Raw genomic sequence first — 57,671 nt, 5'->3', positions numbered from 1 at the left:
ACGAATGCAAAAGAAGTGTATGATTCATAGATGGATAAAATGAAACTTTCATCCATTGAGTTTTGAAATAGGTCAGCAAAAAGGGTTTACTTTTTAAGTAAACCTTTTTTCATTTTTAATTACTTTCCTTACTTCAGAATAATAAAAGAATATTCTGTTTAATTTTTATAAATTTCTAAATATTTATAAAACATTCAAATTAACATACATTTTAGTTATGTAAAAAATCTAAGTTTTAAGGAGATGAATCCATGCTGAAAAAGTTGGTAGCAGGTGCATTATTAACTGTCTCGTCGTTAACTGGAGGACTGGGATCAGTATCAGCTAGTACCGAAAAAGATTATACGATTTCCTCTTTCGAATATGTAACTGTAGATGAAAAGACTGTTGATTCGTTTAACAAATTGAGTGCTCCATCAAAGGAAGACGTAAAAATAACGTTAGTTCTACCGAAACAAAATCAAAATGGAGACTGGTTATCTTATGGATTTTCGAGCAAAGAAAGTTTAGAGTCTTTTATTGAAAAAGATAAACAAAGGTTGAATCATTCAATCACTCCCCTTGGTGTTGGAGGAAGCGGACCTGGTAGTACAGACTTCTATAAACTTACAAATCAAGGTAGCGAGTATTTTTCTCTAAGTAGCGGTTATAAAAACTTGTCTGCTAGTTGGCAAAATCAAATTGTTTCTGTACGTACAGCAGCTCCTACTGCTAGCTACTCAACAACACTATGGGAACGTACTTCAACTGACGGATATGGAAAAGGTGTTGTTTTTAAACATGCTGATTGGTATGGTCAAACTGCAAACTTAAATAACTTTCCAACTTCAGCAGTTGAAGTTAAAAAGTAAAAAATATAGAAATAAAAGGTGTTTTCACGTATGGAAACACCTTTTATTTCTACAACTATTTCACATAACTCGTCTATATCAATTTCAACTCTTAACTATTATTTTTCGTATTCCTATTCTCCAAAACCTTCTCCATATTATGAGTTGCCCATTCCATCATTAATAGAATCACTGGACGTAGTGATTCACCAAGCTCAGTTAACGAATATTCAACTTTAGGTGGTACTTCACGGTATACTTCACGATGTATAATCCCATCAGCTTCAAGTTCTCTCAGCTGCAGTGTTAACATCCTTTGTGTGATATTTGGTTTTAATCTTTTTAATTCATTAAACCGCTTTGTACCATCTAATAAATGATACAAAATTACCCCTTTCCATTTCCCTCCAATCACCTCAACCATAGCTTCAACTGGACAAGAATATTTATTTAAAAATGGGTAATTTATATTATTTTCATTTGAACAATCCATAATAAATCCCTTCCCTTATCAATAGTATCTTTTTTGATACTATACCACATAAATGTGCGTACTTGTATCTGTGTTACTTTAAAAATATAATTTACTTACAAAAATAAATTCATGAAAAGAGGAACTTTTATGACAAATACAAATGAAATTACAAAAGAAAAGATTATGGAGGCTTTTCATTTCAGACATGCATGTAAAGAATTCGATCCTATGCACAAAATTTCAGAAGAGGATTTCAAATTCATTTTAGAAACAGGCAGATTATCTCCTTCTTCTTTTGGATATGAGCCTTGGAAATTTATTGTCGTACAAAATAAAGAATTAAGAGAAAAACTACAACCGTATTCATGGGGCGCTGGTGGGCAACTTGCAACAGCTAGTCATTTTGTTATTGTTCTTTCAAGAAACATTAAAGATATGCATTATGATGCAGAGTATATTAAATATATGATGAACGATATTATTGGATTGCCTGAAGACACTCAAAAAATTAGATATGAATTCTTCAAAAAGTTCCAGGAATCAGATTTTAACTTATTACAATCCGATCGTGCTGTATTTGATTGGGCATCTAAACAAACTTATATTGCTTTAGGTAATATGATGACGAGCGCAGCTCAAATCGGTATTGATTCTTGTCCAATAGAAGGATTTGATAAAGAGGAAGTAGATTCTTTACTTCGTCAAGAAGGCATTATACAAGGCGATAATCTTGAAGTATCAGTTATGGTTGCCTTTGGTTACCGTAAAGAAGAGCCAAAGCGTGATAAAACAAGACAGACTATGGATACAATTGTTGAATGGATTAAGTAATATAGCACAGACAAATAATGCTCCTAATAGCTGTATACTCATACTAAAGAAGAATGAATTGTTTTCTTACGTATGAATTTGGTTTTTCATGGAAAGATATGTTAGTATGTATACAGTTTGAGTGCTCTATTTTTAGAGTCGAACAGGAGGAGAATGAATATGTCTGATATTGAAGTTGGCGAAGTGTTTACTCTTAGTGATGAGAATAACGAAGAGCAAGAAGTAGAAGTACTTGGAGCGATGGATGTCGAAGGTGCAGAATATATTGCAGTTGCCTTTGTTGAAGATATCCAAACAGAAACTGAGGAAGACATTGATATTTTCTTTTTAAAAGTAGAAGAAGATAATGAGTTTTCATACATTGAAAATGATGAAGAGTTTGATAAAGTATCTGCTGCGTTTGAAAAGATTTTGGATGAGCAAGAGCAAGAATAGTATGAATGAAAAACACGCGGGCGGATGTATATCCGCCCTCTTTTTATTTATTACTCATCCAGAGACTCACGCAGTAATTGCAGTACATCTTTCATCGCAAAAGGTCCATCTTTTTTAACATGTTCCGCAAATTCTGAAACGAGACGTAATGTTCTTACACTTTCGATTGGATGCTCTCCTGATGCACTTTCAGCTGAAAGCATAACTGCATTCGTTCCGTCCAGTACAGCTTGAAACACATCAGTCACCTCTGCCCTTGTTGGAATAGAATGATCTACCATAGATTGAAGCATTTGTGTTGCTGTAATGACATATGTATTCGTTCGATTACATTCCTGAATCATTATTTTCTGTAAAAGCGGAATGCATTGATACGGTAACTCTACTCCTAAATCGCCCCTTGCAATCATAATTCCATCTGCTTCTTTACATATATCTTGAAAATTCTCGATTGCTTCCATCGTTTCTATTTTTGCAATTATATTAGGTGACGTTTCTTTATACTGTTGTATAAAATCTCGTATTTCTTTTATATGACTAGGTTTTCTTACGAAAGAACACGCGATAAAATCAACATTCTCCTCTAAAAGAAACTGAATATCTTTTTTATCTTTCTCTGTAATAGCTGGTAAACGAACAGCCGCATCTGGTAAATTAACTCCTTTATGAGATGAGATATTGCCACCTGTTTTTACCTTCGTTTCTATTTTGTCCGTACTTATCTTTTCAACAATTAATTCAACTTCTCCATCATTAATTAAAATTCTACTGCCTACTTTTACATCATTCGCAATTCCTTCATAATCAACACTCGCTTCTGTATTACTCCCTGTAACTGATTGTGTATGTAAAATAAAAGAATCTCCTGCCTGAAGTGTAATTTGCTCTCCCTTCACTTCACCTAATCTTATTTTAGGTCCTTGTACATCACCCAAAAATTTAATAGAGTCATCTAATGATTTCACTAAACGAATGATGTCTTTATGACTTTCATGCGTGCCATGCGATAAATTCAGTCGAACAATTTTCATACCATTCTTTATTAACTGTGCTAACGTTTCTTTATTATTACTTGCGGGTCCAATTGTACAAATTCGATCGATTGTCATTTTTGTCACCATCCTTTTTTTAATAAGTTTCCCATATGAACTTAAAAATAACAGAGATTCTGACATGAATAGATTTTAATTTACACGAATTTCATAAAGTTAAACCTGTATCCCTTGCTGGCTAAGCATTAGAAGATATATTCGCTTTTTTGCAAATGAAGACATGTTGAATCGAAAGTAAAAGAAAAGTTAAGTATGGAATAAACCATTGAGAGTTTCGAAATTTTCATATATTGTATGAATTGAGTTCGAACTCAAAAATTTAAAAAGGTGGGAAAATTAGTGAATATGAAAAAATCTTTATCGGTGACAACTTTAGGGTTAGCGGTTTTAGGTTTTGGTTTTACTAATAACGCAAGTGCTTCAGAGGTCGATACTGTAGACAAGCAGCCCGTTTTAGTTGACTTTGATACAATTCAATCAACAAAAACATCTAGTGTTCCTAGTTTGACTATTGCAGCTGCACCTAAGAATGACTCTAACATTAGCGTATATACTCCCTTTTTTGGTAACCCCTATGCAGTTGCTAAATCGAAATCAACTACGACCGAAGACTATGTTTATGCAAAAGCAAGAACTTTCAATGGCGATGGCTCATTAGTGAATACGAAAAGTAATAGTGCAAAAAAATCATCCTTTGTAAGTGCTACAGCGACCAACACAAGCATTTATTATGGAGATGATTACGCTATCGGTAATCATACCTATAAATTAAGCGGTTATAATGATGTGAATCACGAAACAAAAGCTTTCTGGTAAGAAAGAGAAAAAAGATATGCATCTTGCATATCTTTTTTCTCTAATATTTTACATATATTGAGGTGCTATTTATGAAACAAATATATATTATTAGCGGTGTTTTACTTATTTCATTACTTACAATTTATATTTTGTTCAATACTTCATTCATACAACCTCATCCACCTTCCATAGAAAATAAACGAGAGCAACAAACCAATACTATTTCTTACGGATTGAAGGATAATCAAGGCCAACATATTAACAATGGTAGTACAATTACTAGTGAGGATAATAAAATTAATGTAACATTATCATTCGTACATACTATTAATGAAAACCGAAAATATGGATTAATTGTTCTAGAAGATTACGAACAAAAACCTTTTAAAATAGAAGATACTACTAATGAAATATCACACTATTTTTTTGATATGAAACCAAACAGTTCAATTACTACGAAAATCTCTTTACGCACTTCTCCTAATGCAAGTGAATTAACCTTTTTAATAATTAAAAAACCTGAATACAAATTAAAAGATAATAACTTAAATAAAGCAGCTATTTTAGAAGATATTCTAAGTATGCGATATTCAATGCATCCTCTTCAGAAAGAAAACGAAAAAATAAAACTCTCCCTTATAAATCCAGATGCTATTTTAAAAGATGGTCTTTACGAACCAGTATTTGTTACGAACCGTGAAGAGAACTTACAAACTGTCTTCTTTGAAAAGGAAGGCAAGCAATTAATTTTATCAAACGGTAATGAAACAAATGATGAAATGACTTACGCAATCGTGGCTTTTAAAGATTGGAAACAAGTTGAAATATTTAACAATAGAAAAGTCGTTTATACTAAGGTTGCACCTGAAACAAGACAAATCTTTAATTTCACATTGCCTTCAGTGGATCAGGAAAGTAATTTGCAACTCGTCGCTTTTCCATTTCCTTATAAAGTTAGCGAAGAAGATTATATCAGTCAACAAGCATTCAGTTCCTTTCGCATCGTAATTGAAAATGAAAATAAATAAGTTATACTGTGCACATTACAACAAACTAAAAAAGGCCTACTCACACGAGTAGGCTTTTGAAACTATGAAAGTTTCGTCAATAACTGATTTAAATCTTTTTTCGTTTTCGTCGTTAATGATTTCATTTTATTAATATCGATTTTTTCTTTCTCCGCTCCTACAATTAACGGATACATACTTTGACCGATTGTTTTAGAATCCGTCGGATGTGATGCTTCTAGCTCTTTTTCAATCACATCCCACTTTTCATTAATTTGTTTGCCAAGCTTATTCACTGTTTCCAATTTTGGATTAGCAGCTAACTGCTTGTCCAAGCTATCAATTAATGCTACAACTTCTTTAACATTCGTTTTCACAGCAACACTTTTCTTCGGATCTTTCGTTGTCTTTCCATTATTGTTTGTGCTTGTACTTGTGCTTTGATCTGTTGTTTTCCCGCTAGTCGTTTGATCATTCGTTTTTCCTGTCGTCTCTTTTTCTTTTGTTTTTACATTTTCGTTTTGAGTTGACGTTTTGCCGTTACTTTCTGTCCCTGATGATTCTTTCGTATTTTTTGCATCCTTATCTGTTTTTTCATTTGAAGAAGTATTTGTTTCTTTTTCAGTATCTTTCGTTGTTTTTGACGCTTCATCTGCACTTGTCGTTTTTGCTTCTCCATCATTTTGCGCAGTTACTTGCTCTTTCTTTTCCGTTTCTTTATCTGCTGAAGGACTACAAGCTGCCATAGTAAGCATTGTACCAATTGTTATCGATGCGATAGCGACCTTTTTCATTTTCATATAAATCCCCCTATGTTTTACATAATTTATCCTCCCCTTTACGATTCGATTTCCCCTTAAAAAATCCCTTTTCATACGAATTATCATCTTTCCGACAGTAATCTTCATAATAATACGTACAAAAACTGATAAACTCATTTTAATATTCGAGTTTCTTCTACTTCATTTTTCTACTCGCAAGTAAAAGAAAAAGAGTATATTGTCACATTAAGAATTACTATCTTCATATGACGATATACTCTTCTATCAAATTTTTATCTTTCTTGACATTTTATTTATACAAAAAAATAAAATTTTCTTTCGTTTTTTGTTTCTCAACATTTGTTAACATAATATTTTTATGAATAACCACCATTCGAGTGAATGACTTGCCCAGTAACCCATTTCGCTTCTTCACTTACTAAAAAAGAAATTAAGCGCGCAGCATCCACCGGTTCTCCTACTTTACCTTGCGGGAACTTCCATACTAAATGATGCTTCAGCTCCTCTGTAATCCATCCTGTATTCGTCGGTCCTGGATCTACAGCATTCACTGTAATCCCCTTCTCCATCGCAACTGGTGCTACTGACTTTGTAAATGCTTCAATTGCCCCTTTCGTTGCTGCATATGCTAGTTCATCTGGCATTGGACCTACTGACTGTCCTGAAGTAAGATTAATAATACTCCCGCCCGTTTTAAGTGAATAATGTTTTATAAACAATGAACTTAATAGCATAGTAGCCCGAACATTAACTGTATAATGTTTATCCAACTGCTCTACATCTAATTCCTCAATTCTCGTATGAGTAGAATATACTGCATTATTAACTAGAATAGATGGATCACCTAACCGTTCTGATACCATATAAAACAAACGATTTGGCGAATAAGACTGCGATAAATTGATTTCTGCCATTTCACATCGAACATCGTAACTTTCAATTTCCTTTTTCAGCAAAAAGGGTTCTTGATCACTCATTCCCCATGGCATCGCTTTATCATACTTTGGCCAGTACGTGAAAAAAATGTCTATCCCTTTTTGAGCAAGCACCTTGCATACAGCTGCACCAATTCCATTCAGACGAGTTGCCCCTGTTACAATTGCTATTTTCTTCACCTTTTTCTCCTCCATCTATACACAGATCCCCTGCATGAATACAGAGGATCTATCTTCTTATTGAATATTTGACAGTATACGTTCAGCACCTAATTTTAACATTTTAATAAAGATATAATTTACAATCGTAAACATTACAAACAAAACGATAAACATAACCCACAGTCCGACATGAAGGAAGAAGTATAATACACTTACTCCCCCCACAATAATTAAAGCTATTAAAATATTAGCTAAAAAATTCCACAAAGTTGTATATCGACTTTTAAATAATTTCTGCTCTGTATCCCAATGAATATCTGCAGTTTGCGCGTCCCAGCGTGTTCCGATTAAATTAATTAATAACAACCCGTTCGCACTTAGTAAAAACCACAGTATCATAAAGACTGGAGAAATCCCAGCTACAACTGCCATCGTAATACCGAATACTGCTAAAATGATCACATTAATTAACCAAGCAGTGATTGCTTTCGCAAAAAAGATATCCGAAGCCTTTACTGGTAAATAACGATTCACAAACCAAGAGCTTCCATCTCGCGAAAATGACGTTGTTGCAATGACGTTACTACCCATTAAAAATAACGATGCACAAAGGCCAACACCAATTGCAAATCCCGTTGTCTCTGAATTGTTAATATACTCTGTAATAAACTTTAAATTTCCATCTTGCACAAATAAAATAAAGAACAACATAATTGGCATAACGAAAGTTTGTACAATGCAATTTAAGAAAAATTGTGGTGTACGGAATAACGTTTTAAATTCTTTTTTCACATACGCTTTTAAATGCGAACTTTGTACTGTTGATTTCTGTAAACCTTCCGCCGAAATAACTTGTTTCTTTGCTGTACTCGTTGAAAGTCCAATAACCCCTTTTAAATATGTACGCTCTGCTATGTAATAAAACAACACAAAGAAGACAAATGAAATAACTGCAAAGATTATTACATATAAAGGTCCCTTCCAATTTGCATTTTCTACTAATGCTACTGCTCCAAAATATGTAGTTGGAAAATAGTTTGTCATTTGTACTAAAAGAGAAGACTGGTTGTTTGCAAGGTAATCCGCAATTGCATCTTCAGAAAACGAACTTTTATTTTTCCACTGCAAAAATACGTTAATTCCTACAATAAATAGTATACTTACGATTCCAATAAATATATTTCCTCGGTCTTTATTTTTCGCTATATTTGTATACCTCATAATAACTGTCATCAGTAACGAAGCTAGTACTAACGGCACAATTGGGAAGAGTAAGTAAATGAAAATCATATATATGTAATATGTAATAAATGCGCCACTTTTTAAACCGTACGTAATAAAGATCGGTAATAAAATAAATGAACTCATTACGTATTGTGTAATTAATACTGTTAAAAATTTGGCTGAAATAATTTGCGCTGGTTTTAATGGTAATGGTAATAACATTTCAATGTCATTGCTGTAGTAAAATACAGTTAAAATGTTCGTAATACTCATTAAAAATACCCATATACTCGCAATCGCAAGTCCCATTGCGATAATCATTCCTGGATCTTGCCCTAAATGTATCATTCCCTCATACATTGCATGCGTGATAGAACCAAACAGTAAAAAGCCGACAAATAAAATAGCTACAAATGAAAATACATACGCCCATCGCTTCTTCTTATCTGTTATAAAATCTGCATAATTTAATTTCAATAATACTTTCGTTAACGTCCAAATTTTACTCATTGCCCGTCATCTCCAAGAACATTTTTTCAAGTGATTCATTGGATTTAAAATGATCTCTCATTTCATCTAAATTCCCTTTAAACTGAAGGTTTCCCTTATTAATAATCGCGACGCGGTCACATAATTTTTCTGCCACTTCTAATACGTGTGTAGAGAAAAATACAATCTTTCCTTTATCCGCATGCTCTCTCATCATTTCTTTTAAAATATATGCAGATTTCGGATCAAGCCCAGTTAATGGTTCATCTAAAATCCATACATCTGGCTCATGTACGAGCACACCAATAATAACGATTTTTTGTCTCATACCGTGCGAATAACTTTGAATTTGATCAGATAAAGCATTATAAAGATCAAACTTCTTCGCTAAAGACTCTATTCGTTCTTGTCGTACTTCTTTCGGCACTTCATACATATCGGCCATAAAGTTTAAATATTCAATTCCTTTTAATCGTAAAAACATATCTGGACTATCTGGTACATAACCAAACGTCTTCTTCGCTTCCATCGGCTCTTCCATAATATTTTTTCCGTTAATCGTAATAGTCCCTTTGTCCACCCCGTGAATACCAGTAATCATCTTAATTGTCGTTGATTTACCCGCACCATTCGGTCCTAAAAATCCAAAGATTTCGCCGCTAGGTACAGATAAACTTAAGTCTTTTACTGCATAGGTAGACCCATTATAACTTTTTGACACATTCGTAATTTCAATCATTTCATCCAATCCTTTCCTTAATTACCAAATAACTATATTGATATTATAGCATAGTTCTATTTTAAGATTTTTACATTTTTCAGTATATTTAACCTTTAAAATAAATATACACCCCTAATCCAACAACTAAAACGACAGCTAGTATAATATAAATCATTGTTAAGCGTTTAATATTCCCCTTTGTCGCTTTGCTATAATTTGCATCACCATTCCGCCCAATTAACACCGTCGCAATGACAGTAATCACTACAAGTAATACAACGATCATGATCCAAGTTAGCATTTCTTCCTCCCCCTCCTTACAACCATTTTACAATATTATCCTCTTTATTTCGCAGCATATTTCCTCTTTTTACTATTATTATGAACCAAACTGGAAAACTATTATTACCATTCCTATCCATATGTGATATATTTATAACATAACGTGATTTATTTCTAACACTATAAGGAGGAACTATCATGAAAACAACTTGGATAAAATATTTAGGATTTCTCGGTTTCTTCGGTTTCCTCGGATTTTTTTATGAAAAAGGATTGTTTACTATGTTCTGTTTCTTCTCCTTTTTCACATCGTATAGAACAGTTCAACACGATGAACTGTTTGAACAAATTGTCAATAAATCGTGTCGCAATGCATTTATCGTTACGTTACTAACTACCACAATCATTATGTTTATTGAAATGTTATTTCCAAACCCTACGCTACAAGAGATTGATATCGCTCTTATTTTCGGCACACTCATTCTTACATTCGGCTTTTCTATGTTCTTTTTCGATAAACCAATTGATGAAATGGAAGATGCACCATGGCATTCGTAACGAGAATAAAAGAATACCGTGCCAAATTGAACATGACACAAGAAGATTTAGCGAAGAGCGTTGGTGTGCGACGTGAAACAATTAGTCATCTCGAAAAAGGTAAATACAATCCTTCCTTACAACTTGCTCACGATATAGCGAAGGCATTACATAGTACGATTGATGAGATTTTTATTTTTGAGGATTGATTAAAGACGTCCAGTCACAAGAATCACAAAAAAAATACCGTCATTCTTTCCAAGAAGAATGACGGTATTTCTCATTGATTATCCATATAAAACCGCATGAAATACGCCTAATAGCAAGTATTGATCCTGCATGTAATCTTCATCATATACATTCATCTCAATGTAATACATATCTTCCTCAAGACGAATATTCCAATCTGCAATTACATAGCCCTTTCGTAATAACTTTCCCATTCCAAATAAAGTTTTATGAACAACATATTCTTCTGCCTTATATGTAAAGGTAAATAAGAAATTTGCATCCAATAACTTTCCGTCACATACAAGTATTTCATGCTCTGCATCATGATTATCTTTGTACATTACTAAAATCCTTCTTTGGCGCTGCCTACTTACATCCTTTGCAATGACGCGAATATTGTCCTTACTATCCTTTATTTCATAAATAATATTACTACCAATTTTCGGAATAAAATCCAGCACTCTCATCAGCGTATTTTTATAATAGCCCCTTACTACACCTACTTGCTCACTTCCATTATAAACCTCTATCGGTGTCGTATCTGCTTTGCTATCACACGGTCGTTTGTAAGAGAGCTGCATCATTCGCTCTCCTCTTAAGTACTGATCAAACGTCACAGGATATTCTATCATGCGCAGTTCTTTATTTAGCTCATACAAATAGCGTTGAACACTCTCTATTAATGTTGCAGTAGCTATACGCTCTTGAAGTTCAAATTCTTGCCAGCTGGAAAAAACAGTCCATTGATTATGATCCTCTTCATAGAAGAAACCAAGAATTACCTCTTCACGGTCAGCCGTTTCATATTTCATAGGCACGTTCTGCCCATGTTGAACTTGTTCCATCCACTGACCTAAATAAATCCCCAGCTCTGCAACCTTCATACATGATTTTTGAAAAAATACGCTGTCACTCGCGCAAATCGTTACATCTCCTTCGATAAAGCCCTTTGAATAAGCATCATACCGTGGCTCATCCTTCTGCGGGAGATTTTTGTCTAACTCAAATAAAAACGTTAACATCCTTTATTCACCTCTAGTTGTTACACTAATCATACATGACATCGCATCACGCTAGGAAACTATTTATATACGCATATTTAATTCACGCATTATAACACGTGAATGACCTTGTATAGTAGCTCTATTTTTTTGTTCTATATCTTAGTATATGAATTTATATGAGCGATTTTTCAAATATATCTATCGCAACTTACAATATATCAACGATTTTTTCAATATATCTATCGCAACTTACAATATATCAACGATTTTTCAAATATATCTATCACAACTTACAATATATCAACGATTTTTTCAATATATCGATTTTTCGACAAATATCAGCACGATTAAAATGAAGCTACCTTTTCTTCCGCCACTTCTACAATTTCTAAAATTTGTAGAAGACTCTCCACTTCATAAGTCGGATTAACACTCGTCTTATTCTCTTTCAAACTCGGATTATACCAACACGTATCAATGCCGAAGTCTTCACCGCCTTTCATATCAGAAGTTAGCGAATCTCCGACCATTAGTACACTTAATTTATCCGTAATCCCAAACTTCTCAAACGCATAATCAAAAATCTCACGTGCTGGTTTTTGATGACCAACTTCTTCAGAAATAATAATATGATCAAAAAAATTACATAAAGGTGAATTTCCGATTCTTGATTGTTGCACCATCGTATATCCATTCGTAATAATACCTAACTTGCAATCTTGTAGATTTTCACATAATTGTACTGCGCCTTCTATAAGATGTACTTCTTTCCCTAAGTTTTCAAGATATACATTACTAAATTGCTGTGCATCTACGTCTATATTATGAAGCGCAAATAATTGTCTAAATCGATCTACTGCTAATTCACTTAGCGTAATCATTTTATTTTCTAAATCTCTCCATAATCCATTACTAATCTCTTTATAGCTTGCAAGATAATCATTATACCCTGTAGGCATATCAAACTGTACAAACGCATTATGTAATGCGTTTCTTTCCGTTTCAGGGAAATCTAATAATGTATCATCTACGTCGAATAATATAACTTTGTATTTCATGATGTTTTTCTCAACTCCTATATTCTCATAGCTTAATTATAACAACAATAAGAAAGGGAGGCTAATTAAAACCAGCCTCCCTTCTTTTTACTTTTCTTCCAACAGTAACTCTTTCATTTCCTCTAACGAATCTTTCGTAAAGCCAAGAGCTTTTTCAGCGTATGCTTCAACTGATCCGTATTGCTTTTGAATTTCACCAATCGCAGCTTGCAAGTATTCAGCACGCGCTTCAAACATTGCACCTAATATCGCTCTGCTCTCATCGTTTTGTAATTTCGCACCTAAAAAGGCCATCATTTTTTCATTTAGCTTTTCACGGAATCCGTTACTTAGTAAGTAGTCTTCCATTACTGTTTTTTCTGGTACACCTAGTAAAAGTAGTAATAATGCTGAACCAAATCCAGTACGATCTTTTCCAGCTGTACAGTGGTTTACTAACGGTAAGTTTTCCGGGTTTTGCGCTAAGTTTAAGAAGCTCACGAATGCCTCGTTGCCACTTACGAAATCTTGATTCATTTTCACAAGATACTCACCTGGTTTTCCTAACATAGAAAGGTCACCAACTTGGAAAAACTCATTTATATTTAAGTCTTTCGCTAAGTCTTGCATAACTGGTAAGCACACTTGACGAGCACCTGTAATCTCAGGATTTGGCTTATGCTTTACCTCAAAGTCTGTACGATAGTCACAAATTAACTTTAAACCAGACTTTTGTAAATAGTCGATATCCCACTCTGTTAGTCCTGCTAATTCTTCAGAACGGTATAATTTGCCCCATTTCACTTTACGTCCATCTGTCGTTTCATATCCACCCATATCACGGAAGTTAAACGCACCTTGTAATGGCAATCTACGCTCAGCTACTGTCACTGCTTGTCCATTACTTCCTACTAGTCTAAAATATGGACGTTCATTTTCACTCGGGTTTTCAATTGTATATGATAATTCTCCATTTACAGTTGCAAGTAGTTCTCCATTTTCTTCAATATGATCTGGTGAAGTACTCCAATAAATACGAACTTCTTCTATATTATTTTCCCACTTTATTTGTAACGTATTATCTTCAATTCTTTCTACAGTTGCTTGTAGCCAATTTCTTTGCTGCTCCATTCTTTCACCAACGCTTTCTCATATAATCGAATCTTTCTTCATTGTATTATAGGAATATCTATTTTGTCGTTCTCATTTTTCTTTTTATCTTACAAAGAGGCAAAAAGTTCTTTTACTTGTTCAAAATTTGTACATGGATTACCGCGAAATACGTATGCGATTTGTTCATTACCTAAATCTTCGTATACAACTGTTCCGCGATTAGGGTGCGGATAAAACTCTAACCCGTTTATAATTTATTTTGGGCCATAGTTCATTGTCCATGAAGAAATAGGATAATACGCTTTGTTTTTATGTCTACAAACCCAAAGTACATATAGTTTATTAACTTCGTCCCAGTATACATACTGCGTTTCGTCATTTCCGAAACCGACCGATTCAAGTTTCCAATTTAGTTTTTCATGAATTAACAAATTTACATAGGATACGTCATCTGGAGCATTCCACTCTCTACATCTTCCTATCTCACCCATTTCACTTCTCTTCGCTTGAAAGCTTAATAAGTGAAATGATGTATGTAATATCGTTTTCCCAAGCTCCATATTTACTGGTTGTAATTCAAATAGAAATCGTTCCATTTCGTCTTGGTTTACATATCCATGATCAACAGAAATTTCAACTTGTGTTTTCCATATAGATGTAACGTAACTTTCTTTTCCTTTATAATTTATACCTTTCCAATACACAAGCCCTTTATATTGAAAACAATCTCCTTTTGCTTGAGAAATACAGCTATCCGGAAATACTGGTTCCATTATATCGAGAAAAAATTCCTTTACTCGAAACATCCCAGTTGGAGTAACAACCTGAAACCAAAAAGTTCCCCACTTTTCACCTTCATAACGTTCTGAAACTTTTTCAACATTCCAGCCTTCTAACAATACATTTGGATACAATAACACGAATGAATGCATGGATTGCTTTAACATATAGAGTCCCCTCCCGCTATACGAGTTCGAGAGTATACATCATTGATCCTCCTAAAACTTTCTCACATATCTCTCAGTTGAACTAAGCAGCTGACATCCATTCTTTTCAAAAACATCCTTCATCCATTCATTTTGTATATTTGTCTCACCAATATAATAAGATGCACCTATTTCCTTTAAGACAAACATCGCACCTGCAAATAATGCGGCTTCATATCCATTATTACGCATATTTGGAGTAACTGCGAAGTACATAAATTTCCCTTCTTCTAACGTACCTCTTTCAATATGCGGGATTACAATTCCTATCGGATTTTCATCGACACTCGCTGTTAAACAATGTTCTTTCCATTGCTCACCAATTTCTTCTAGCATCATATGCACAAATTGATCATGAGCGACTGGTTCTCCCGTCGCTTCATTCCACAGTGAATAAAAACCCTCTTCTCCAACTTCTTCAATAAGCTTAAAATCAATTTCACTTTCTACATCTTCTACTTCGTATATATCTTTAAATACAATCATGTTTTCCGTAACATATTCAAATGAATACGTTTCAAAACATTTTTTATACACATCATAATTTGGACTTTTTGAAGAGATTTCAAAATGTAGTTTTTCTAATCCATCTTTTTTAGCTTCAGCAACGCAATATTGCATCATTTCCTCTAATTGCTCTTCTGTAAAAATCTCTGCATTATTTTCTTTTATCATAATAGAAGAAGCACTTCTTCTTATTTTAAAATGTTTTTCTAACTGTTCTATCGTCGTCATATTCTTCCCTCATCTATATCATACTCGAATTTCTAATCGTTCTCCTTGCATGAGCAGGATTGTCCTTGAATATATAGAATACTAGAAAAGATCGCATCTTTAAAGTGCGGAGGAGGTTCTCCAGTGGATATTACAGCATTGCAACAACAATTAGAGCTTATACAACAAAATGACTATACGCAACTGCAACATATAGATGTAAATGAGTTAACTTTGAACATGCTTCAGTATATCGGAACGACTGATAGCTACGTTCGTTACCAACTTATATATAAATGTTTTGCGCATTTCATTCATCATGAATTCCTTATGGACGATCAGCTGAAATTACTTCTGCAAACTTGTTTAAGTGATGAGTATTTATATTGTGACATTTACTCCCCACATACAGATGGGGTTTTCACACGTTCTTACACTGTTTCGTTAATTGCGTTAATACTCCAATTCGCTAATTCGCACTACTTTTGTACAGAGGAGGATATCGAAGAAATAAAAAATAAACTCATTACATATACAAACTTAGAAACAGATTTTCGGGGCTATATCGAAAACAAAGGATGGGCTCATTGTCTTGCTCACGTATCTGATGCTTTCACCGAAATTGTTCATAATACGTATACGACCTTTGAATGGTACGAAGAATTAATTCATTGTTTATTAAATAAAATTTTTATTCCATCTGACCTTTTTCATAATAATGAAGATGAACGCATTGTTACTCCATTACTAGCAATGCTGTATCATGATTTTCCTCAAAACGAGTTAATTTCTATTATTCATAAAAAAATAAAAAGGCTTCCTCAAATTAGAAAACGCCTTTCGCTTAATGAGTATTGTATTTTATGTGCCAATATTAAAACCTTTTTACGCACATTATTTTTCAGAACGAAAGATGACCATAACTTAGCCTTTACAGCACGTAAAACAGAAAGAATGTTAAAAGAACTTCCTAACTATTATTAAATACAAGGAGCAATGACATGGGTTATATTGAAGATATGAGAAATCTAGTAGGAAATCATCCACTTATTCTAATAGGATCACACGCCATTATATTAAATGAAAAAGATGAAGTATTGCTGCAACTCCGTACAGATTTTAACCGCTGGGGCATTATTGGCGGTGCCTTAGAATATAACGAAACATTAGAAGACGCTTTAAAGCGAGAAGTATATGAAGAAACTGGACTTATTATTAAAAATCCAGAACTATTCCGTACATACTCTGGACCAGATTACTTTCAAATCTATCCAAACGGCGATCAAGTACACGGTGTACTCGTTGTTTATATTTGCCGAGAATTTCATGGTGAACTTGTATGCGATCAAAGTGAATCAAAAGAACTACGCTTCTTTTCACTTGATGAATTACCTAATAATCTTCCCCCTGTTATTGAGAGGATTATTACAGATTATCAAAAAAAATAAGGGAACGCTTAACGTTCCCTCTTAAATCCAATCCGTTTTTTAATTTCCGCTAAATTTACCTTTGCAATAGCGCGTGCCTTCTCAGCACCGTTTTCTAATGCTTCATATAATAAATCCGGCTCATTCATATATATTGCGTACTTTTCACGAGGTCCAGCTAACTCTCGATCTACTACGCGAAACAACTCTTTTTTCACATCGCCCCATCCGATTCCAGTCTCATATTTTTCACGTAATGACTGTATTTCGTCTTCTGTCGCAAATTCTTTATAAATTGTAAATAAGGTTTCTAGTTCTTTTGGTTCATTTGGAAGTGAAGAATCTGTTTTGATTTTAAATATTAACTTTCGTAGTTTTTCTTGCTCTGCAAATAATGGGATCACATTTCCGTAACTTTTACTCATCTTTCTTCCGTCAAGGCCAGGTAATATTGCTCCTTCTTCTTGTATGACATACTCCGGAAGTGTAAATGTCGTGCCAAATGTATGATTAAAATACGTCGCAATATCACGCGCGATTTCAATATGTTGAATTTGGTCTTTTCCGACAGGTACATGTGTAGCTTGAAATAATAATATGTCAGCTGCCATTAAGATCGGGTACGTATATAACCCCATGTTCACTCCCGCATCGACCTCTAACCCTGCTTCTTTATTTTGCTCCACCTTCGCTTTATACGCATGAGCACGGTTCATAAGACCTTTCGGAGTTAGGCAAGCTAAAATCCAAGCTAATTCTAGAATTTCCGGTACTTCTGTTTGTCGATAAAAAATAACATCTTCTCCAAGTCCAAGCGATAACCAAGTAGCTGCTACCTCTTTCGTATAACTGCTGAACTTTTCTGAATCATGCACAGCATTTAATGCATGATAATCAGCTATAAAGTACAATGCTTTTCCTTCATTATTCTTTGACATTTGTAATGCAGGTTTAATCGCACCAATATAATTTCCTAAATGTGGATAACCTGTCGGCTTAATTCCTGTTAACATTATTTTTTCACTCACACTAACTCCTCCTTTCTCAAAATAAAAAGAGCCCCTCATCCTAAAAAAGGACGAGAGACTCCCGCGGTACCACCTTAATTAGCTATCATTAGCTCACTTCATACTTCAATAACGTGAAGTAACCGTCTTTACCTACTCATTTCAGTTAGAAGCTCCAGAGTCCATTCCATATTCATCCCTTACTGATTCTCACCACATATCAGCTCTCTGAAAAGTTTCGAATATGTACTCTTCTCTTTCATTGCTTTTTCGTTATTTTTTACAGTTTATCACATTTCACTTCCAAACAAACAAAAATTTTCTATTTTATATAGAAGGAATTTCCACTTCAATTGTCTAATATTATATAGGTTTGCAGAAATATTCGAAACAACTTTGGAGGTTTTTTCATGGTAAAATATATATCCATTTTAGGTTCCACAGGATCCATCGGCACATCTGCATTAGATGTCGTTTCAGCTCATCCTGAACATTTTAAAATCGTCGGTTTAACCGCAAATTATAATATCGATCTTCTTGAGCAACAAATCAAAACGTTTCAACCTCGTATTGTAAGCGTTGCGACAAAAGACTTAGCAGACAAGCTTCGTACGCGTATTTCAGCAAATACAAAAATCACACACGGGACTGATGGCTTAATTGCAGTAGCTACTCACCCTGATTCAAATCTTGTATTAAGCTCTGTTGTAGGTGTTTCAGGATTACTTCCAACAATTGAAGCATTAAAAGCGAAGAAAGATATCGCTATTGCTAATAAAGAAACTTTGGTTGCAGCTGGACATATCGTAACTGAACTAGCGAAACAAAACGGATGTCGCTTAATTCCAGTAGATAGTGAGCATTCAGCTATTTTCCAATGTTTAAACGGAGAAAATAATAAAGAGATTGAGAAGTTAATTGTAACAGCTTCCGGTGGTGCATTCCGTGATAAAACACGTGATGAAATGCAAACATTACAAGCAAAAGATGCTTTAAAGCACCCAAACTGGTTAATGGGCGCAAAACTAACGATTGATTCTGCCACATTAATGAATAAAGGGTTCGAAGTAATGGAAGCGAGATGGCTATTTGATATTCCATATGAAAAAATTAATGTAATGATTCATAAAGAAAGTATCATTCATTCTTTAGTAGAATTTATTGATGGATCAGTTATGGCACAGCTCGGTGCTCCTGATATGAGAATGCCGATTCAATATGCGTTTCACTATCCTACTCGGCTACCTTCTTCCTATGAAAAATTAAATTTATTAGAAATCGGTAGTTTACATTTTGAAAAACCAGATTTAGAGAAGTTCCCTTGTCTACAATACGCATATGAATGTGGCAAAATCGGTGGTACTACTCCCGCTGTATTAAATGCAGCAAATGAAATTGCGAATGCGCTATTCTTAAAAAATGAAATTGCCTTTTTCGATATTGAAAAAACAATTTACAAAACAATTGAAGCTCATCATAACGTAAAAGATCCTTCACTAGATGCTATATTAGAAGCGGATCAATGGGCGCGCCAATATGCAAATGAATTGTTAATAAAAAAGCGCTAAAACAGTTCCCACTGTTTTAGCGCTTTTTTTCACGTATTCAACTTAACAAATCTATAACCGTGTGTAACTAACACTTTTAATATCGCATATCCTGGAATGGCTAAAATAATGCCCATAATCCCGAATAAGTTTCCGGCAGTTAAAATGATAAAAATGATAGTAATCGGGTGAATATCTAACTTTTTACCCATGACTTGCGGAGAAATAAATTTACCTTCTGCTAATTGTACAACCATCATAACAATAATTACTTTTAACACCATTGCTGGCGAGTCGATAAATGCGATAATTAACGCTGGTGTAATCGCGATAATTGGTCCTACGTACGGAACGATATTTACAATCATCGCTAAAATCGCAAGTAATACCGCATATTTAATACCAATAATAAGATAACCAATTAATAGCATAATACCGATAAATAAGCTGACGATAATTTGACCTCTAATATACGAGCTAATCGCATAATGCATATCATCTAGTATTCTCATTGCTGCTGGTTGTCTTTGCTCTGAAATAAACTTTAAAAAGTGATTCGGCAATTGCTCACCATCTTTTAAAAGATAGAACAATATAAATGGAACCATTACAAATGTCAAAACAACCTCTGTAACAGTACTCAAAAATCCAGTTACATTCCCAGTTACTGATGATAATGACTTTGTAAAATCAACTGTGTATTCTTTTACCATATTCGCAACATTAATATTTAAATTCTCCTGAATTTTACCGAGTAAATTACTTTCCCCGAATCTACGTGCTGCTTGTTCAATCTCATGGCCAAAATACGGTAAGTTATCAATTAATGCATCAATTTGATCTTTAATAATAGGGATAACCGTTACAACTAAAAATACAAATAATCCTAGTACGATTAAATATATGGAAGCTATCGATACGATTCTTGAAACACCTTTCTTTTCTAAAAGCGAAACGAATGGATGTAAAATATAAAATAGCACGCCTGCTAATAGTACTGGGAAGAAAATTGTTTTTAAAAATACGATAAACGGTGTAAAAACAAATGATATTTTTGTTAGCAATAAAATATTAATGAACAATAACGCAAATCCAAGTAATACCGCCAAATAATTTTGTTCTCTAAAAAACTTTCTTAACTTATCTCTTTTTCTTATATTTATTTTCTCCAACGAAACCACCTCTTCGAATGATGAAAAGCCCTTATTCAGGGCTCTTCATCATAATCTATATATCTATTTCTTTGCAGCTTTCACTACAAATGATACAATAAAAATTAACACGATTGCACCTAATAATGCTGGCACGACATGAATCCCACCAAAAGACGGCCCAAAAGTTCCAAATAATTTACCACCTAATGAAGCACCTAATAAACCTGCGATAATATTTCCGAACATACCACCTGGGAAATTTTTACCCGTTATAGAACTAGCAATTGCACCTATAATAGCACCAACTATTAATGTGATAATCCATCCCATTTTTAGTCCTCCATTTCTATTATAGTTTGTATGATTTAATACAAACATATGTATTTATCATTGCTAATCATATTTCACTATAGAAATATATTTACTACTATTTTACATATGGAGATACATATATTATATGCAAAAAAGAAAAATATTGTCAAACTCACCCATAAAGCAATTATATTCATATACCATATTTAAAGGAGGCTTCATTATCTATGATTCTTAAGTTAAATTCCACTTCTTTTGAAGTAGCAACATCCATTTTACAGGTTCAAATTCCAGCTTATAAAGTTGAAGCAGACTACTTAAATAGTACTGCCATACCTCGTTTATATGATACTGTAAACGATATTCAAAATTGCGTTGAAACATTCTATGGATATTTTTCTGAAAATAAACTTGTCGGTTTTATTTCTTTTGTACAAGAAGAAAAACTAATCGATATCCATAGGCTAGTTGTATCGCCCGATTTTTTTCAAAAAGGAATCGCAACGAAACTCCTAATTTATATATTTAACATGTTTCCCTCTCCAATGACATATATTGTACAAACAGGTAAAGCGAATACCCCTGCTATTACTTTATATAAAAAACACGGATTCATTACAGTATCAGATACAATACTTCCTGACGGTATGATTCTTACGCAACTAAAAAAGACAGAATACACAAAATAATTTGACTTGTTCGCTCCTTTATGTTATTTTTTACTTTATAAAACCTTTTGCTGAGTCCAAATTTTGGAGCGGGGGAACCATTTTTGTAGCTATGCTACTTGGGGCGAATCTTTTTTAAGTAGGGAAACTCTCACTTCCCGAGTCCGACAGCTAACCTCGTAAGCGTAATGGGAGAGGAAGGTGCTTTTTGCCTATGTTACACATTTTGCCTCCTTAATTATAAATATGGGATCGATATCAAATAGTCACCTATATTTATAGAAAAGGAGAATGTATTATGTTACGTTTATCTGATCACGCAATTAAAATGATGGAGCAAAGACTTCGAATTGAAAAACAACGCACATATCAAGCAAATAAGGTTGTAGATAACTTACATCACAAATACTTCTTTCAGCATATTTTTCAACCGAAAAGATAAAGAAAATGTTTATTTAATATTAAAAAACACAAGGTGTGTCTTACAAAGACATTCCTTGTGTTTTTTATATTCTTTATAAAATTCTCACTACATTTAAGCTTGCTGTAATCGCACCTGCTATAGTAGTCACATGCCCTACACCTAACGGGCCATTTTGTAATATTAATGTTGAATTGGCACTCGTCACATTCACAAGAAGTGTATTTGAAATGGCTGGTTCGATTACTACAGTTGATGTCGTTACGTTTTGTATAAAACTCCCTGTTAGTTGCGTTCCATTTAATAGCAATCTAACAGATACTGTCTCATTCCCACCATTTGCATCCCCTTGAAAATAGTAGCTTACTAAATATATTCCTGGCGTCGTTACTGTGACTGTCGTAGCACTAGTTAAAGATACACCAGTTCCATATACAGTGGATCCAGAATTAATTGGGATGTTGGCACTTGCTGCAATTGTGCTTGTTGATGTAGAAAAGAAATATCCGCCACCTGTCGATATAGCAGATGATCCTGTTGCTCCAGTTAAGCCTGTTGGACCCGTGGCACCTGTTGGGCCTGTTACTCCTGTTCCCCCTGTCGCTCCTGTTATTCCTTGTATGCCTTGTATTCCGGTCGGTCCAGTTGCACCAGTCAATCCTGTCGCTCCTGTTGCGCCGGTTGCTCCCGTCACACCTTGTGGGCCTTGAATTCCTTGGATGCCTTGTGGGCCTGTTATTCCAGTCACTCCTGTTGCTCCCGTCGGGCCCGTTATCCCTTGCGAACCTTGGATTCCTTGGATTCCTTGTGGACCTGTTACTCCCGTAGAGCCGGTCGCTCCTGTTGGGCCTGTTACTCCTTGTGGACCTTGAATTCCTTGAGGACCTTGAGGACCCGTTACTCCCGTCGGACCTGTTGCTCCAGTTGCACCGGTTGGACCCGTCGAGCCAGTTATACCTTGTATGCCTTGAGGTCCAGTCGGGCCTGTTGGACCAATCGGACCTTGAATTCCTTGCAGACCTTGAATTCCCTGTGGACCAGTTGGACCTTGTATCCCTTGTATTCCCTGAATCCCTTGCGGGCCTGTTGCACCAGTTGGACCGGTTGGACCCTCTGGGCCTTGCACTCCTTGTATTCCAGTCGCTCCCGTTGGACCTATATCTCCTTGTGGACCTTGAATACCTTGTATTCCTTGAGGACCAGTTGGACCTGTTATGCCACTCGGACCTTGTACGCCTTGCACTCCTTGAGGACCGGTTGGACCACTCGGACCTTGGATTCCTTGTAGCCCCTGTAAACCAGTTGGACCTGTCGCTCCCCTTACTCCTTGCTCACCTTGTATGCCTTGTATCCCTTGAGGGCCAGTTGGACCGATTGGCCCCTGTGCCCCTTGCACTCCTTGTGGACCAGTCGGACCGGTTGCTCCTACCGGTCCCTGGATTCCTTGTAGACCTTGCGGACCAGTCGGACCGGTTACTCCTTGTATCCCTTGTGGACCTTGAATGCCTTGATCACCCGTTGGACCCGTTGCCCCCATTGGTCCCTGTACTCCTTGCAAACCTGTTACACCAGTTGCTCCGGTCGGTCCCTGTATTCCTTGTACCCCTTGAATTCCAGTCGCTCCTGTTGCTCCGGTCGCTCCTGTTGCCCCTGTTGCTCCAGTCGGACCAGTTGGACCCCCTGGTGATCCTGCTGGACCGGTTGGACCAGTTGGACCTCCTGGTGGACCAGTTGGACCGGTTGCTCCAGTCGGGCCAGTTGCAGAACCTGTCGGACCAGTTATCCCAGTGGCTCCTGTTGGGCCGGTTGGACCTGGATCACCTTGTAAACCGGTTGGACCAGTCGGACCGATTACACCTTGCACTCCTTGTATTCCTTGTATTCCTGTTGGACCTACCTGCCCCATTTCTCCCTGGGGACCTTGTAAACCTTGAACACCAGTTTCCCCTTGTGGACCCATTGGTCCTTGCTCCCCTTGAATTCCTTGAGAACCAGTTGGCCCTGTTGGACCAATCGGACCCTGTATTCCTTGTATTCCGGTTACACCTTGTAAACCACTACCTCCTAAATTACCTTGCACACCTTGTATACCAGTATTTCCAGTTGGTCCAGTCGGACCAATTTCCCCTTGCACTCCTTGTATTCCTTGTACTCCTGTTGGGCCGGTTGGACCGATTTCTCCTTGCATTCCTTGTATGCCTTGTATTCCTGTTGGACCGGTCGGACCGATTGGGCCAGGAATTCCTTGTATCCCTTGAATACCAGTTGGACCAGTCGGACCTCTTTCTCCTTGTATTCCTTGAACACCTTGTATTCCCTGTGGGCCTCGTTCTCCCATAGGCCCTTGATTACCTTGAGCACCCCGTGGTCCTGTTAAACCAGTAGGACCTGTTGGTCCAATCTCTCCTTGCACCCCTTGCACTCCTTGTATTCCTGTCGGACCTGTTGGACCAATTGGCCCTTGTACGCCTTGTATTCCTTGGGGTCCAGTTGGTCCACCTAAAGAACCTGTCGGACCCGTTGGACCAGTCGGTCCCGTAATACCTGACGCCGGAAAAGGAATAGGTGCTTGAAACTTACTACACTTATCTTGATCCCTCACAAGCAGCTCCCCCCGTTATAACTAACGTATCAAACTATTTTTAATACATTTAAACTAGCTGTTATCACACCAGATAATGTCGTTACATGCCCGATAGCTAACGGACCATTTTGTAAAGACAAAGTTGCATTTGAAGAAGTAACTTCAATGACCATCGTATTCGAAACTGCTGGTTCTAATATAAAAGTACCTCCTGTAACATAAAAAATAAAACTCCCTGCGACTTGTGTTCCATTTAAAGTAAGCCTCACTGAAATTGTTTCATTTCCGGCAGTTGGATCGCCTTGAAAATAATAGCTTACTAAATAAATTCCCGGCGTACTTAACGTTACAGTTGTTGCATTTGTTAAACTGACATCAGAACCAAAAACTGTAGATCCAGAATTAATTGGTATTAACGCATTCGCTGCAATTGTACTCGTTGAAGTAGAAAAGAAATAACCCCCCCCGCTAGGTAAGCCAGTCGCTCCTGTCGCTCCCGCTATTCCCAAGAAACCTATTGAACCTGCACTACCAGTTGCTCCTGTCGGTCCCACCACACCACTTGGGCCCTGACTACCTTGTGCTCCAACTGGGCCTATACTACCACTAGCACCTGTCACCCCACTTGCTCCAATTGGGCCTTGCAACCCTTGAATCCCTTGTATACCTTGTATTCCTTGCGGACCCGTTGCACCTGTATTGCCTGTCGTTCCCGTTATTCCTTGTATTCCCGTAATCCCTTGCACTCCTTGCGCTCCAATTGGTCCTATCCCACCGCTTACACCTGTTGAACCAGTCGCACCCGTTGGACCTGTTGGACCTCCTGGTGGACCGGGTGGTCCAGCTGGTCCAGTCACCCCACTAGATGGACCAATTGGACCAGTTGTTCCCGTCGGACCGCCCGGAGGTCCTTCTGAGCCTTGAATACCAATGCTACCTGTCGCTCCCGTTATACCTCTTATTCCTTTTATCCCTTGAAAACCTGTTGCTCCCGTTATACCTTGTATTCCTTGCACACCTTGTGGTCCTTGTAAACCTATTGCACCTGTTATCCCCTTTATTCCACTTATACCTTGGGCACCTTGCATTCCAGTAGAACCAGTTGGACCCACTTCCCCTTGTATTCCTTGAGCTCCTTGCGGGCCTTCCTCTCCAGTAATTCCTTGTATACCTTGGAAGCCGTCTTCTCCTTGTATACCAATAGCCCCTTGCTCTCCTTGTATTCCTTGAACACCTTGAGGGCCTTGTGGACCAGTTACACCCGAGACTCCAGTTATGCCTCTCTCTCCTTGCATTCCTTGTGCCCCTGTTTGTCCTCGCTCGCCTATTTCCCCTTGTATTCCTTGTGTGCCTTGTATACCTTGACTACCAGCAGGACCCGTTGCTCCTTGTATTCCTTCTAATCCTTGTACTCCAATATCACCAATTAGACCTTGGTTACCGATTAATCCTTGAGCACCTTGGAGACCAGTCGGGCCAGTTATACCTTGCTCTCCTGTATCACCAATAGCCCCTTGTATTCCTTGTGCTCCTGTTGTCCCTTGGGGACCTTGTATTCCCCTGATACCTTGAGGACCTTGGGGCCCAGTTGCTCCAGTCGGTCCAGTCACCCCTGTAGGACCAACAGGACCTTCATGCCCTCCAGTTGGACCGATTGGACCACTATTACCTGTCGGACCCGTTGCTCCTATAAACGGAAGAGGCAGTGCCACTCCAAATTTTTTGCACTTTCTATGATGACGCACAACAATCCCCCTTCCCCAAAATAATTACACCTTTTATATGAAATGCATTTTTATAAGAAAAGTACACCTTTGACCTCATTTTTTTAAAATAAAGAAGCCTATCATTTCATCTATTTGAAATCATAGGCTTCTTTTATAAAAACACTTTACTTTCTAGCTTTAATAATAAAAGTAGTCGGCACCATTCTAGCTTTATATAAAGAATAATACTTCGTAGACGGCTCAGCTAGTTCTCCATCAAACGAGCTTGATGGTTCAGGCTCTTCTATTCTCTCAATTTTAAATCCCGCTCTATTTAACTCATTTATGTATGTACTTATTTTTCTCTTATATAATGTCGCTTGTACATTTTCTCCTTTAAATGTTTCAAACGTAATGGGCGTTTCCTTATGATAAGAAGACTTTATAGCAACTTCTTCCGTACCATACTGTAAGTTTGAATATACCGGGTGCTCCCAACTAAAAATAAAACTTCCTCCTGGCTTTACATATGAATAAATCAGTTCCAACGTTTTTCTTAAATCCAAAGTCCAACCTAATGCATAAATGGAATATACAATATCAAAATATCCTTTCGGAATATCTCCTTCTTCTTCCATTGCTCCGCATACTAACTTTGGATTCCATTCCTTTAACGTCTTATTCGCTATTTCAATTTGTGTACTCGAAAGATCAAGCCCCCATAATTCCTCTGCCCCTTGTTCCGCCATATATTGCAACGAATGCCCACTTCCACAGCCAATATCAAGAACCTTTTTCTTTCTGATTGAATCGAACAAACGAATCTCATCTTCAGACGCCGTATACGGACCATATTTAGGTAAACAATCCACTTGAAAGAAATAAGGTGCAACTGTATCCCAACACTTTTTATTTAAAGCTAACATTTGCGTACCTTTCATATTCTACATTCCCCCATCCATTTTTCTTTCTCTAATATTAATTACATATCATAACCAGATCGCCCTTTTCTCTTCGCCCGGTAGTTTTTCACTTTCGCAATCGTACCGCATGCTCTTCCTCCTTCTTCTCCAGCATACATACCGCACCATCTTTTACTTCCATTTCGCGAATGATCATAAAATACCCAGCGACAATCTGGACATGCTTTTAACCTTCCCCATACATTTTCTTGAATTGACATTAACACAATGCTTAACACTTTTGTATACACATTCTCTTCATATACCGGTTCATATGTAATATCTTTCATATCATCCTTTATATGTACATGAAATGGGTATTTCTCTAACCATTTTTGCAATGATCCTTCGCCTTCAATTGTCATCCGAATATCTTCTCGAAAACCTCTTAATTCCTCTATCGTATGAAATGGAAACTCTTCATCAAAATATTCTTTCATAAAAAGCTTTATGTCTTCTTCTGTTTGCAGCAAATCAATTGGCTCTCTCGTATCGTTTGGTATTCTCCATGTATTTAAAAATTCCCGAATATGTTCTAGTTCATTTGGAGCGTTTTGATTCAATTCGATCCACCTTCTTCTTAAAATTTACTTTTTTCTGACTTTATGTATAATTATAGTATAAAATAGTTAACCATCAAATGATTTTACTGGTTACATAATTAGGAGGATTTCTATGAAAAGTTTCTCAACACCGATACGTTTCATGCTTATTTCTTCATTTTTTATGTCTTTTGGGTATTTTGCAGTATACGCATTTTTAGCTATTTATCTATTAACCTTTCTTCATTTTTCTGCTGTCCAAGTAGGAACAGTGTTGACGGTTATGACAATTACATCACGAGTTATCCCATTATTCTCAGGGTTAATTGCTGACAAAATAGGCTATATCATTATGATGATATCCGGTTTATTTTTGAGAGGAATCGGATTTATCGCTTTAGGAATATGCTCTGATTTCTATACAATTTCTATTTCTTCTGCACTTATTGGCTTCGGAACTGCATTTTACGAACCTGCTGCGCGCGCCATATTCGGTTCACAACCAGCTCATTTGAGAAAAAATTTATTTACATATTTAAACCTTAGCTTTAATTGCGGTGCAATAATCGGACCAATTGCAGGAGGGTTCTTACTCTTACTCGATCCACTCTACGCTTTCTCTCTAACAGGATCTCTTATGCTGTTATTCGCTTTTATCTTTTACTTACTTAAAAATCACTTCCAAGTCACTACTGAAAACACGTCTATTACATTAGGAATACAGGCCATCTTACAAAACAAGTCTTTCCTTCTGTTTTCCTTTATCATGATTTTCTTCTATATTATGTTTACTCAGCTTACTGTCGCACTTCCACTTCATATGAAAAACATTAGTAGTAGCAATCAACTTGCTACATTAGTCATTACGATAAATGCAATAACAGGCGTCCTATTTATGGTGTTATTCCGAAAACTCTTTCTCAAATACAACACCCTTTCCTTTATTAAATACGGTGTTTTACTAATGAGTATTTCCTTTTTACTCATTCCTTTATTTCAACACCCATATTGGCTCTTTATTTGTGTAATTTTATTTACAATCGGTGAAACACTTGTATTACCAAACGCTGATATCGCTATTGCAAATTACAGTAATGAATCATATACAGCCACTTTCTTTGGATTTTATCAACTATCACTCGCATTTGGTTTTATCATTGGTAATTATACCGGTACATCTTTTACATCCAACTTAAGCGGAGTGTATACACCATGGCTTATTTTTGGCGGAATAGGGCTTACTGGTTTTATTTCACTACATATTTTGAATATAAAAAAAGTGGCCTCTAAAGAGGATAGATATATACCTATGTAATACAAGCGTCCTATAATAAAAAAAATCGACCATCATATGTGATAGTCGATTTTTTTATTCTTCATATTCAAGATGATTATGCCTTTTACAACCAAACAAATAGCACCCACCTATAAAATCCGTTTCAAATTCTAACCCTGGAACATATCCTGATTTAATACGCTCTATCATTGTTTTATAATCATTATTCGCTTCTGTATATTCCTCAATTAACTCTTTCTTATCTTTCTCTGTCCAGTTGTCTTCTACTTCTTCATTCTCGACATCTTTTATTTCTGCTGTTTTCGCTTCGATAGATTCCCGTATCACTTCATTTATACGCGAGAAATGATTCACTTTATATAGAGCATAAACAAATCTACTAATCCAATTAGGACTTTTCCAGCATTTTTTGTATCCCTTTTCGAACCATTCAATTGCTTCTTTATAGCAATTCAACTCAACATATAAATCTGCTACATGAATTTCCCCTAAAAAATTATCAGACTCCCTGTTAAAAGTATCTAACTTCTCTTTTGCTTCTGTCGTTCGTTCTAAATCAATTAAACATTTTACATAGCTATACATGATATAGTCCGAATCCCCTGCAACTCGCAAGAAAAATTCTGAAGCTTTTTCCAGCTCTCCAAGGTTATAATGCGCTACAGCTACATTATGATATGCTTCATCTGATGGTTGAATCGAAATAGACTTTTGTAATGCTTCTTTCGCTTCTGTCCATTTTTCTTGTTTCATGTAAATGTCCCCTAAGATGTTATAAGGAAAGTATGAAGATGGATTCAACTTAACAACTTCTCTTATTAATTCAAGAGCTTTATCATCATTCTCTTCCTCATAAAAATACATCCAGGCAAGATTATTGAGAGATTGTACGTCTCTAGATTCATGTACTGCTTGTTGAAACAGTTCCATTGCTTCCTCATATTTATTTTGTTCAAACATTTCAATTGCCTTCTCATTAATGTTCAAATAACTACCTCCGAAGTAAATGAATTCATCTATTCCCTATCATTATAGTAAAATGTAAAAATTATAATTTCTATAAAAAAATTTCTTTTTCTCGTCTACATTTCGATTGAAATAGAAGCTAAAACACACGAATTTACAACAATAAGTAAATTTTTCAGTCTCTCTTACATTGGATATACAGCCTTTTTTAATTTACATATTATGGTACAATAAAAAGAGTACTAGCTAAACATTTACGCTCCACACTAGCAGTCTAACAATGCCAAAATCAAAAATCACATAGAATCGGAGGGGATGTTATGAAAAGGAAATTACTTGTTCTTCTATTCACCGGAATCATACTATCAGGATGTTCAACTATAGCAGAGAATTCTTTAGAAAGCGGGAAAGGCAGTATGGAATTATTAACACCAACGATCACAGCAAAAGATAATGAGTTAGAAATTAAGACCGAGGGAATTGATGAAAATAAAGTAACTTTTATTTATGTTGCTAATAAAAAAGTGTTAGAACAAAAGCTAAAGAATGGTGAATCCTACAAGCTTAACATTAAAGATATCGAACACGCTCATCGGACAGACTACAAACCAAAAGTTCAACTTTTGCAAACGAAAGATGATAATGATGATGGAGAAATAGTAACCTTCAAACAAGTTAGATATACAGTTAAAAACTAATTTTAAAGTTGTTTCATTATAAATGTAACGAACGAAAATATACTTTTAACAGTAGATAAATGTAAGGGGTGCTAACATGAAAAAACGATGGATTTCTTGGTGGATTGGTAACCTATTTTGGATTATCGTTTTTGGAATATGGGCCGCTATTATTTGGTTACGAGAGGTTGATGGTGCTGGTGTTATTCAAACACCTGAAATTAAATCCATATCACTTATCGTTATATTAATCGCGTTTATCATACCGGTATTTTTTCAAGTTATATGGCTAATCATTAATTTGAGGATGAGTAGAAAAAATAATTATACGATTTAGTTTTTCAATTAACAATAAAAAAGAGAGGAATCTACATCAAAATAGATTCCTCCCTTTTACATTTGGACTTATACTGCGCTTTTAATGCAGCACTACTCCTCTTTTTTACGATGCATGTTCATCTTTCTTTTTCATTAACGCTCTTTTCTTCATCGCCTTCGTTAAATATCCACCCTTAAACGAGCGAATTTCATACGAAGACATAAACGCTTTCGGTGCAATTTCATTAATGATTTCTAAAAGCTCTTTCTCCCTAGAACGCTTTGCGACGATATCTAAGCGATAACGTATAGAATTAATACCTTCGCCCTCAAATACTGTAACGCCAAATCCAGAGTGACGTAATTCATCTACTAATTCATTACAACGGTCTAGTAAACTAACTTGATACGTAATATAACCAATTGCTAATTTATTCTCTATATAACCGCCTAATAACAGTCCCGCACTAAAGCCAATGACATAGGCAACGATGTTCATCCAATTTGATAAATCTTGAAACACAATACCTAAACTGACAATGTAAATAGCTCCTTCTAACAATCCAACACCAGCAGCGGATCTTGTTTGATTCTTTACAAGCAAAATCGTACGGATTGTTAATATTGGAACGTAAATAATTTGAAGCACAAAAATAAGTAGCGCTTGTAACATTGGTATCCACCTCTTTCAAAAAGTCTTTTGTCATAATAACATACATAACCTTTAGAAATCGATGGGTTTTTTAAAATTTTTTTATTATTTTTCATACTATTGAAAAACACAAAAAAGAAGCGTATTATATTTGTCGTTAATTTGATTCCTTTTATATTATCGCTAAACTAAAAAAGGAACCCCGATTAGGCCCCTTTCATCATAGCTCTATGTTTTTCGAAGCCTGTTCCCTTTGCTTCTCTTCTTCTTTCACTAACTGCATATTTGCATAAGCTAAATTCGCAATCATTAAAAAGTGACCACCTAAAATGCCTGTACCGAATGCCCACATTTCCATTTCATGCTCAATTTCATACATAATGATAGCTCCTAATATGGCTGCTGCAAATCGATTTAAAATTCCTAATCCAGGAGCCTTTTCTTTCATTACGATACTTTTCCCGAGTTTCTCCACTCTACGAGCTAATAACCAAAGGCAATATGCGCTTACAGCTAATCCGATACCAAATCCTGTTACTTGTTTTCCAAACGGAGTAATCGTCCACATAAGTAGTAAACCACTAAAGATCACATACAATTGTAATCGATATACACGTAAGGCTGTTTGAATCAAAATATCCGCTCCTAATTTTGCATTTTTTATACTTAGAAGAAAAGCAGCAACTTACACAGTTGCTGCTTTCTCTTCCTCTTGCTCTTGTTCCACCTTACGAATTTCAACACGTTTAATTTGGTAAGCGTCTTTTTCTAACACTTTAAATTCATAACCTTCCGCCTCAACGTGTTGTCCTTCTTCGATTTCATGATTTTGCATCATAATCCATCCACCGATTGTATCCACATCATCTTCTTCGATGTGTAATCCAAATAAATCTTTCACTTCTGAGATAAGCACTTTTCCATCAACAATAATATGTTGCTCGTTCACATGTTGAATTGGCGGTGCTTCATCTTCATCATATTCGTCACGAATTTCGCCGACGATTTCCTCCAAGATATCTTCAAGCGTTACAATTCCAGCTGTTCCTCCGTACTCATCATATAAAACAGCCATCGGAATTCGCTTCTTCTGCATTTGAAGTAATAAATCGTGAATTGGAGTCGTTTCCATCACTTCAATAATCGGACGCATATACGAGCGAATAGATGATAAATCTTTTTGATCCTCGGTCATATATCGAATAAAGAAATCTTTTACGTTGACCATACCGATAATATCATCTTTATCTTCTCCAAAAATCGGATAACGTGTGTATCGCTCATTTTGGATTACTTTCATGTGTTCTTCTACTGAATCTTCCAGGTAGAAACCAACGATTTCTGTTCGCGGTACCATAATCTCTTTTGCAATACGATTATCAAATTCAAAAATATTATTTACATACTTGTATTCAGCTTGATTAATTTCGCCACTTTCATAGCTATCTGAAAGGATAAGACGTAATTCTTCTTCTGTATGAGCTACTTCATGTTCAGAAGCCGGTTTTAAACCGAATAAACCAGTTATCACACGAGCTGAACCGTTCAATACCCAAATAAACGGGTACATCACTTTATAGAACATCATTAGTGGAGCTGCAAATAATAATGTTACTTTTTCAGCCTTTTGAATTGCCATCGTTTTCGGAGCCAATTCCCCAACTACAACGTGTAAATACGTCATTAACATAAAAGCAAGACCAAATGTTAATACTGATGAAATAGAAGGATTTAAGTTCCATTTCTCAAATAACGGGTGTAATAACTTTTCAATTGTCGGTTCACCTAACCAACCTAATCCCATAGCTGTAACTGTAATACCTAATTGACAAGCAGATAAATATTCATCTAAATTTGTTGTTACTTTTTTCGCTGCTAAAGCACCGCGTTTTCCTTCCGCAACAAGCTGATCAATACGACTTGAACGTACTTTTACAATCGCAAACTCTGCTGCTACGAAAAATCCAGTAAATGCGATTAAAATCGCAACCATGACTAAATTAAATATTTCCAATGAATCCCCTTAGTTAAAAAACTAAGGTGTCCACCTCCTGTATACTATAATGTTTTCTTATTTGTTTGTTAGAAAACATAGCCCGATACAAAAATTAAAGAGGTCGGATTTCACTTATTCTATAATAATAGAGCAAGTGTCTGTATTAAAGCTGTCGTTTGACCAGATAAAGATTTCGATATTTTTTCACGTTGTGAATCAGTCAATCCATCTAAAAGCGGCTTTAACTCTGTTAACTCTGCTTCTAATCGATGAATATGGTCTGTCACTTCATTCACTTGTTTCGAAACGTGTTCATTGATACCGAGCAGCTTCTTCTTCTCCTCGATTTTCTCTTTAATCTCACAAAGCGGCATATGCATTTCTTTGCACTTCTCAATAAATTGTAATGTCTCAAATGCTGTTTCGTCGTAATAGCGATAATTAGATTGAGATCGCTCCGCTTTTAAGATACCTAGATTCGTATAATAATCAATCGTTCGTTTCGACACGTGAGCCATGAGAGCCAACTGTCCGATTCGATACACCTTCCCAACGATCTTCCCCCCTTGTTTATATTACTTACATGATACAATACATAAACTGTACAGTCAAACGTGACGGTTTATTATTCACAATTTATACTAAATTCCAAGCTCCACCCTACTATTATCCAATACAAATCACTCATACAATAAAATTACTAAACTATTACCTAATCACTACATTGTCTGTACCTTTTAACCTTTCTTATTTAAAAGCATATTCTACTAATAATGATTGCTTGTATAGGAGGGAATTAACATGAAAAAGACAATCATTTCTCATTTTTATAATGAAGAATACCTACTTCCATGGTGGCTTATGCATCACACGAAAATATTCGATCACGGCATTTTAATTAATAGAGGGTCTACAGATCGTTCCGTAGAGATTTGTAAACTATTAGCACCCCACTGGGAAGTACGAAATTCCAGATTTCTTGAGTTTGATCCAACTAATACTGATATTGAAGTGATGGAAATTGAAAGAGAAGTTTCAGGTTGGAAAATCGTTTTAAATACTACTGAATTCTTTTGTTGTAATAATACTGAAGATTTTTTTTCATCTCTTCATACACTAGGCCAAAACATGTATGCGATTAGAATGATTTTAATGATAGATAATCACAATTATAATTATTCAAAGCCTAGATATTCTATCCCCTTAGTAGAACAGCGATACCACGGTGTCTTCCCTTACAACCCAAATCTCGGATGTGCTTGGAGATTTATTCACAATCATCTAGATGGTGCATATTTACCTGGTAGACATCATTCGCGGCACGGATATATAATTTATGACTATCCTTCATTTATTTTGAAATTTTATTTTAGCCCTTGGAATGAACAGTCAAAGGCAAGAAAATTACAAATTACACCTACCCTTTCAAAAAGGGGTGTTCAAATGGGGCTTCAAACACATTACGGTCAATCTCCTGAAGTACTGGACATACGTTTTTTAGAGCTTAGTAACCTAACACAAGACCTCCGTCATAACCCTGAATACCAAGAATTATTCCCAAAATTCAAACCGTAATATTTTCTGCATCGTCATCGCCTCAAACATTTTCATTCGCTTAATCAAAAACAATCTCATTTGCATAAAACATGAATACTGTATAAATAATAAATTTTTATTTTAGGAGGAAAAAATGAAAACTGTTATTCTTGCTGGTGGGTACGGTACAAGAATTGGGGAAGAAACACATTTAAAACCGAAACCTATGATTGAAATTGGAACAAAACCCATTCTATGGCACATTATGAGTTTGTATAGTCATTACGGGATTACTGAGTTTATTATTTGCTTAGGCTATAAAGGATATGCAATTAAAGAGTTCTTTCTAAATTACAACTTACACATGTCTGATTTCACAATACAGTTAAACGATAATACAATTACTAGCCATTCTCATCGTGTAGAACCGTGGAAAGTTACACTAATCGATACTGGTGTAAATACCGAAACGGGTGGCCGAGTGAAAAAGATTCAAAATTATGTCGGAGACGAACCTTTCTGCCTCACTTATGGTGATGGATTAAGTAATGTAAATATAAAAGAACTTATTACATTCCATAAAAAACATGGAAAAATGGCTACTGTTACTGCCGTACAACCTCCTGGTAGATTTGGTTCTCTCATATTAGATAAACAGTCTGTAACATCTTTTCAAGAAAAGCCATTAGGTGATGGCGGATGGGTTAACGGTGGATTTTTCGTTTTAAATCCTGAAGTTTTCAATTACATTAGTGGAGATAAGTCTGTTTTTGAAACAGACACTTTAGTTCAGTTAGTAAACAAAAATGAATTGGCCGCATATCAAAATTCTGGTTTTTGGCATCCGATGGATACATTGCGCGATAAAAATAAATTAGTCGAGCTATGGGAAAGTAATAACGCTCCGTGGAAGGTTTGGTAATATGGCTTCATCATCTTTTTGGAATAAGAAAAAAGTATTTATTACGGGACATACTGGATTTAAAGGCTCCTGGCTCACCCTTTTCTTAAGTTCTTTAGGGGCAGAAATAGTGGGCTTTTCTTCGCATCCCCCATCCATTCCTAATCTTTTTGAACAATGTAACGTAGCGAAAGAGTGTATGACAATTCATGGCGATATTACTGATTACGACTCTTTATTCCACGCCCTAAAACAACATAATCCCGACATAATATTTCATTTAGCAGCTCAGCCAATCGTAACCGCTTCATACAAAAATCCTATCGATACATTCAAAACGAATGTTTTAGGTACTGTCCACGTGCTAGAAGCAGCAAAGTCCGTCGAAAGCGTACGTGCCATTATTAATGTGACAAGCGATAAATGTTATGAGAATGACGGTAGTGGCGACCGAGCGTTCGTGGAAAATGACCGACTAGGAGGTTTCGACCCTTATAGCGCTAGTAAAGCTTGCGCTGAAATAGTGGCAACATCCTATCAAAAATCATTCTTCCGTACTAATACCCAGAAACTCGCCTCAGTCAGAGCTGGTAACGTCATCGGCGGTGGTGATTGGGCAGAAGATCGATTATTCCCTGATATCATTCGGGCATATTTGCACAATCATACTTTGTGTATTCGAAACAAATATGCCGTCCGTCCGTGGCAACATGTTTTAGATCCTCTACATGGCTATATCCTTTTAGCTGAGAAACTTTGGAATGATGCTAAATATGCAGAAGCGTGGAATTTCGGCCCAATGAATGAACATAACAGAACCGTTCATGATGTCATTGAAGCTGTAATAAAATTATGGAATAACCCACTAACAATCATTTCCTCCTCTACAAATACTCCTTATGAATCACCTGTTTTAACACTCGATAGTACAAAAGCAGTAAACAAACTCGGCTGGACCCCTAAGTTATCAACAGATGATTCTATTGCTTGGACTGTTGATTGGTACAAAAAATATGCATCCGGTGAAAATATAGAATCTTTCACGCGACAACAAATCGATGCATTCAAAAATTTATAAGGGGGCTATAAAATGGAACAGAAAAAATGCCGTTTTTGCCACTCATTACTAACCAACACTTTTTTAGATTTGGGCGTTTCCCCTCTTGCTAATTCATTTGTAGCTCCTGAAAGCTCATATAAAATGGAACCTTTTTATCCGCTGCACACATTTGTTTGTAACTCTTGTTTACTCGTACAGCTAGATGAATTTGAATCTCCACAAAATATTTTTCATAACTATTTATACTTCAGCTCTTACTCCTCAAGTTGGCTACTACACGCTAAACAATATGTAGAAATGGCGATTAAGCGTTTCAACTTAACGAAACATTCAAAAGTGATTGAAATCGCAAGTAACGATGGGTACTTATTACAATACTTTAAAAAAGAAAATATCGAGACATTGGGAATTGAACCCGCGAAAAACGTAGCAGAAATTGCTATCAAAAAAGGAATTCCTACTCATGTAAATTTTTTCAGTAATGACTTAGCAAAAAAATTGCCACAAGCTGATTTAATCGTCGCAAATAACGTATTAGCACATGTTCCAAACTTGCATGATTTTGTTGCCGGTTTAAAAACGTTATTAAAACAAGATGGCACGATAACAATTGAATTCCCACACTTATTAAACCTTATATCCTTTAAACAGTTCGATACTATCTACCATGAGCACTTTTCCTACTTCTCACTTATAAGCCTTCAAAAAGTTTTAAGTTATCATCATTTACAAATTGTTGATGTAGAAGAACTTTCAACGCATGGTGGTTCCTTACGGATTTTTGTAAACCATCTAAGTGCCCAAGCAACTATCCATTCCAATGTTACAAAATTAATTCAAAAAGAAGTCGACCACGGGTTAGATACTTTAGATTGCTATCTCCTTTTTTCTAAACGCATCGAACAATTGAAAATAAATATTTTAAAGTTTTTTATTGAAGCGAAAGCTTTAAACAAACAAATTATCGGTTACGGTGCTCCAGCTAAAGGAAACACCCTTTTGAATTATTGCGGGATAGGTAAAGAATTTCTAGCTTATACAGTAGATAAAAATCCTCACAAACAAAATCTCCTTTTACCAGGAACTCGTATTCCAATAAAATCTCCAGCAGAAATTAAACGTACAAAACCGGATTACATTCTTATACTTCCTTGGAATTTGAAAGACGAAATTATGAAAGAATGCTCTTTCATTCGTGAATGGGGCGGTAAATTTTTAGTGACGGTTCCAGAAATTGAGGTGATCGAGCCATGAAGAAAGTTGTTGTAACAGGTGGTAGTGGCTGGATAGGTAAATATGTTGTACATTCACTTATACAAAAGGGATATGAAGTGCACGCCACGTATAATAAAAATAACCCCTCTCACCTCCCTTGCCATTGGCATAAAGTAAACTTGCTTCGCGATGACGAAGTAAAACAATTCATTTCGGATGTTCAGCCTAGCCATCTCATTCACCTTGCTTGGGAAGCAGTGCCACCAGCATGCTATGTATCTATTAATAATTACTATTGGCTAAAGTCTAGTATTTCATTGATTCAACACTTTACAACATGCGGTGGAAAGCGTGTTGTCGTTGCAGGTACTGGCGCAGAGTACGAATGGTTTAACGGCGTATTATTTGAAGATTCACCGCTCCTTTCCTATAAAACCCCGTATTCTTTATGTAAAAATGCACTGCACTCCTGGCTAGAAACGTATGCACAACAAACAGGCCTCAGCATGTGTTGGGGCCGCATTTTTCATATGTATGGACCTCAAGAACAAGGTAATCGGCTCGTTTCTAACATTATCACTTCCTTATTAAAAAACGAGGAAGCACTATGTACACATGGAAAACAATCGAGAGATTTCCTCCATGTGAGTGACGTCGCTGACGCTCTCGTAACAATATTAGAACACAGCGTTACAGGCACCATCAATATCGCTTCTGGCCAATCTGTACAAATTAAAGATTTAGCTTCTATCATTGCTAAAAAGATAGGAAAAGAACATTTAATTAAACTAGGTGCAATCCCTTTCTCTAAAGATGAACCTTTATTTGTCGGGGTTAATGTAGAACGTTTAAAAACTGAAGTAAACTGGAAACCAACATACGATATAAATACAGGAATTGAAGAAACAATTTTATGGTGGAAATCATTTATACAAAAACATAACGATATGCATCATTAAAACGTAAATCCTTCGTTCCTCTCGCTAATTCCTTATACCATCCTTCTAATCTTTCCGGCGTAACAATATGATGCGTCCCCATTCCCCCATGCTTACTAGCTTCAGAAAGAGTCGGACCAATTTGTAACTTTCTCTTTCTCATCGCATCGTTCCACGGACTAAACCCAAACCATAATATACAGGCAAGAGGTGGATAAATCATCGATTCATGCGCAGATAAATGTCTTCCAACCGTATAACTTCCATGCTCATGATTATGAATAAATCTACCTCTTCTCCATAACGGCCAATCTTCTGGTAAATAACCATGAAACCGCTGTTTCATTAAAGGTATTACAAAGTTAAGGTCCGGATAGTTGTAGTTAGGATCATCAACCATAATAAGCCCGTCCAGCCAATACATCCTCCCCCCCAATTCATTTAGCGATTTCCAAAACTGATTTTTATCTTGCACGCAAAGAAACTCAGTCATATTTAAAATCATTTTCCATCCTTGTACTTCTTGTTCTATCCTCATCACTTCATGATCTGTCGCATATGCATCAAACTCTGGATTTACAGAATCTCGCACCTCCCAATGCGGTGCGAATTTTTTACAAATCTCAACGGAACGATCTGTTGAACCTTTATTAATTAAAATACCATGATCAAAAAGTTTCGTATGATGCATAAGCCACCATGGCAATAAATACTCTTCATTGTAAAAATGCGAAATAACGGTTGTAGTTATAATAATCTCCTCCTCTTTCTCTATTAATCTACTTTTTATCCTACAACCAATATACTCATAAGCAAAAATATGTTTCCTAATTATTGATCAAATATTATTATTAATATTTTTGTAAGTTTTCCTTTGGTACCCAGCCCTTCTCACCATCTCTTCCTTCGCACCAAACCCATCCATTCAATTCTTCTAATCCAATCACTCTTTCTCCAATACTCACATTTAATTCTTTCGCAGTATATTGTTTTATAATAATTCCTGTTCCATTCATATCTTTTTTTATAATTTGCTCCGGAACCCATCCTTTCCCGTCATATTTCTCTTCGTGACAAAACATCCAGTTTCCCCAGTTTTCCGGACCAGCGTAGCTCTCTATCATTTTCACTACATCCCCCTCTTCTAAGCGAATTGGATTAGGATAATTGCTAACATGTGATTTTATAACGATATATTTCATAACAACCTCCAATAATCAGAAAATTAAGTTATAATATCATTATAACTTAAAGAGGAGGAATACACATGTACTACAACACTTCATTCGAAAACGATCAACCTGTAGGCCGTCTATAAACTAAGACGGGCAATCATATAACACGTGCACCATGCCTCGTCTTAGGGAACTCATAATACCCTAAAAATAGACGGAGGTACTTTACATGAAACACACAATTTTAGGCGCTATATGTTTATCACTAGCAGCAAGTATATGGGGTGGTATGTATGTTGTTAGCAAATACGTACTCGATTTTATCCCACCACTAACACTCGTTTGGCTACGCTTTATCATTGCTTTTGTTGTTTTGTATGGCATTTTGAAACTAGCTGAGAAAAAGCAAAAGAAAAAAGTAACCATTCGCAAAAAAGATTGGCTCCTATTCGCTTGGATTGGATTTATCGGCTATTTCATTTCGATCACATGCCAATTTATCGGAACAAAATTATCCGACGCTCATACAGGCTCGTTAGTTACATCAGCTACACCTGCATTTATGGTTATATTTGCAGCGCTCATTTTGAAAGAAAAACTAAGCGCCCGTAGACTTTTATCTACTATACTAGCGACAATCGGCGTCATTATCGTAATCGGGTGGGATATTGAAATTGGCTCCTATTTTATCGGAACAATCATTTTAGTTGGAGCCGCTATTACGTGGGCTTTACTATCTATTTATGTAAAGATCGCTTCAATCCAATTCTCATCCTTAGTTATTACAACGTATGCCATATTCTTTTCACTCTTTTTTATTACACCCTTTATGATATGGGAACTACAAACATCCTCTATCGGAACAGTAAATACGTACGTAATATTTGGCGTATTATACTTAGGTATTGTCTCAACAGCAGGTGCCTTTTTCCTTTGGAATAAAGGATTAGAATTAATAGATGCAAGCATCGGTTCCTTATTTTTCTTCTTCCAACCTATTGTTGGATCATTACTTGGCTGGCTCTTATTAAATGAGACATTAAATAGTAACTTTTTTATTGGCGGTATTCTTATTATATGTAGCGTTTTAATTACTACTTTTGAAAAGAAATAAAAAGCAGGCAGAGATTCTTAGTCTCTGCCTGTTCGCATTATTGGATCTTGATCGTGAAAACCAATACAAATCGGTATATTACTTTGCACTTCACTACGTACACTTATAAAATTACACAGCGTTTTAGCAATTAAATATAAAGTTATACCGACTGCTTTTTCACTTGTGTCAAAGCCATTTCCATTATACATATCTGCTAGTTCTACAGACCCCGGCCCCTCAATATTATATGTCCATTCAGATGCCCAATCATCGTCCTCTTCTTCAAGTGGAATATATTCCTCACAAATATAAAACTGACTATCCCATTCGTTATCAAGGTCATACTCAAAATAAATCGCTTTTGATTCTTCATTAGTAGCCATTTCTACAGCTGCATCCAAACCTACTCGAATACTTTCCTTATATGACTCTAAATCAATTGCTTTAATTCGTTCTGCATATTCTGCAGACGCTAACATGCTACAAATTTCAAAATACTTCGCTTCTATTTGCTCTACTGCTAACGAAAAGACATCCTCTTGCATCTCTTCTAAATACTGAAATATATCCACACTAAACACTCCTCACTCTTTACGCACTCCAATGCGATGGACGGGACAATAATTTCGGTAATTTCGTATGCTTATCCCCTCTCGCAGCATTAACTTGAACTTGCGTCAGAAAAATACTATTAGTAAAATCAGCCCCGCGAATATCTGCATCTCGCAAATCTGCTCCGATGAGATCTGCTCCTCTTAAATCTGCACCATTTAAGTTAGCCGCAATTAAGTAAGCTCCTCTTAAATTTGCACCTTGTAAATTTTTCTTTTTCAGATTCGCTCCCATAAGGTCTGCTCCGCGGTGTATGATTCGTTTCTTACGCGCAGTATTCATTTCCTTCCATACTAATTCGCTCGTTTCTAAAAGAAGAATGTTCACCTCTGCCCTATGCATTGGAACATTTATTTTCATTAACTCATCTGGATTTAAATTCGAAAGTCGCTCTGTCTCCTCAATTGCGGTCTCCAGCTCTTTATGAATTGGCTGTGTTGCCTTTAAAAGAATCGCTTCATTCAAATACCAAAGCATTTCATGAAGTTGATGCATAACCGGAAAAGCATCGTACATTTTTCTTGCATGCTTTGCATCTTTCCGCCAATCGATCCCTTTAAACGTACCCTGAGAAATCTTCTGTCCAGCACCGAAACACTCAAATACTGTACAACCTTTATAACCTTTTCCTCTAAGATTTTTATGTATACTACATTTAAAATCTGATTGTAAGTTGGAACATGGTTTACCACCATCTTTATTCACTGCAAAATCTACCGATGCTGCGAACGGTAATGCAACGCAACATAGACCGAAGCATGTTTCGCAGTTTGCTTTTAAATGATCGTTATGATTAGTCAAAATCTATACCCCCTGTTGTCTTTTGACTATTTCATAATATTCCAACTGTAATAAATAATCAATTTTAAAATAAACCAGCATCTTTCGTTTCAATTCATAACTTTATCATTCGATTTCCTTTCAATTGAAAAGGACTATTTCTATTTAATGAATTATAATTAAATTATAAATTTTCTAACTGAAAAGGAGACTTATTATGGCACTAGAAATGAAAACAAACTGTCAAATTTGCGATCAATCGCTCGAACAAGATTCTGCAGCATACATTTGTGTATATGAATGTACATTTTGCGCACCATGTACAGAAGAAAGACATAACGTTTGTCCAAACTGCGGCGGCGAATTAGTACGTAGACCGAAAAAGAAATAATAAAAAGCAAAGCGATATCGCTTTGCTTTTGTTTAGGCATCTGAAATTATATATTTAAAAACTTCACACAAACAGGCTCTGGCACAACAACATCAGATTGTAAAAGTGTTAACTTACCTGTAGATTCATCTCTTGAAAATAACACAAGATTATGTGACTTTTCATTTGTAGCAACAAGAAACTTTTCAGTAGGATCTAATACAAAGTCTCTTGGCCAATTTCCTTCTGTAGATGTATGTTCCACAAATGTAAGCTGGCCTGAGTTTTGATCTACGCTATAAACAGCGATACTATTATGACCACGATTTCCTGCATATACAAAACGGCCGTCAGAAGAAATATGGATAGCACTGCCTTGACTATTTTCATCAAATTGTTCTGGAACAGTAGAAATATACTGTAATTCTGTAAAGGATCCTTCTTCCGAGTTATATGTTAGCGCAATAACCTCTGAACTAAGCTCCGTCATTACATAAGCGTATTTTCCATTTGGATGAAAAGCAATGTGTCTTGGTCCACTTCCCGGATTCACAGACAGGCTATTCACTTCTATTAATGTACTATCTTTTACTTCATACGTAATTATTTTATCTATCCCTAAATCAACGCCCACTACATATTTTTCATCAGGAGTGTACCCCGCGTAATGTGCATGTGGTTTTTCTTGTCTTTCTTTATTCGGACCTGAACCTTCATGTGCCATAATAGATGAAGCAGGATTTACTGTTCCATTTTCTTCATTTATTTCAAAAGACTCAATCGTTCCTTTATGGTAATTCGCTGTAACTACTGTATGATTTCCACTATCAACACTAATATGACAAGGAGAAGCACCTTCTACTACTTGTCTATTTTTCACTTTTAGTTCTCCAGTATGACTATCCATGGAATAAGCAGCTACACCGCCAGATTCGCCTTCCTTAACAACGGAATAGAGATATTCATTATTTCGGTTAATGGTTACATATGTAGGGTTATCCAACTTAGCGGCAAGTGTTACATTACCAATTTTTTTTGCTTCCGTGTCTAAAATAAACTTATATATTCCTTCACTATTTTCTTTCGTGTAAGTTCCAACATATCCGATAAACTCTTTGTTATCCTTCATTTTCATAACCCTCTCTCCCTATATTTTTCATTCATCATACTTTTTAAAATATTTTATGTTGAAAGAGTATCCTAAAAAATCGGAGTACCTCTTTATACGTTACCATATTTTCTTGGTAAATAGCTTTTAAACCCACTTTTTTTGATACGCTGCTATACTTTCATATTCTTCTTCCAATTGACGGGACAAACGGATATAGATTGGCGTTAAATCTTTATATTTTTCCACACTTTCCATATTTGGCTCATGATGAAAATCTGCACCTACCATTTCAGAAACTACATGCAACGTATCTATTTCACCTAAACTATATAAACCGAGGATTGCAGCTCCTAAGCAAGAGCTTTCGAAACTTTCCGGAACATATACGTCTTGATGGAAAATATCCGCCATCATCTGCCTCCAAAGTTCCGATCTTGCAAAACCACCTGTCGCTTGAATTTTTTTCGGTTCACCAATTAGCTCTTTTAAAGCGAGAAGAACTGTATATAAGTTATAAATTACTCCTTCTAAAACAGCACGGATTAGATGTTCTTTCTTATGATGCAATCCGAGTCCAAAGAAAGATCCTCGTGCATTTGCATTCCATAAAGGAGCTCTTTCCCCTGCTAAATACGGGTGAAATAATAAACCGTCAGATCCAGGATTCACTTTTGCTGCTATTTCAGTAAGTACTTCATATGGATCTTTTCCTAAACGCTTCGCAAGTTCAATCTCTGAAGTACCCAATTGGTCACGAGCCCATCTGAAAATCATACCACCGTTATTAACTGGACCACCGATTACCCAATGGTCTTCAGTTAACGCATAACAAAAGATTCTACCTTTTGGATCTGTTACAGGACGATTTGTTACAGCACGTATCGCACCGCTTGTACCAATTGTAACAGCTACAACGCCAGGGTCTATTGCATTTACACCTAAATTAGATAGTACTCCATCACTCGCTCCTACTACAAAAGGCGTAGAAACAAGTACATTCATCTCTTTGGCAAACTCTTCATCTAATCCTGTTAAACTGTGCGTTGTTGGAACAAGCTTCGAAAGCTTGTCATCTGTAATTCCTGCTACATGTAAAGCCTCTTCATCCCATTTTAAAGATTTTAAATTAAACATCCCTGTTGCTGATGCTATAGAATAATCAATTACATATTCTTTATATAACTTGTAAAAAACATATTCTTTAATAGAAATGAATTTATAACTTTTTGCGAATAACTTTGCCTTCTCATTCTGTAGCCAAACTAATTTCGAAAGTGGTGACATCGGATGAATTGGTGTCCCAGTACGAAGGTAAATTTCATGACCATTCATATCATTCTTTATTTTCTCCGCCCAGCTTGCACTTCTATTATCTGCCCAAGTGATACATCTCGTTAACGGCTTTCCCTTTTCATCTACAGCAATGATACTATGCATTGCCGAACTAAAAGAGACACAAAGAATATCACTTGGCTGTACACTACTTGATCGTACAGTTTCTTTAATCGTATGTATTACTGCACGAAAAATTTCTTCTGGGTCTTGTTCTGCTGTTTCAGGTGTAGGAGAATATAAAGGATATTCAATTCCATGACTAGCAATAACAGATCCATCAGTAGAAAATAGAACTGATTTTGTACTAGTTGTCCCAATGTCTACACCAATCATATATTTTGAGCTCACCATCTCTTCCTCCTAACAAAAAATTGCTACAGTATCCCACCATAAAAATACATTCCTTTTATCTATTGATAACGTTGTATGCCACAATTATCTAAATAGAAACATCTTTATCTTAAACAAACATATCGAGTAGTAAAACGCCTCCAAAAGCGATAAATGAAAGTAACGTTTCTAATACTGTCCATGTTTTAAATGTTTCTTTCACTGTTAAGCCTAGGTATTCTTTTACCATCCAGAACCCAGCATCGTTTACGTGAGAAAACATTAACGCTCCTGCACCTGTTGCAATGACGAGTAATTCTAAATTCACACCTGTTGTATTTTCAACGATTGGCGAAACGATACCGGCTGCTGTTGTTAAAGCGACTGTCGCTGACCCTGTCGCAATTCGAATTAATCCAGCTACTATAAATGCTAATACAATTGGAGATAGAGCTAAATGCTCAGACATTTGAGCAATAGCATTCCCTACCCCACTATCGATAAGAATTTGCTTAAAACCCCCGCCGGCACCAATAATCGCAACAATTGAACCGATTGGTAATAAGCTATCTTCTGTTATCTTCTTAATAGCTTTTTTATCGATACCTTGACGAAATCCAAGAAAATAGAACGCCGCAAAACATGCAATCAATAGTGCAATGATAGGACTACCGATTAATGTGATAATCTTCATCAAAGTATTAGAAAGAGGCACATAAGGAGCTGCTGCAGCTAAAACCATTAACATAACAGGTAACAATATAACTAAAAATGAAACTCCTATTCCTGGTAATTTCGTTGATTTTGTATTTACACGAATCAATTCCGGCTCATTTTCAGGAATTACACGTTTGTGAATCCATTTCGCAAATATAGGACCTGCAATAATCGCTGCAAAAAATGTAATAATGAGTGAATACATTAGTACCTTCCCAAGATTCGCTTTATAAATACCAATTGCAACTATGGCCCCTGGATGCGGAGGAACAAGACCGTGCACGACAGATAGCCCAGCAATTGCTGGTAATGCTATTAATAAAATATTTTGTTTCGTTGTTTTATGAATTGAAATTACTAACGGCAGTAATATTAAAATGCCTACTTCAAAAAACACCGGGATTCCAATAATAAAACCTGCAATTAACATAGCCCATGGTAAGTTTTTTATCCCAAAGGATTTAATAAAGAACTCTGCCACTTGCATTCCAGCACCTGACTCTGCCATCATTTTTCCTAAAATTGTACCTAATACTAAAATACCTACTAAATGCCCTAGAACACTTCCCACTCCTGTTTCATAAGCACTCACTATTTTATCCATCGGCATTCCAGACATAATTGCTAAAAACAAACTTGCAACCGTTAAACTAATAAACGCATGCCATCTCCACCACGACACCCCTAAAATAACAATTACGATTGATAATAATGTAATCATTAAAAGGTACATATTCATACTCAGTTCCACCCCTTTATGTAAACCCTTTCAAATTACTATACAATTAAGAGAACCTATATAGTTCTTTCATGAGTAAGAATTTATATATCGATATACAAATCATCTTCACAAAATAATAATTTATACAAAAAGAATCTCCCTTATCAGAGATACATGTTAACTACTCTCTCTGATAAGGGGATTTCTCTTTCATAATTATAATGTTATTTTATACATGCTTCATACGAGCATATTTTCCTTCTTCAAAAGTGAATGACACTTTCTTCCCTGCTGTTTTCACGTAGTAAGACTACAAACTCAGGATCCAGTTTAAACGATGAAGTTACTTAGGATTTGTCCTCTCATGAAAAGCAATTTTCGGAAAGCACCTTCACTTTCATGCATTATAATTTAGGAGCTTTCGCCCAATCCGCAGCAAACTTCTCAATACCTTGGTCTGTTAATGGGTGCATAGCAAGTTGTTCAATTACTTTATAAGGGATTGTTGCAATGTGAGCACCTGCCATCGCTACACGAGTTACGTGATCTGGATGTCTAACAGAAGCCGCAATAATTTGTGTATCTAGTTGATGAACATCGAATAATTCAGCAATTTTAGCAACTAATAATACGCCATCTTCAGAAATATCATCTAAACGTCCTAAAAATGGAGAAACATACGTTGCACCTGCTCGAGCTGCTAAAAGTGCTTGGTTCACGGTGAAAATAAGTGTAACGTTCGTTTTCACACCTTTTTCAGTAAGATAGCGACAAGCTTCTAATCCTGCTAGCGTCATCGGAAGTTTTATTGTAACTTTTTCATCGCCGCCGTTAATCTTAATCAGTTCCTCTGCTTGAGCGATCATCTCTTCAGCTGTAACAGCATCTGGCGTTACTTCTGCCGAAACAGATTCAACTTTCGGCACTGCCTGACAAATTTCTGCAATACGGTCTTCAAACTTAATGCCCTCTTTTGCTACTAAAGAAGGATTCGTTGTAACACCAGCTAAAACTCCAAGTTTATATGCTTTTTTTATGTCCTCAAGATTTGCAGTATCAATAAAAAATTTCATGATCCATTCCCTCCAGTTTTTAAACGTTGATGAGTTACATGTTTAATATGCTTATCCCGTAAAAGCCCAATTGGTGTGGAATAAAGCCCCTACTTATTAAAGTTTCACTTTATTTCTTTTCTACTGCATGTCCGCCAAATTCATTGCGCAGAGCTGCTACAACTTTTCCTGTAAATGTATCATTGTCTAATGAGCGGTAGCGCATTAATAGAGACATTGCGATAACAGGAGTTGCTGTTTGAAGGTCTAATGCTGTTTCTACTGTCCATTTTCCTTCACCAGAAGAATGCATAACACCCTTGATCTCATCCAGTTTTGCATCTTTAGAAAATGCATTTTCTGTTAATTCCATTAACCAAGAACGAATGACTGAACCGTTGTTCCATACTCTTGATACTTTTTCATAATCGTAGTCAAATTCACTTTTCTCTAGAATCTCAAATCCTTCACCAATAGCAGCCATCATACCGTATTCAATTCCGTTATGAACCATTTTTAAGAAGTGACCACTACCAGCTTTTCCAGCATATAAAAATCCATTTTCTACAGCAGTATCGCGGAAGATAGGTTCAACGATGTCCCAAGCTTCTTGATCTCCTCCGATCATGTAACAAGCACCATTACGAGCGCCTTCCATTCCGCCGGAAGTTCCTGCATCCATAAAGTGAATGCCATCTTTCTTTAATTGCTCATATCGGCGAATTGACTCTTTATAATGTGAATTACCCGCTTCAATTAAAATATCTCCTTTTGATAAAAGTGGTGTAACCTCATCAATAACAGAATCAACAACAGCGTGTGGTACCATTACCCAAAGAATTCTTGGTGATTGTAATGACTGAACAAGTTCACTTAAACTAGATGTACCTGTTGCCCCGTACTCTTTCATTTCTTCCACTGCACTTGCATTTAAATCAAATGCTGCTACTTCATGTTTATGATCCATTAAATTTTTCCCTAAATTTAATCCCATTTTACCTAACCCAATTAATCCTACTTGCATAATATAATTCCTCCTCAAATCATCTTTTATTAAAAATCCATATCACTACAATCTGGAATACCTTTCAGCACTGAAATGTTAGTCTGTACAGAAAGGTATTCACAGTCATAGCTTAAGAATTCAACACATTTTTTGTAATTTGAACAACATTTTCTGTCGTAAATCCAAATAGATTCATGACTTCAGCTCCAGTTCCTGAAGCTCCAAATGTTTCAATTGATAGTACTTTTCCTTCTTGTCCTACATAACGTTCCCAACCGAGAGATACACCCATCTCAAGAGATACTCGTTTCGTTATAGAAGACGAAAGAACGGATTCTTTATATTCGTTCGATTGGCGATTGAATAACTCCCAGCTCGGCATTGCAACGATGCGAACAGAGACATTGTCTTCTTCTAGTTTTGCTTTTGCACTAGCAGCTAAGGATACTTCAGAACCTGTCGCAATTAAAATTACATCTGGATTTTCATTTGTTTGTGTTAATACGTAAGCTCCTTTAGAGAGATTCTCTATGTTCGCTTTCGTTTCATTAAACACCGGTAAATTTTGACGGCTCAGTACTAAAACGACTGGACCATCCGTTTGCTGTAAAGCATACGCCCAAGCACTTGCTGTTTCATTTGCATCTGACGGACGGATAACGGTTAGACCAGGAATTGCTCGAAGCGCTGCCAATTGTTCAATTGGTTCATGCGTCGGACCATCTTCTCCTACAGCAATCGAATCATGTGTAAATACGTAAGTAACAGGTAACTTTTGCAGTGCAGCCAGTCGAATGGACGGACGAAGATAATCATTAAATACAAAGAATGTACTTACGAAAGGTTTTACTCCTCCATGAAGCGCCAATCCATTCGCTGCCGCGCCCATTGCATGTTCACGTACACCGAAATATATATTTCGTCCAGCATACGATTCTACTGCATATACTGCTTCACCTTTTATATCTGTCATCGTAGAATGAGAAAGATCCGCACTTCCACCGAAAATAGAAGGAATCGATTTCACATAATGATTAATAGCTTCCCCACTTGCAACACGAGTAGAAATTGTTTTTTCAGTATCAAAAGATAGAATGTCTTTCACTTCAATTAAAACCTCACCTGTAATCGCTTTTTCTAATTCATCTGCCAGTGTAGGATTCGCTTCTCTGTATAAGTTGAACTGCTCATTCCAGTCATTTTCTTTTTCAATACCTTTTTGTTTTAGTTCATTAAAATGAGCTTTTACTTCTTCAGGTACAAAGAAATCTTCCTCATAATCCCAACCATACACTTGTTTTGTCGCTGTCGCTTCTTCTACTCCAAGCGGATTACCATGTGCTTTGTTCGTTCCAGCAACTTTTGGACTTCCATAACCTATAATAGTTCTAATTTCTATAAGAGTGGGTTGATCTGTATTTTCTTTCGCTGATTGAATAGCTTTTGTAATCGCATCAACATCGTTTCCATCTTCAACTCTTACATATTGCCAATGTACAGATTCTGCCCTTTTCTGAATATCTTCAGAGAAAGCAATGCCTAATTCACCATCAAGTGAAATTTCATTTGAATCATACAGTACAATTAACTTGCCAAGTTTCATATGTCCTGCCATTGACATTGCTTCATAAGCGACACCCTCCATTAAGTCACCATCTCCGACTAAAGCATACGTATTGTGATCTATAATAGAGTGACCATCCTTATTAAACTTCGCTGCTAAATGAGCTTCTGCCATTGCCATTCCGACAGCATTAGCAATCCCTTGTCCTAACGGGCCTGTAGTCGCTTCAACTCCAGGAGTATGACCAAACTCAGGATGTCCTGGTGTTTTACTATTTAACTTTCTGAAATTTTTCAAGTCATCAATTGAAACGTCATATCCAGCTAAATGAAGTAGGCTATATAACAGACTAGATCCATGTCCCGCCGATAAAACGAAACGATCACGGTTAAACCATTCTGGGTGATTAGGATTGTAATTTAAATGATTCGCCCATAATGCATAAGCCATTGGTGCTGCTCCCATCGGAAGACCTGGATGACCTGAGTTTGCCGCATTAATAGCATCAATCGATAACGTACGAAGTGTATTCACTGCTAATTGATTTATGTTTTGTGTCATAGTAATCGTCCCCCTAAATGCTTTCATTAAAGAAAGTACTTATTTTTCCGTCTCTTGATCTAACCACCATTTAAATCCACTTTCTTGCAACAGTTCATTAGACGCTTCTGGACCATATGAACCAGACTCATATTCATAAAGCGGCAATAAGTTTTCCTCGAACGCTTCAAGAATTGGTTGTACCCATTCCCATGACAATTCAACTTCTCTCCAATGTGCAAAGAATGTAGCGTCTCCACTCACAGCATCATGAATGAGTCTTTCATACGCTTCAGGTACTCCCACATCCGCTTGCTCACAAGTAAAGTTAATACGCATCGGTTCAATTTCTCCATTTTTCAATGGATTTTTACTGTTTAACTGTAATGAAACGTTCTCACCTGGACTAATTTCAATTATTAACAAGTTAGGTGCTGCATTTGGATTACTATCTTGATATTGCTGTTTTAACGTATTTTTAAATTCAATTACAATACGAGTAGACTTTTCTTTCATTCGTTTGCCTGTTCGTATATAGAAGGGAACGCCAGTCCAAAATGGATTATCGATCCACAGGCGAGCAGCAATAAATGTGTCTATGTTAGAAGAAGGATTTACTCCTGGCTCCTCTTTGTATGCTACAACTTGCCCGCCTTTTATCTCACCTGCAGCGTATTGTCCGCGAATGATATGGCTTTGAACGTCTTCTTTTTTCACTTTACGAAGCGTTTCCATTACCTTTCGCTTTTCCTCTCGAATTTCACATGCATTAACCTTTTCCGGCAGATTCATAGCAGTCATCATTAATATTTGTAACATATGATTTTGAACCATATCTCGAATGGCTCCTGCCTGATCATAATATCCTGCTCTTTCTTCAACCCCAACTGTTTCACTAGCTGTGATTTGTACATTCGCTATATGTTCTTTATTCCAAATAGACTGGAGAACAGGATTTGCAAATTCTAGTGCTTCAAGATTTTGAATCATCGGTTTACCTAAATAATGATCAATACGGTATATCTCGTCTTCTTCAAACGTGCGACTAAGCTTATCATTCAGCTCACGAGCAGATGTAAGGTCGTGCCCAAACGGTTTCTCAATCATTAGGCGTTTCCATCCATCCGTTTTATCAAGTCCGCTTTCCTTAATATTTAAAGCGATTGTCTCGAAAAATTCAGGAGCAACGGAAAGATAAAACATTCTATTACCTTTTATATGTAGTTCTTCTTCCCTTTCGCGAACGACTTGTAATAATCTCTCATAGTCTTCCGGCTTACTCACATCTAATGGACAATAGCGAAAATTATCTAAAAAACCTTCGAGATCTGAAGTCCCTTCTTCTCTATGGCGAGAAAACGTCTCTATTGATTCTTTTATTCTTTTTTGAAAATCTACATGAGATACTTCACGTCTCCCAAGCCCGATAACAGATATTTGCTTTGGAAGCTTTTGATCTCTATATAAGTTATATAGTGCGGGGTAAATTTTGCGTTTCGCTAAGTCCCCTGTCGCTCCAAATAAAACAAAGGTCATTGATTCCAATTTCAGTCCCCCTCTTGTTGTATAATCCTTGTCAATATTTTAAAAATGAATTGTACAGAATCCCCTGTTTTTATAAAAAAACAAAGAGTTATCAAATTCCAATTCCTTTTATACCTTTCGCTTTCTAATTGTCCCCAATATTAATAGTGGCAATTCAAAGCATTTCTACCACAACTTACTTATTTATAGAATTTAACGAAACATTTTATATTTGATTACTTTTAGTAATTAAATAATCTTATGTCTAGTATATTAACCACATAAATTATTATCGTCAATAAAAATGTCTTGCATTACATACTATTTATTTCGTAATGCTTTTCTAAGTGTATTCCTAATTACCATTCATTTTCAAAGATAATGATTGATATAACAAATGTCAGTTTCATCAAAATCTTCAATCATTTTTTCATTAAACTCACGAGCAGACGTTACATTATAACCAAAAGGCTTCTCTATAATAAGACGATTTAATCCTTTTGTAGCTCACAATCCACTTTCTTTCCTTCATTCATATAAATCTATACTTTTCATATTTCTACTCAAAATTGATAGGCAATACTGTAACACCACATTGTTGCCTATTGTAACCGTTATAACTTTCTTTGTGCTACGAGTGTTATTATAAATCGGCCATAACATGAATAGCAGTACGTACTTTAAAGTGATGTAGGCACTTTAAAATACCTATACTAAGTGAGTAATAATAAACATAATGAATAAATCATGCTGCAAAAATAACATCTACCCTTTCTTCAAAAAGCTTTACAGTAGTTTTTAGAAGTACGTTACATTATTTCATTTCATGCACTTTCCTCTTCTTTATATAAAATTCTCACTAACCAAATTCAAAATATTATACTTATTTTTCGTACTTTGCTATGCTATAACCACAAACAGGAGGTATAAACTATGAAAGCACAAATTATCCATTCTTTTGGGGATTCATCTGTATTTCAATTAGAAGAAGTTTCAAAACCGAAACTTTTACCAGGTCATGTTCTAATCGATGTAAAAGCAACAAGTGTAAATCCAATCGATACAAAAATGCGTAGTGGTGCCGTTTCAGCCGTCGCTCCTGAGTTTCCAGCTATATTACACGGCGATGTAGCTGGTATTGTTATTGAAGTAGGAGAAGGTGTTTCGAAATTCAAATCAGGGGATAAAGTATACGGATGTGCCGGAGGTTTTAAAGAAACTGGAGGTGCACTTGCAGAATTTATGCTTGCTGATGCACGATTAATTGCTCACAAACCTAATAATTTAACAATGGAAGAAGCTGCTGCTCTACCATTAGTTGCAATTACAGCTTGGGAATCTTTATTTGATCGTGCAAATATTAAACCTGGTCAAAATGTTCTCATTCATGGAGCTACTGGTGGCGTAGGACACGTAGCCATTCAACTAGCTAAATGGGCAGGCGCTAAAGTTTTTACAACAGCTTCTCAGCAAAACAAAATGGAAATAGCCCATCGTTTAGGAGCCGATATAGCTATTAATTATAAAGAAGAATCTGTTCAAGAATATGTACAAAAACATACGAACGGAAACGGATTTGAAGTTATATTTGATACAGTAGGCGGCAAGAATCTTGATCATTCTTTTGAAGCTGCTGCGGTCAATGGAACTGTCGTAACTATTGCAGCTCGTTCAACCCATGACCTCTCTCCTTTACACGCAAAAGGACTCTCTCTGCACGTTACTTTTATGGCATTAAAAATATTACATACAGATAAACGTGACGCTTGCGGGGAAATTTTAACTAAACTAACGCAAATAGTAGAAGAAGGACACCTTCGACCATTGCTAGATTCTAAACCTTTTACGTTTGATGAAGTTGCACAAGCACATGAATATTTGGAGTCAAATAAAGCAATAGGTAAAATAGTTTTGAAAAACGTTTGGTAACAATAACCCGATAATATAAATAATGATTCATGTTGTTAGCTTAATGCGTAGATTAATTGTACAAATGTCAAACAAGGCAATCAAAAATGATCGCCTTGTTCTTTTTTAAATATAATAGTATTTTTCCGATTTCATCAATACCATGGCCCTTTCCCGAAAAAGAGCGAATAACTCTACTATAGCTAGACCGTATTATTACATTCGAATATTACTTATGAAATTTCACACGCTCTTCAAGTGGTTGGAATTCTTTTTCACCTGGTGCAGCTGTTGGATTACCAAATGGCATTTGTGCAATTAGTTTCCAATTAGCAGGGACATTCCATTCTTGTTTTACCTCATCGTCAATTAATGGATTATAATGTTGTAAAGATGCCCCTAATCCCTCTGCTTCTAAACCTGTCCACACGACTAATTGGTGCATACCTGATGCTTGGTGTGACCAAATTGGGAAGTTTTCAGCATATGCAGCAAATTTTTCTTGAAGCGATTTAACGATAGCCTCATCTTCAAAGAATAGTACTGTTCCATAACCAGCTTTAAAAGAATCCATTTTTTGTTGCGTTCCTGAGAAATCTCCATCTCCAACTACTTTTCTTAATGTTTCAGTTGTAATATCCCATAATTTATCATGAGCTTCACCAAATAATACAACTAATCGCGCAGTTTGAGAATTGAAAGCTGATGGAGTATATTTCACAGCAAACTCCACGATTTCTTTAATTTTTTCATCCGATACTTGTACCTCTTTATTAATCCCATAGTAAGTACGTCTTTCTTTCAGTGCAGTATAGAAATCTTTTGTCATAATTCCGTTCCTCCTAAGTTTTAATATTCTTCAAAATGATACATCTCGAAGATAATATGCGTTTAAATGAGTTCATTTTTGAATCATTGAACTTCCTAGCACCCATTGCCAGTCATTCTAAATCTAAACACACTGCTTCCTTCAGTTTTCCTAAAAAAAGCCTTATAACATCATTCATAAAATCTAATCATCATTCGGTACTATTTTATCCATTCTCTATTCATGTATCCTGCTTGTTTCATATTTACACAAATATGAAATGTAGCTACTTTAATCGCCAAATTTCACATTAATTTAGAGCATCTTCAATTACAGCAATTTCGCTCACTCGAACAAAACGATGCAATTTAAAGAACATTGCACAATTAAGTACTACCTGTAAAAGAACCCTCTTAGCCGACTATAAGAAAAAATAATAAAAAGCCAAAAACGAACTATAATATGTTCATTCTTGGCTTTTACTTAACCATCACATTTACTTTTACTATTGCTTCAAATGATTTTTAACTGCTCTTACTACCAATTCGTGATCTTCTTCTGGTGGTAATCCTGAAACTGTTATCATTCCAATAACCCCTACGTTTTTTATTCTGATAGGAAAGCATCCACCAAACGCAGCATATTCCGAAGTATCTAAAAGATATTTTTCATTATATGAAATTCCAGTTATTTCACTTTGTATCTGCATATAATACGAGCTACGATCATGCAGGGAAACGACTCGTTTTTTACGCTCAATCCATTTCGTATTTTCCTCATTTGTCCCTGTCATCTTGAAATGAAATAATTGCACACCATTTTTCGTTATATCAACAGCAATCAATTTTCCCTCTCGCTTTGCTGTTTCAACGATAAATAAACCTAGTTGCAAGGCATCTTCATTTGTAAAAGAGGAAAATTGAAGTGTTTCCTCCTCTTTTAAAATTTGTTTACTTATTTCATTCAAATTTGAAGTACTCATACCTTTAACCTCCATAATTGTTTTATGCCACACCGGCATTTTTCGAAATTATTAGGCCATATAGTACAACCTTTCAATCAATCTGATTCTAAATAAACTACTGTAACATCTTTGGTAACTAGTAGTACCGTAAAGCTTGTTTTCTTCTTACTGGTGCTATTATGAATGATATTCAAAGTTATAAAAAGTACTATTCTACTTATCCCTATCTTACAGAGACTATTATGAAATATATTTAACATCTTAAAAATGTATGTACTAAAGAATAATATTTTTAATCACTAACTTTTTTGATCAATCGTTATAATCCAATTTCATCAAAATTTTTATCAATTATTACACTATCCAACAATAGGAGGAAACAAAGATGGATGAAAATATATCCAAAAGCTGAAGAGCAGTTGAGTCCCTTGAGGGAATAGTTATAATTCACTACATATAGAAATAGACATACAAAAACGCCATCCTTTCCTATAATTCTAAAGAAAGAATAGCGTATTCTTTTCAAA

60 protein-coding genes, 2 pseudogenes, 1 riboswitch and 1 other annotated feature (1 of these 64 only partly in view) are annotated in these 57,671 nt (G+C 35.9%); of the genes and pseudogenes, 24 read left to right on the top strand and 38 right to left on the bottom strand.

Annotation, left to right across the window (positions count from 1 at the left end):
* Both MKY38_RS05720 and MKY38_RS05715 read left to right on the top strand, forming a co-directional pair.
* Positions 1-30, top strand: partial view of a hypothetical protein gene (locus MKY38_RS05720; RefSeq protein ID WP_000860724.1) — the 3' end only. Its footprint begins 282 nt before the window's first position; 30 of the gene's 312 nt are visible here — the last part of the coding sequence; its start codon lies beyond the left edge, outside the window; its stop codon occupies positions 28-30.
* A gap of 221 nt (positions 31-251) precedes the next feature.
* Positions 252-851 carry a hypothetical protein gene (locus MKY38_RS05715; RefSeq protein WP_000914421.1) on the top strand — a complete coding sequence of 200 codons (600 nt, stop codon included), beginning with the start codon at positions 252-254 and terminating at the stop codon, positions 849-851.
* 91 nt (positions 852-942) lie between these two features.
* Here MKY38_RS05715 and MKY38_RS05710 read toward each other — a convergent pair whose 3' ends face one another.
* The gene (locus MKY38_RS05710; RefSeq protein WP_000340659.1) at positions 943-1,323 is read right to left on the bottom strand and encodes a winged helix-turn-helix transcriptional regulator; all 381 of its coding nucleotides are present in this window, start codon (positions 1,321-1,323) and stop codon (positions 943-945) included.
* Positions 1,324-1,452: 129 nt separating this feature from the next.
* Here MKY38_RS05710 and MKY38_RS05705 point away from each other — a divergent pair, with 129 nt between their 5' ends.
* Both MKY38_RS05705 and MKY38_RS05700 read left to right on the top strand, forming a co-directional pair.
* Complete coding sequence (locus MKY38_RS05705; RefSeq protein WP_000185709.1) at positions 1,453-2,136, top strand: NAD(P)H-dependent oxidoreductase; 684 nt, start codon at positions 1,453-1,455, stop codon at positions 2,134-2,136.
* A 153-nt stretch (positions 2,137-2,289) separates the two neighbouring features.
* A complete protein-coding gene (locus MKY38_RS05700) occupies positions 2,290-2,571 on the top strand; it encodes a DUF1292 domain-containing protein (RefSeq protein ID WP_002005464.1) in 282 nt (93 codons plus the stop codon).
* Positions 2,572-2,621: 50 nt separating this feature from the next.
* On the opposite strand, the gene MKY38_RS05695 is transcribed toward MKY38_RS05700, so the two are convergent.
* The gene (locus MKY38_RS05695; protein WP_000151083.1) at positions 2,622-3,680 is read right to left on the bottom strand and encodes a pyruvate kinase; all 1,059 of its coding nucleotides are present in this window, start codon (positions 3,678-3,680) and stop codon (positions 2,622-2,624) included.
* A gap of 282 nt (positions 3,681-3,962) precedes the next feature.
* Between MKY38_RS05695 and MKY38_RS05690 the strand changes: the two genes are divergently transcribed.
* Complete coding sequence (locus MKY38_RS05690; protein WP_001056353.1) at positions 3,963-4,439, top strand: hypothetical protein; 477 nt, start codon at positions 3,963-3,965, stop codon at positions 4,437-4,439.
* Positions 4,440-4,510: 71 nt separating this feature from the next.
* On the top strand, positions 4,511-5,449 hold the full coding sequence (locus MKY38_RS05685) for a hypothetical protein (RefSeq protein WP_000810153.1): 939 nt from the start codon (positions 4,511-4,513) through the stop codon (positions 5,447-5,449).
* A gap of 62 nt (positions 5,450-5,511) precedes the next feature.
* On the opposite strand, the gene MKY38_RS05680 is transcribed toward MKY38_RS05685, so the two are convergent.
* The 5 genes from MKY38_RS05680 to MKY38_RS05660 all read right to left on the bottom strand — a co-directional run bounded on the left by MKY38_RS05680 (position 5,512) and on the right by MKY38_RS05660 (position 10,042).
* Positions 5,512-6,228, bottom strand: a complete 717-nt coding sequence (locus tag MKY38_RS05680) for a hypothetical protein (RefSeq protein WP_000782545.1) — start codon at positions 6,226-6,228, stop codon at positions 5,512-5,514.
* A gap of 338 nt (positions 6,229-6,566) precedes the next feature.
* Positions 6,567-7,325, bottom strand: a complete 759-nt coding sequence (locus tag MKY38_RS05675; protein ID WP_000716965.1) for an SDR family oxidoreductase — start codon at positions 7,323-7,325, stop codon at positions 6,567-6,569.
* A gap of 57 nt (positions 7,326-7,382) precedes the next feature.
* Positions 7,383-9,041, bottom strand: a complete 1,659-nt coding sequence (locus MKY38_RS05670; RefSeq protein WP_341048334.1) for a putative ABC transporter permease subunit — start codon at positions 9,039-9,041, stop codon at positions 7,383-7,385.
* Positions 9,034-9,759 (bottom strand): ABC transporter ATP-binding protein, encoded by a 726-nt coding sequence (locus MKY38_RS05665; protein WP_000570206.1) that lies wholly within the window; start codon positions 9,757-9,759, stop codon positions 9,034-9,036. Before MKY38_RS05665 ends, MKY38_RS05670 begins: the two co-directional genes overlap by 8 nt.
* Before the next feature lie 88 nt (positions 9,760-9,847).
* On the bottom strand, positions 9,848-10,042 hold the full coding sequence (locus tag MKY38_RS05660) for a hypothetical protein (protein WP_000958863.1): 195 nt from the start codon (positions 10,040-10,042) through the stop codon (positions 9,848-9,850).
* A gap of 179 nt (positions 10,043-10,221) precedes the next feature.
* Between MKY38_RS05660 and MKY38_RS05655 the strand changes: the two genes are divergently transcribed.
* Both MKY38_RS05655 and MKY38_RS05650 read left to right on the top strand, forming a co-directional pair.
* A complete protein-coding gene (locus tag MKY38_RS05655) occupies positions 10,222-10,581 on the top strand; it encodes a DUF3796 domain-containing protein (RefSeq protein ID WP_000859224.1) in 360 nt (119 codons plus the stop codon).
* On the top strand, positions 10,569-10,769 hold the full coding sequence (locus tag MKY38_RS05650) for a helix-turn-helix transcriptional regulator (RefSeq protein WP_000896323.1): 201 nt from the start codon (positions 10,569-10,571) through the stop codon (positions 10,767-10,769). Before MKY38_RS05655 ends, MKY38_RS05650 begins: the two co-directional genes overlap by 13 nt.
* Before the next feature lie 78 nt (positions 10,770-10,847).
* Here MKY38_RS05650 and MKY38_RS05645 read toward each other — a convergent pair whose 3' ends face one another.
* The 5 genes and pseudogenes from MKY38_RS05645 to MKY38_RS05625 all read right to left on the bottom strand — a co-directional run bounded on the left by MKY38_RS05645 (position 10,848) and on the right by MKY38_RS05625 (position 15,666).
* Positions 10,848-11,813 (bottom strand): tubby C-terminal domain-like protein, encoded by a 966-nt coding sequence (locus MKY38_RS05645; RefSeq protein WP_000955103.1) that lies wholly within the window; start codon positions 11,811-11,813, stop codon positions 10,848-10,850.
* A gap of 329 nt (positions 11,814-12,142) precedes the next feature.
* The gene (locus MKY38_RS05640; protein ID WP_048534814.1) at positions 12,143-12,853 is read right to left on the bottom strand and encodes a YjjG family noncanonical pyrimidine nucleotidase; all 711 of its coding nucleotides are present in this window, start codon (positions 12,851-12,853) and stop codon (positions 12,143-12,145) included.
* Positions 12,854-12,940: 87 nt separating this feature from the next.
* On the bottom strand, positions 12,941-13,963 hold the full coding sequence (locus MKY38_RS05635) for a tyrosine-protein phosphatase (RefSeq protein WP_088362249.1): 1,023 nt from the start codon (positions 13,961-13,963) through the stop codon (positions 12,941-12,943).
* Between the two features lie 89 nt (positions 13,964-14,052).
* Positions 14,053-14,892: pseudogene (locus tag MKY38_RS05630) on the bottom strand (hypothetical protein).
* Between the two features lie 51 nt (positions 14,893-14,943).
* Positions 14,944-15,666 (bottom strand): GNAT family N-acetyltransferase, encoded by a 723-nt coding sequence (locus MKY38_RS05625; protein WP_341048328.1) that lies wholly within the window; start codon positions 15,664-15,666, stop codon positions 14,944-14,946.
* 123 nt (positions 15,667-15,789) lie between these two features.
* Between MKY38_RS05625 and MKY38_RS05620 the strand changes: the two genes are divergently transcribed.
* Positions 15,790-16,629, top strand: coding sequence for a DUF2785 domain-containing protein (locus MKY38_RS05620; RefSeq protein ID WP_000355454.1), 840 nt, complete (start codon positions 15,790-15,792; stop codon positions 16,627-16,629).
* A 17-nt stretch (positions 16,630-16,646) separates the two neighbouring features.
* Positions 16,647-17,093, top strand: a complete 447-nt coding sequence (locus MKY38_RS05615; protein WP_000540463.1) for an NUDIX hydrolase — start codon at positions 16,647-16,649, stop codon at positions 17,091-17,093.
* A gap of 8 nt (positions 17,094-17,101) precedes the next feature.
* On the opposite strand, the gene MKY38_RS05610 is transcribed toward MKY38_RS05615, so the two are convergent.
* Positions 17,102-18,100 (bottom strand): tryptophan--tRNA ligase, encoded by a 999-nt coding sequence (locus MKY38_RS05610; RefSeq protein ID WP_001290888.1) that lies wholly within the window; start codon positions 18,098-18,100, stop codon positions 17,102-17,104.
* 43 nt (positions 18,101-18,143) lie between these two features.
* Positions 18,144-18,351: a binding site (T-box leader), on the bottom strand.
* Between the two features lie 138 nt (positions 18,352-18,489).
* Here MKY38_RS05610 and MKY38_RS05605 point away from each other — a divergent pair.
* A complete protein-coding gene (locus MKY38_RS05605) occupies positions 18,490-19,647 on the top strand; it encodes a 1-deoxy-D-xylulose-5-phosphate reductoisomerase (protein WP_025708771.1) in 1,158 nt (385 codons plus the stop codon).
* A gap of 29 nt (positions 19,648-19,676) precedes the next feature.
* On the opposite strand, the gene MKY38_RS05600 is transcribed toward MKY38_RS05605, so the two are convergent.
* Together MKY38_RS05600 and MKY38_RS05595 are read right to left on the bottom strand one after the other, a co-directional pair.
* Complete coding sequence (locus tag MKY38_RS05600; RefSeq protein WP_000411484.1) at positions 19,677-20,798, bottom strand: AI-2E family transporter; 1,122 nt, start codon at positions 20,796-20,798, stop codon at positions 19,677-19,679.
* A gap of 63 nt (positions 20,799-20,861) precedes the next feature.
* Positions 20,862-21,110, bottom strand: coding sequence for a GlsB/YeaQ/YmgE family stress response membrane protein (locus MKY38_RS05595; protein WP_000539727.1), 249 nt, complete (start codon positions 21,108-21,110; stop codon positions 20,862-20,864).
* Positions 21,111-21,319: 209 nt separating this feature from the next.
* Here MKY38_RS05595 and MKY38_RS05590 point away from each other — a divergent pair, with 209 nt between their 5' ends.
* Complete coding sequence (locus MKY38_RS05590) at positions 21,320-21,781, top strand: GNAT family N-acetyltransferase (protein ID WP_000601226.1); 462 nt, start codon at positions 21,320-21,322, stop codon at positions 21,779-21,781.
* A gap of 38 nt (positions 21,782-21,819) precedes the next feature.
* Positions 21,820-21,962, top strand: a riboswitch (cyclic di-AMP (ydaO/yuaA leader).
* Positions 21,963-22,058: 96 nt separating this feature from the next.
* The gene (locus tag MKY38_RS05585; RefSeq protein ID WP_000945243.1) at positions 22,059-22,202 is read left to right on the top strand and encodes a hypothetical protein; all 144 of its coding nucleotides are present in this window, start codon (positions 22,059-22,061) and stop codon (positions 22,200-22,202) included.
* 73 nt (positions 22,203-22,275) lie between these two features.
* Here the strand turns inward: MKY38_RS05585 and MKY38_RS05580 are convergent, their stop codons facing one another.
* The 4 genes from MKY38_RS05580 to MKY38_RS05565 all read right to left on the bottom strand — a co-directional run bounded on the left by MKY38_RS05580 (position 22,276) and on the right by MKY38_RS05565 (position 27,996).
* Positions 22,276-24,789 carry a BC_3345 family exosporium-associated protein gene (locus MKY38_RS05580; RefSeq protein ID WP_080350263.1) on the bottom strand — a complete coding sequence of 838 codons (2,514 nt, stop codon included), beginning with the start codon at positions 24,787-24,789 and terminating at the stop codon, positions 22,276-22,278.
* 23 nt (positions 24,790-24,812) lie between these two features.
* Positions 24,813-26,510 (bottom strand): collagen-like protein, encoded by a 1,698-nt coding sequence (locus tag MKY38_RS05575; protein ID WP_341048327.1) that lies wholly within the window; start codon positions 26,508-26,510, stop codon positions 24,813-24,815.
* Between the two features lie 146 nt (positions 26,511-26,656).
* Positions 26,657-27,412: a class I SAM-dependent methyltransferase gene (locus MKY38_RS05570; protein ID WP_025708778.1), complete on the bottom strand. Its 756-nt coding sequence runs from the start codon at positions 27,410-27,412 to the stop codon at positions 26,657-26,659.
* A gap of 41 nt (positions 27,413-27,453) precedes the next feature.
* Positions 27,454-27,996: a CGNR zinc finger domain-containing protein gene (locus tag MKY38_RS05565; RefSeq protein WP_006922529.1), complete on the bottom strand. Its 543-nt coding sequence runs from the start codon at positions 27,994-27,996 to the stop codon at positions 27,454-27,456.
* A gap of 112 nt (positions 27,997-28,108) precedes the next feature.
* Between MKY38_RS05565 and MKY38_RS05560 the strand changes: the two genes are divergently transcribed.
* Entirely contained in the window at positions 28,109-29,290 is a 1,182-nt protein-coding gene (locus MKY38_RS05560) for an MDR family MFS transporter (protein ID WP_006922528.1), read from the top strand.
* 54 nt (positions 29,291-29,344) lie between these two features.
* Here the strand turns inward: MKY38_RS05560 and MKY38_RS05555 are convergent, their stop codons facing one another.
* Positions 29,345-30,259, bottom strand: a complete 915-nt coding sequence (locus MKY38_RS05555; RefSeq protein WP_016122885.1) for a tetratricopeptide repeat protein — start codon at positions 30,257-30,259, stop codon at positions 29,345-29,347.
* A 299-nt stretch (positions 30,260-30,558) separates the two neighbouring features.
* Between MKY38_RS05555 and MKY38_RS05550 the strand changes: the two genes are divergently transcribed.
* Together MKY38_RS05550 and MKY38_RS05545 are read left to right on the top strand one after the other, a co-directional pair.
* Positions 30,559-30,936 carry a hypothetical protein gene (locus MKY38_RS05550; protein WP_000823781.1) on the top strand — a complete coding sequence of 126 codons (378 nt, stop codon included), beginning with the start codon at positions 30,559-30,561 and terminating at the stop codon, positions 30,934-30,936.
* A 76-nt stretch (positions 30,937-31,012) separates the two neighbouring features.
* Entirely contained in the window at positions 31,013-31,252 is a 240-nt protein-coding gene (locus MKY38_RS05545) for a DUF3923 family protein (RefSeq protein WP_000747695.1), read from the top strand.
* 105 nt (positions 31,253-31,357) lie between these two features.
* Here MKY38_RS05545 and MKY38_RS05540 read toward each other — a convergent pair whose 3' ends face one another.
* From MKY38_RS05540 to MKY38_RS05525, 4 genes are all read right to left on the bottom strand, one after another.
* Entirely contained in the window at positions 31,358-31,906 is a 549-nt protein-coding gene (locus tag MKY38_RS05540; RefSeq protein ID WP_000938438.1) for a DUF2179 domain-containing protein, read from the bottom strand.
* A 199-nt stretch (positions 31,907-32,105) separates the two neighbouring features.
* Entirely contained in the window at positions 32,106-32,519 is a 414-nt protein-coding gene (locus tag MKY38_RS05535) for an ATP synthase subunit I (protein WP_000616539.1), read from the bottom strand.
* A gap of 51 nt (positions 32,520-32,570) precedes the next feature.
* A complete protein-coding gene (locus MKY38_RS05530; protein WP_025708786.1) occupies positions 32,571-33,899 on the bottom strand; it encodes a hemolysin family protein in 1,329 nt (442 codons plus the stop codon).
* A gap of 119 nt (positions 33,900-34,018) precedes the next feature.
* Entirely contained in the window at positions 34,019-34,426 is a 408-nt protein-coding gene (locus MKY38_RS05525) for a MerR family transcriptional regulator (RefSeq protein WP_000285637.1), read from the bottom strand.
* Between the two features lie 256 nt (positions 34,427-34,682).
* On the opposite strand from MKY38_RS05525, the gene MKY38_RS05520 reads away from it, so the two are divergent.
* From MKY38_RS05520 to MKY38_RS05500, 5 genes are all read left to right on the top strand, one after another.
* The gene (locus MKY38_RS05520) at positions 34,683-35,456 is read left to right on the top strand and encodes a glycosyltransferase family 2 protein (RefSeq protein ID WP_025708789.1); all 774 of its coding nucleotides are present in this window, start codon (positions 34,683-34,685) and stop codon (positions 35,454-35,456) included.
* Positions 35,457-35,571: 115 nt separating this feature from the next.
* On the top strand, positions 35,572-36,339 hold the full coding sequence (rfbF, locus tag MKY38_RS05515; RefSeq protein WP_341048320.1) for a glucose-1-phosphate cytidylyltransferase: 768 nt from the start codon (positions 35,572-35,574) through the stop codon (positions 36,337-36,339).
* 1 nt (position 36,340) lies between these two features.
* Complete coding sequence (gene rfbG / locus MKY38_RS05510) at positions 36,341-37,396, top strand: CDP-glucose 4,6-dehydratase (RefSeq protein WP_341048318.1); 1,056 nt, start codon at positions 36,341-36,343, stop codon at positions 37,394-37,396.
* A 12-nt stretch (positions 37,397-37,408) separates the two neighbouring features.
* Positions 37,409-38,632: a class I SAM-dependent methyltransferase gene (locus MKY38_RS05505; RefSeq protein ID WP_025708793.1), complete on the top strand. Its 1,224-nt coding sequence runs from the start codon at positions 37,409-37,411 to the stop codon at positions 38,630-38,632.
* On the top strand, positions 38,629-39,552 hold the full coding sequence (locus tag MKY38_RS05500) for an NAD-dependent epimerase/dehydratase family protein (protein ID WP_341048317.1): 924 nt from the start codon (positions 38,629-38,631) through the stop codon (positions 39,550-39,552). The genes MKY38_RS05505 and MKY38_RS05500 overlap by 4 nt, the downstream gene beginning before the upstream one ends.
* Here the strand turns inward: MKY38_RS05500 and MKY38_RS05495 are convergent.
* Positions 39,521-40,321 (bottom strand): glycosyltransferase family 2 protein, encoded by an 801-nt coding sequence (locus MKY38_RS05495; protein WP_078384832.1) that lies wholly within the window; start codon positions 40,319-40,321, stop codon positions 39,521-39,523. The genes MKY38_RS05500 and MKY38_RS05495 overlap by 32 nt on opposite strands.
* A 61-nt stretch (positions 40,322-40,382) precedes the next feature.
* A complete protein-coding gene (locus MKY38_RS05490; RefSeq protein WP_070180355.1) occupies positions 40,383-40,733 on the bottom strand; it encodes an SH3 domain-containing protein in 351 nt (116 codons plus the stop codon).
* A gap of 202 nt (positions 40,734-40,935) precedes the next feature.
* On the opposite strand from MKY38_RS05490, the gene MKY38_RS05485 reads away from it, so the two are divergent.
* Entirely contained in the window at positions 40,936-41,820 is an 885-nt protein-coding gene (locus MKY38_RS05485) for a DMT family transporter (protein WP_065224212.1), read from the top strand.
* Between the two features lie 17 nt (positions 41,821-41,837).
* Here MKY38_RS05485 and MKY38_RS05480 read toward each other — a convergent pair whose 3' ends face one another.
* Together MKY38_RS05480 and MKY38_RS05475 are read right to left on the bottom strand one after the other, a co-directional pair.
* Positions 41,838-42,374 (bottom strand): hypothetical protein, encoded by a 537-nt coding sequence (locus MKY38_RS05480; RefSeq protein WP_070180356.1) that lies wholly within the window; start codon positions 42,372-42,374, stop codon positions 41,838-41,840.
* A gap of 19 nt (positions 42,375-42,393) precedes the next feature.
* Positions 42,394-43,215 (bottom strand): pentapeptide repeat-containing protein, encoded by an 822-nt coding sequence (locus MKY38_RS05475; protein WP_000181453.1) that lies wholly within the window; start codon positions 43,213-43,215, stop codon positions 42,394-42,396.
* A gap of 196 nt (positions 43,216-43,411) precedes the next feature.
* On the opposite strand from MKY38_RS05475, the gene MKY38_RS05470 reads away from it, so the two are divergent.
* Positions 43,412-43,585 (top strand): DUF1272 domain-containing protein, encoded by a 174-nt coding sequence (locus MKY38_RS05470; protein WP_070180357.1) that lies wholly within the window; start codon positions 43,412-43,414, stop codon positions 43,583-43,585.
* Positions 43,586-43,631: 46 nt separating this feature from the next.
* Here the strand turns inward: MKY38_RS05470 and MKY38_RS05465 are convergent, their stop codons facing one another.
* From MKY38_RS05465 to MKY38_RS05430, 8 genes and pseudogenes are all read right to left on the bottom strand, one after another.
* Positions 43,632-44,699 carry a beta-propeller fold lactonase family protein gene (locus MKY38_RS05465; RefSeq protein ID WP_070180358.1) on the bottom strand — a complete coding sequence of 356 codons (1,068 nt, stop codon included), beginning with the start codon at positions 44,697-44,699 and terminating at the stop codon, positions 43,632-43,634.
* A gap of 120 nt (positions 44,700-44,819) precedes the next feature.
* Positions 44,820-46,361, bottom strand: a complete 1,542-nt coding sequence (gene gntK / locus MKY38_RS05460) for a gluconokinase (RefSeq protein WP_025708800.1) — start codon at positions 46,359-46,361, stop codon at positions 44,820-44,822.
* A gap of 109 nt (positions 46,362-46,470) precedes the next feature.
* On the bottom strand, positions 46,471-47,796 hold the full coding sequence (gene gntP / locus MKY38_RS05455) for a gluconate permease GntP (RefSeq protein ID WP_001057634.1): 1,326 nt from the start codon (positions 47,794-47,796) through the stop codon (positions 46,471-46,473).
* A 386-nt stretch (positions 47,797-48,182) separates the two neighbouring features.
* Positions 48,183-48,851: a fructose-6-phosphate aldolase gene (fsa, locus tag MKY38_RS05450; protein WP_000667676.1), complete on the bottom strand. Its 669-nt coding sequence runs from the start codon at positions 48,849-48,851 to the stop codon at positions 48,183-48,185.
* Between the two features lie 109 nt (positions 48,852-48,960).
* On the bottom strand, positions 48,961-49,854 hold the full coding sequence (gnd, locus tag MKY38_RS05445; protein ID WP_001195911.1) for a phosphogluconate dehydrogenase (NAD(+)-dependent, decarboxylating): 894 nt from the start codon (positions 49,852-49,854) through the stop codon (positions 48,961-48,963).
* A 112-nt stretch (positions 49,855-49,966) separates the two neighbouring features.
* Complete coding sequence (gene tkt / locus MKY38_RS05440; RefSeq protein ID WP_341048307.1) at positions 49,967-51,961, bottom strand: transketolase; 1,995 nt, start codon at positions 51,959-51,961, stop codon at positions 49,967-49,969.
* Between the two features lie 39 nt (positions 51,962-52,000).
* The gene (gene zwf / locus MKY38_RS05435) at positions 52,001-53,485 is read right to left on the bottom strand and encodes a glucose-6-phosphate dehydrogenase (protein WP_137050344.1); all 1,485 of its coding nucleotides are present in this window, start codon (positions 53,483-53,485) and stop codon (positions 52,001-52,003) included.
* A gap of 351 nt (positions 53,486-53,836) precedes the next feature.
* Positions 53,837-53,989 (bottom strand): annotated as a pseudogene (locus MKY38_RS05430) (glucose-6-phosphate dehydrogenase); the annotation flags it as partial.
* A 408-nt stretch (positions 53,990-54,397) separates the two neighbouring features.
* Here MKY38_RS05430 and MKY38_RS05420 point away from each other — a divergent pair.
* Complete coding sequence (locus MKY38_RS05420; protein ID WP_065224206.1) at positions 54,398-55,393, top strand: zinc-dependent alcohol dehydrogenase family protein; 996 nt, start codon at positions 54,398-54,400, stop codon at positions 55,391-55,393.
* A gap of 208 nt (positions 55,394-55,601) precedes the next feature.
* On the opposite strand, the gene MKY38_RS05415 is transcribed toward MKY38_RS05420, so the two are convergent.
* Positions 55,602-56,201: a nitroreductase family protein gene (locus MKY38_RS05415; RefSeq protein ID WP_000158938.1), complete on the bottom strand. Its 600-nt coding sequence runs from the start codon at positions 56,199-56,201 to the stop codon at positions 55,602-55,604.
* Between the two features lie 484 nt (positions 56,202-56,685).
* On the bottom strand, positions 56,686-57,201 hold the full coding sequence (locus MKY38_RS05410; protein WP_114555577.1) for a heme-degrading domain-containing protein: 516 nt from the start codon (positions 57,199-57,201) through the stop codon (positions 56,686-56,688).
* Positions 57,202-57,671: the final 470 nt, after the last annotated feature.

Origin of the sequence: Bacillus sp. FSL R5-0585 (assembly GCF_038004545.1) — a bacterium.
In the GTDB taxonomy this organism is placed as follows: Bacteria; Bacillota; Bacilli; order Bacillales; family Bacillaceae_G; genus Bacillus_A; species Bacillus_A cereus.
This window is presented reverse-complemented; position numbering and strand designations above follow the sequence as displayed.

Coding starts and splice junctions, on each gene's coding strand:
- MKY38_RS05715 (WP_000914421.1), top strand. CDS start 252: ATGCTGAAAAAGTTGGTAGCAGGTGCATTATTAACTGTCTCGTCGTTA.
- MKY38_RS05710 (WP_000340659.1), bottom strand. CDS start 1,323: ATGGATTGTTCAAATGAAAATAATATAAATTACCCATTTTTAAATAAA.
- MKY38_RS05705 (WP_000185709.1), top strand. CDS start 1,453: ATGACAAATACAAATGAAATTACAAAAGAAAAGATTATGGAGGCTTTT.
- MKY38_RS05700 (WP_002005464.1), top strand. CDS start 2,290: ATGAATATGTCTGATATTGAAGTTGGCGAAGTGTTTACTCTTAGTGAT.
- MKY38_RS05695 (WP_000151083.1), bottom strand. CDS start 3,680: ATGACAATCGATCGAATTTGTACAATTGGACCCGCAAGTAATAATAAA.
- MKY38_RS05685 (WP_000810153.1), top strand. CDS start 4,511: ATGAAACAAATATATATTATTAGCGGTGTTTTACTTATTTCATTACTT.
- MKY38_RS05680 (WP_000782545.1), bottom strand. CDS start 6,228: ATGAAAATGAAAAAGGTCGCTATCGCATCGATAACAATTGGTACAATG.
- MKY38_RS05670 (WP_341048334.1), bottom strand. CDS start 9,041: ATGAGTAAAATTTGGACGTTAACGAAAGTATTATTGAAATTAAATTAT.
- MKY38_RS05665 (WP_000570206.1), bottom strand. CDS start 9,759: ATGATTGAAATTACGAATGTGTCAAAAAGTTATAATGGGTCTACCTAT.
- MKY38_RS05660 (WP_000958863.1), bottom strand. CDS start 10,042: ATGCTAACTTGGATCATGATCGTTGTATTACTTGTAGTGATTACTGTC.
- MKY38_RS05655 (WP_000859224.1), top strand. CDS start 10,222: ATGAAAACAACTTGGATAAAATATTTAGGATTTCTCGGTTTCTTCGGT.
- MKY38_RS05650 (WP_000896323.1), top strand. CDS start 10,569: ATGGCATTCGTAACGAGAATAAAAGAATACCGTGCCAAATTGAACATG.
- MKY38_RS05645 (WP_000955103.1), bottom strand. CDS start 11,813: ATGTTAACGTTTTTATTTGAGTTAGACAAAAATCTCCCGCAGAAGGAT.
- MKY38_RS05640 (WP_048534814.1), bottom strand. CDS start 12,853: ATGAAATACAAAGTTATATTATTCGACGTAGATGATACATTATTAGAT.
- MKY38_RS05635 (WP_088362249.1), bottom strand. CDS start 13,963: ATGGAGCAGCAAAGAAATTGGCTACAAGCAACTGTAGAAAGAATTGAA.
- MKY38_RS05625 (WP_341048328.1), bottom strand. CDS start 15,666: ATGACGACGATAGAACAGTTAGAAAAACATTTTAAAATAAGAAGAAGT.
- MKY38_RS05615 (WP_000540463.1), top strand. CDS start 16,647: ATGGGTTATATTGAAGATATGAGAAATCTAGTAGGAAATCATCCACTT.
- MKY38_RS05605 (WP_025708771.1), top strand. CDS start 18,490: ATGGTAAAATATATATCCATTTTAGGTTCCACAGGATCCATCGGCACA.
- MKY38_RS05595 (WP_000539727.1), bottom strand. CDS start 21,110: ATGGGATGGATTATCACATTAATAGTTGGTGCTATTATAGGTGCAATT.
- MKY38_RS05590 (WP_000601226.1), top strand. CDS start 21,320: ATGATTCTTAAGTTAAATTCCACTTCTTTTGAAGTAGCAACATCCATT.
- MKY38_RS05585 (WP_000945243.1), top strand. CDS start 22,059: ATGTTACGTTTATCTGATCACGCAATTAAAATGATGGAGCAAAGACTT.
- MKY38_RS05570 (WP_025708778.1), bottom strand. CDS start 27,412: ATGAAAGGTACGCAAATGTTAGCTTTAAATAAAAAGTGTTGGGATACA.
- MKY38_RS05560 (WP_006922528.1), top strand. CDS start 28,109: ATGAAAAGTTTCTCAACACCGATACGTTTCATGCTTATTTCTTCATTT.
- MKY38_RS05550 (WP_000823781.1), top strand. CDS start 30,559: ATGAAAAGGAAATTACTTGTTCTTCTATTCACCGGAATCATACTATCA.
- MKY38_RS05545 (WP_000747695.1), top strand. CDS start 31,013: ATGAAAAAACGATGGATTTCTTGGTGGATTGGTAACCTATTTTGGATT.
- MKY38_RS05540 (WP_000938438.1), bottom strand. CDS start 31,906: ATGTTACAAGCGCTACTTATTTTTGTGCTTCAAATTATTTACGTTCCA.
- MKY38_RS05520 (WP_025708789.1), top strand. CDS start 34,683: ATGAAAAAGACAATCATTTCTCATTTTTATAATGAAGAATACCTACTT.
- rfbF (WP_341048320.1), top strand. CDS start 35,572: ATGAAAACTGTTATTCTTGCTGGTGGGTACGGTACAAGAATTGGGGAA.
- rfbG (WP_341048318.1), top strand. CDS start 36,341: ATGGCTTCATCATCTTTTTGGAATAAGAAAAAAGTATTTATTACGGGA.
- MKY38_RS05505 (WP_025708793.1), top strand. CDS start 37,409: ATGGAACAGAAAAAATGCCGTTTTTGCCACTCATTACTAACCAACACT.
- MKY38_RS05500 (WP_341048317.1), top strand. CDS start 38,629: ATGAAGAAAGTTGTTGTAACAGGTGGTAGTGGCTGGATAGGTAAATAT.
- MKY38_RS05490 (WP_070180355.1), bottom strand. CDS start 40,733: ATGAAATATATCGTTATAAAATCACATGTTAGCAATTATCCTAATCCA.
- MKY38_RS05485 (WP_065224212.1), top strand. CDS start 40,936: ATGAAACACACAATTTTAGGCGCTATATGTTTATCACTAGCAGCAAGT.
- MKY38_RS05470 (WP_070180357.1), top strand. CDS start 43,412: ATGGCACTAGAAATGAAAACAAACTGTCAAATTTGCGATCAATCGCTC.
- MKY38_RS05465 (WP_070180358.1), bottom strand. CDS start 44,699: ATGAAAATGAAGGATAACAAAGAGTTTATCGGATATGTTGGAACTTAC.
- gntK (WP_025708800.1), bottom strand. CDS start 46,361: ATGGTGAGCTCAAAATATATGATTGGTGTAGACATTGGGACAACTAGT.
- gntP (WP_001057634.1), bottom strand. CDS start 47,796: ATGAATATGTACCTTTTAATGATTACATTATTATCAATCGTAATTGTT.
- fsa (WP_000667676.1), bottom strand. CDS start 48,851: ATGAAATTTTTTATTGATACTGCAAATCTTGAGGACATAAAAAAAGCA.
- gnd (WP_001195911.1), bottom strand. CDS start 49,854: ATGCAAGTAGGATTAATTGGGTTAGGTAAAATGGGATTAAATTTAGGG.
- tkt (WP_341048307.1), bottom strand. CDS start 51,961: ATGACACAAAACATAAATCAATTAGCAGTGAATACACTTCGTACGTTA.
- MKY38_RS05420 (WP_065224206.1), top strand. CDS start 54,398: ATGAAAGCACAAATTATCCATTCTTTTGGGGATTCATCTGTATTTCAA.
- MKY38_RS05415 (WP_000158938.1), bottom strand. CDS start 56,201: ATGACAAAAGATTTCTATACTGCACTGAAAGAAAGACGTACTTACTAT.
- MKY38_RS05410 (WP_114555577.1), bottom strand. CDS start 57,201: ATGCCGGTGTGGCATAAAACAATTATGGAGGTTAAAGGTATGAGTACT.